We start from the raw sequence: 56,092 nt of genomic DNA, 5'->3' as shown, positions 1-56,092 counted from the left end.
GCCTTGAGCGTGGTGAAGCCGGATCCGTCCGTCGAGCCCTGCAGGGTCACCGTCTCGTTGCGGGCGCCCCAGCCCGCCGGGATCTTCAGGGTCACGTCGGTCACCGTCGCGGCGGCGCCGAGGTCCACCTGCACCCACTGCGGGAACGCGTTGTTGGCCGACTCCCAGTAGGTCGCCTGGTTCCCGTCGGTGACGTTGCCGGCGACGTAGGTCTGGTTGGTGCTGCTGGCGGTCGCGGGCTTGCCCGCGGAGAGCAGCACGGGTGCGGCGGACGCACCCTGTGCCACGAGCGTGACGCCCAGGGGCGCGACGAGCGCGATCGCGGCACCGGCCACGAGCGCGCGCTTCAACCGAGTTCTCATGACGTCCTCGTTCTCCCGCGTCGTTGCGGGGTCGACCCCCGGGCGCGCGAAGGTGCGCGTGGGGGATGAGCGACGGCGAGATGAGTGCGGTTCATCGCGACCGGGGAGTGCCGTCTGCACGACTTTATGCAGCCGGATTGTCCAGTTCTTGCGGTGCGACATTACGAACATGTCGCACACCCGTCAAGCGCGGCTGCCCGCTAGGTTCCACGTGAGGAGAGGAGACAGCCATGTCGTTCCAGGCGTACCTGGACACCATCGAGGACAAGACCGGGCTCACGCCGCGGCAGCTGGTGGAGATCGCGCACGAGAAGGGCCTCGACGCCCCCGGCGCCAAGGCGGCGGGCGTGGTGACCTGGCTGCAGGAGGACTACGGCGTCGGCCGCGGGCACGCCATGGCCCTGTGGCACGTGATCACCAAGGGTCCGACCATCAGTACCAAGCACGTCGGCACCGACGGCGTGCACCGCGACGAGAGCGACACGCTGTGGCTCGACGGCAAGGCGACGAAGCCGGTCTGAGGTGAACACCACCGACGAGTACATCGCCACGTTCCCGGACGACGTCCGTCCGATCCTCGCCGAGGTGGCCGCCGCGCTGCGCCGGGCTCTGCCGGGGGCCGAGGAACGGATCCGGTACGGCATGCCCGCGTTCATGCTGGGTGGTCGCTACGCCCTGCACTTCGCCGGGTGGAAGCACCACGTGGGCCTCTACCCCGTGGCGACCCTCGACCCGGAGCTCGAGGCCGAGGTCGCCCCGCACCGGTCGGCGAAGGACACGGTGAAGCTCTTGTACCGCGATCCCGTGCCGACCGACCTGATCGAACGCGTCGCCACCGCGCTGCGCAGCCGGCACGAGTAGCTCCTCGGTCGCCGGGCGTCGTCGGCACGGCGTGGATACGCTCGCCGAGGCGGCGACGTCGCTGCACGGCTGCGAGAACGAGGGAGTGTCCATGAGCATCAACGACGACGACATCACCAGCGAGCCGGCACCCGCAGGCGAGGGCGTGGCGGACGGCGGCGCGAACACCGGCGGGCACGACGGCGGCGCGGACGGCTCGGCCGGCGAAGGTGTGGCCGACGGCGGCGCCAACCCGGGCGGGCACGACGGCGGCGCGGACGGCTCCGCCGGCGAAGGTGTGGCCGACGGCGGCGCCAACCCCGGCGGCCACGACGGCGGGGCGGACGGCTCGGCGTAGTGACGCCCGACGTCCTCGTGGAGCGCGGACCGGTCCTCCGGTCCGCGCTCTCGCGCTGCATCGACGTGCCGACGGAGCAGTTCGCCCGCGAGCACTGGGGGCGCGCGCCCCTGCTGTCGGTGGCCCACGACGACTTCGCGGACCTGTTCTCCCCCGCTGCCGTCGACGAGCTGGTCGGCCGGCGCGGCCTGCGCACACCGTTCGTCCGGCTGGCCCACGAGGGCAGCGTGCTGGAACCCGGTCGGTTCACGTCCTCCGGCGGGTTCGGCGCCGAGGTGTCCGACCAGGTCTCCAGCGACAAGGTGCTGGCCGAGTTCGCCGCGGGCGCGACGATCGTGCTGCAGGGCCTGCACCGGATGTGGCCGCCGCTGGTGGACTTCACGCGGCGGCTGGTCGAGGAGCTCGGGCACCCCGCGCAGGTCAATGCGTACGTCACGCCGCCGTCGTCGCAGGGGTTCTCGCCGCACTACGACACCCACGACGTGTTCGTCCTGCAGGTGTCCGGCGAGAAGCACTGGGTCATCCACGCACCCGTGCACCCCGATCCCCTGACGACCCAGGTGTGGACGGACCACCGCACCGCGGTCGCCGACGCCGGCCGCGGCGAGCCCGTCATCGACCAGGTGCTCCGGCCCGGCGACGCCCTCTACCTGCCGCGCGGGTGGATCCACTCCGCCACGGCGCTGGGTGACACGTCCATCCACCTGACCGTCGGCATGGCCGCCTACACGCGTGCCGACGTCGTCGACACCCTGCTGAGCGTCGTCGGGGACACCGAGTCTCTGCGCGCGTCGCTGCCGCTGGGGATCGACGTGTCCGACCCGGACCAGCTGCGGCCGATCGTCGAGGAGACCGTCGCCGACCTGGTCCGCGCGCTCACGTCGACCGCCGATCCCGCGGAGCTCTCCGCACGGAGCCTCGGCGCGCGGTTCGGCCGGGACACCCGGGCCGAGCCCGTCGCTCCGCTGGCCACCCTCTCCGCGATCACCGGCCTCACCGAGGCGACGCGCGTCCGGTGGCGGCCGTCCCTGGGGGGCCGCGTCGAGACCGCGGGCGACCGCGTCCGGATCACCGCCCGCGGCACGGTCCTGTCCCTCCCCGTCGAGGCGGAGGCGGCGATCCGTGTCCTGCACGCGGGCGACCCGGTCGCCGTCGGGTCCCTGCCCGGGTTGGACCTGGCCAGCGCGCTCGTCGTCGTCCGGCGGCTGCTGCGCGAGGGTGTGGTGGTGACGTCGGAGTGATCGAGGGGTGGGTGCCCTGCAGCGACGGCGCCCGCGCACGCCAGGACTCGCTCGTCGCGACCGGGTCGCACGGCGACCGCTGGTTCCTGGTCGAGAACCAGGCGGGGTGGGGTCGGCACGCCCTGCTCGACCCGCCCTTCGACCACGACCTCGGCCGCGCCCTCGTGCACCGCATCGAGGGCGCCGGCATCCGACCGCTCGCCATCCGCCGCCCCGGACGGCGGGCCGTGCAGGACGGCACCCGCTGGGCGCTCGTCGACTCGCGGCCGGGCCAGGAGTCCGTGCGCTGGGGGTGGGTCGACGATCGGCGCGCGCTGCTGGACATCCCCCTCGACGGCTCGGCGGGGGCACCCTCCGACCGCCCCGTCTTCGCCGTGTGCGCCCACGGCCGGCACGACCAGTGCTGCGCGGTGCGCGGCCGGGCGGTGGCCGCGCGCCTGGCGTCGGAGTACCCCGAGGAGACCTGGGAGTGCTCGCACCTGGGCGGCGACCGGTTCGCCGGCACGATGGTCCTGCTCCCGCACGGCCTGTACTACGGCTGGGTCGACGACGGCGACGCGGTCGCGGTGGCCGACGCGTACCTCGACGGCCGGGTCGTCCCGGAGTTCCTGCGCGGGCGCAGCTCGTCCTCGCACCCGGTCCAGGCCGCGCAGCACTTCGCGCGGGCGGAGCTGGGCGACGAGCACCTCGACGCCTACCCGCCGCTCGGCGAGGGGCGGACGGACGACGGCTGGTCGGTGCGGCTCGGCACGGCTGACGGGCCGGTGACGGTGGAGCTCGTCGAGACCTCGTCGGCACCCTTGCTCTCCACCTGCGCGGCGACGCAGGCGCTGCCCGTGCGGCAGTGGGCGCTCGCCGGGATCGCCTACGGGAGGATGTAGCCCGCGGCCCGGAACAGCTCGTACCACTCCGGGCGCGTCAGGGGGATGTCCGAACCCTGCGCCGCACCCGTCACGCGGTCGGGGCTCGTGGTCCCGAGCACCACCTGCATCTGCGCCGGGTGCCGGGTGATCCAGGCGGTGGCGATCGCGATCGGCGGGACGTCGTACTGGCCGGCCAGCCGGTCGATGACCGCGTTGAGCTCCGGGTAGTCGGGCGAGCCGAGGAAGACGCCGGTGAAGAACCCCGCCTGGAACGGCGACCACGCCTGGATGGTGATGTCGTTCAGGCGGCAGTAGTCGAGGATGCCGCCGTCGCGGTCGATCGACTGGTCCTCCGCCTGCATGTTCGCCGCGACGCCCCTCGCGATGATCGACGAGTGCGTGATGGACAGCTGCAGCTGGTTGGCGACGATCGGCTGCCGCACGTGCTTCTTCAGCAGCTCGATCTGCCCGGGCGTCTGGTTGGAGACGCCGAACGCGCGCACCTTGCCCGCGGCCTCGAGCGCGTCGAACGCCCGCGCCACCTCCTCCGGCTCCACCAGCGCGTCCGGGCGGTGCAGCAGCAGGATGTCGAGGTGGTCGGTGCCGAGCGAGGCCAGCGAGCCGTCGACGGACTCGATGATGTGCTCGGAGGAGAAGTCGAAGCCGTCGGGCGGCACGATCCCGCACTTCGTCTGGATGACGAGCTCCGCGCGGTCCGCCGGCGTCAGCCGCATGGCCTCCGCGAACCGCCGCTCGCACACGTGCATCGCCCCGCCGTAGATGTCGGCGTGGTCGATCATCGTGATCCCGGCGTCGCGGCCGGCGGCGACGAGCGTGCGGATCTCGTCGTCGGACTTCTCGGCGATGCGCATCAGGCCGAGCACCACGTTGGGGACGACGATGTCCGTGCCGGGCAGGGTGAACGTCTTCACAGCAGGTCCTCTCATGCTCTCGGCAGGCGCAGCGTGACCAGCTGGAACGGGCGCAGCTCGAGCTCGACAGCCTCGTCGGTCGCGGTGACGCCGGGGGCGTCGACGTCCCGTTCCAGCAGGTCGACCGGCCGGGCGCCCGACACCGGGAACCCGGGAACGAGCGTCGCACGCGCCTTCCCGCCCAGCGACTCGTACAGCCGCACGACGACGTCGCCGCTGCGGTCCTCGGCGAGCTTGACCGACTCGACCACGACGGCCGCGTTCGACACGGTGACCAGCGGGTCGGCGGCGTGCGCGCCCCGCACCACCCGTTCGCGCAGGTTGGTGCGGTAGCCGTCCTGGACGGCGTCCGCGATCGCGGCGCCCGGGTGCAGGACCGTGGTGAGCCGGTGACGCCCCTGGTCCGCCTCGGGGTCCGGGAACAGCGGGGCCCGCAGCAGCGAGAGCCGCACGGTCGTCCCCGAGCCGCCCGGCCGGCGCGTGATGTCGTGGCCGTACGTCGAGTCGTTGGCGATCGCGACGCCGTAGCCGGTCTCGCCGACGTGCACCCAGCGGTGGGCACAGATCTCGAACCGGGCCGCGTCCCACGACGTGTTGGTGTGCGTCGGGCGGTAGACGTGCCCGAACTGGGTCTCCGCCGCCGACCGGTCCGCCAGCACGTCGAGCGGGAACGCGAGCTTGAGCAGCTTCTGCCGCTCGTGCCAGTCGACGTCCGTGACGATCTCCACGGCCGCGCTGCCCCGCCGCAGGGTGATGTCCTGCACCAGGTGCGACGAGCCGAACGAGCGCGTGGTGCGCACGACGACGGCGTCGGCGGACTCGGAGACCACCTCGCGGCTGTCGGCGTCGAGCAGGTCCGTGCCCACCCGGCGGTACTCCTTGTCGATGTCCCACGCGTCCCACTGCGCCGGGGCGTCGCGGTGCAGCTGGAGCAGGTTGGCGAGCGCGCCCGCCGGGATCACCTCGCGGTCCGCCACCAGGTCGCGCAGCGAGTCGATCTGCCCGCCGGCCGTCAGGTGGACGTCGACCAGGCCGTTGCGGAGCGCGATCGTGCCGTCCTCGGAACGCACGAGGATGACCGGGTCACCGCCGGCGACCTCCACCGGACCCGCCCCGAGCGCGTGCACCCCGGACCGGGCGTGCGGCGCGGCGTTGAGCAGCAGAGCCAGGTCCCCGTCGCCGACCACGGCAGACGCGGCGTCGGCGATGAGCCCCTCGAGCTCCTCCCCGATCGCGGCGTACGTCTCCTCCGCCTGGCGGTGCACCCAGCCGATCGAGCTGCCCGGGAGGATGTCGTGGAACTGGTGCAGCAGCGTGGTGCGCCAGAGCCGCTCGAGCCGGTCGTACGGGTACTCGGCCCCCTGCTGCACGGTGGCGGTCGCGGCCCAGAGCTCGGCCTCGCGCAGCAGGTGCTCGCTGCGGCGGTTGCCCTGCTTGGTGCGCGCCTGCGAGGTGTACGTGCCGCGGTGGAACTCGAGGTACATCTCCCCGGTCCACACCGACGGCTGGGCCAGCTCGGCCTCCGCGCGCGCGAAGAACGTGTTCGGGCTTCCGAGCTCGACGGTCGGCGCCCCCTCGAGCGAGGCGAACCGGCGGGCGGACGCGACCATCTCCCGCGTGGGGCCGCCGCCGCCGTCGCCCCAGCCGAACGGGACGATCGAGGAGCCGGCGACGCCCTTCTCCGCGAAGTTCCGCTCGGTGTGCAGCAGCTCGACCGCGGAGAGGTCGGAGTTGTACGTGTCGACCGGCGGGAAGTGCGTGAGCACCCGGGAGCCGTCGATGCCCTCCCACGTGAACGTGTGGTGCGGCATCCGGTCGGTGTCGTTCCAGGACAGCTTCTGCGACAGGAACCAGCGCGACCCCGCCGACCGCACGATCTGCGGGAGCGCCCCGGAGTAGCCGAAGGAGTCGGGCAGCCAGACGTCCTGCGTCTCGACGCCGAGCTCCTCCAGGAAGAACCGCTTGCCCGTCACCATCTGCCGCGCCATCGCCTCGCCGCCGGGCATGTTGGTGTCGGACTCGACCCACATCCCCCCGACCGGCACGAACTGGCCGGCCGCGACCTTCTCCTTGATGCGGGCGAAGAGCTCCGGGTAGAACTCCTTCATCCAGGCGTACTGCTGCGCCGACGAGCACGCGAACACGAAGTCCGGGTCGGCGTCCATCAGCGCGATCACGTTGGAGAACGTCCGCGCGCACTTGCGCACGGTCTCCCGCACCGGCCACAGCCACGCCGAGTCGATGTGCGCGTGCCCCACCGCGTAGGCGTGGTGCGCGCTGGCCGACGCCGGCGCGTCGAGCAGCGGACGCAGCGACTTGCGGGCGGCGCCCGCGGACCCCGCGACGTCGTCGGGATCGACCGTGTCGAGCAGGTCCTCGAGCCCGAACCGGATGCTCGCACGTCGTGTCGAGTCCACCGGCAGCGCCTTCATCAGCCCGATCAGCGCCGTCAGGTCCTGCAGCAGCTCCCAGACCGCGACGTCCCGCAGCGCGACGTCGACGTACTGCAGCACGTACTGCGGCTCGCTGCCCGCCGTGGCGAGCTCCCCGTACGGCGTCGGGACGAACCCGAAGTTGCTGGCGATGTTGGGGTTGCCGGCCGCCTCGACGAACACGTCGATCCGCCCGTCGCCGGCCCACGGCACCGCCTGGTTCATCGGGGAGACGCCCTTGATCGTCGTCCCGTCCGGCCGCCACACCAGCCCCTCGGCCTGGAACCCGGGGTTCGACCGGGAGAACCCCAGGTCGATCATCAGCTCGACCGCGGTGCCCTCGCCCGACCACGCCTCCGGCACCTCACCGGTCACGTGGAACCAGGTGGTGCTCCACGGGGCGCCCCACGCGAGGCCCGGCGCGACCGGCGCGTACTCCTGGCCGGTCGCCTCGCGGAACGGCACCGGCTCACCGGGAGCCGACCACGCGGTCAGGTCGAGGGGGACCCGGGCGCGATAGACCGCCGGGACGATCTGGTCGGCCACGAACCGGTCGATGCGCGCCTCGGCGAGCAGGGGGTTGCCGTGCATCGTGCTCCTTAGTCGAGAGAGATGGTCAGCCCTTGACGGCGCCGGCCATGGCGAACGAGCCGCCGGAGAACCGCTGGACCAGCAGGTAGAGAGCCAGGACGGGGGTGGCGTACAGGATCGAGAAGGCCGCGAGCTTGCCGTAGGCGACGGAGCCGTACGTGCCGAAGAAGTCGAAGATCGCGACGGCGGCCGGCTGGTTCTCGGGGCTGTACAGGAGCACGAAGGGGACGAAGAAGTTCCCCCACGCCATCGTGAACACGAAGATGAACACGACGGCCAGGCCGGGTCGCATGAGCGGCAGGACGATCCGCAGCAGCGCCTTCATCGCGCTCGCGCCGTCCACCCAGGCCGCCTCCTCGAGGGAGATCGGCACCGAGTCCATGAAGTTCTTCGTCATCCAGATCGCCATGGGCAGCGACGTCGCCGCCATGAAGAAGATGGTCCCGGGCACCGAGTCGAGCAGGTGCAGGTTCACGAAGAGCGCGTAGACCGGCACCATCATCGCCGTGATGGGCAGGCAGGTGGCGAACAGGATCCCGTAGAGGAACGACTTGCGGAACCGCATCTGGTAGCGCGACAGCGGGTACGCCGCGAGCACCGAGACGACCACCGTGATGACGGCCGTGCCCATCGAGATCACCGTCGAGTTCCACAGCGGCAGCAGCGTCTGCTCCCACGTGAACACCGACGTGAAGTTGTCGAACGTCGGGTTGCCCGGCCAGGTGACGCCCACCGTCGCGGAGGGGTTGAGCGAGGCCAGGACGATCCACGCGAGGGGGACCAGGAAGGTCAGCCCGATGAGCCCGAGGATCACCGACGACACCCACCGCGAGGTCCGGCCGCGCGGGGAGGCGAGCGCGGTGCGCTCCTTGCGGGTGGGCGGCACGACCGGCGTGCTGACTGGCAGGTCCACGACGGACATTTAGTCCACCTCCGGCTTCAGCGCCTTGATGTAGACGATCGAGAAGATCGCCCCGACGGCCAGAGTCACGGTGGCGATCGCCGTCCCGTAGCCGACCTGGGAGAACTTGAACGCCTGCTGGTACGCGAGCACCGGCAGCGTCGAGCTCGCCGTCCCCGGACCACCCCCGGTCATGACCCAGATCAGCGTGAAGACTCCGAGGGTCTGCAGCGTGGTGAGCATGAGGTTGGTGGAGATGGACCGGCGGATCATCGGCAGCGTGATGCGGAAGAACCGCTGGAACGGGCCGGCCCCGTCGATCTCGGCGGCCTCGGTGATCTCGGGCGGCACCTCGGACAGCGCGGCGTTGTAGACCATCATCGAGAAGGCCGTGCCGCGCCAGATGTTCGCCATGATCACCGCGAACATCGGGAACGTGATGAGCCAGGTGGTGCCCTCGAGCCCGACCCGGCCGAGGATCGTGTTGAGCGTGCCGTCGGTGGAGAAGAACGCGTACAGCGCGAACGCCGCGACGATCTCCGGCAGCACCCAGGCGGTGACGACCAGCCCGCCGACGATCGACCGCAGCGGCTTGACCGACGACCGCATGAGCAGCGCGAGCAGCATCCCCAGCACGTTCTGGCCGATCACCGCGGACGCACCGACGAACAGCACGGTGAGCCAGACGGACTTCCAGAACTCGGGGCTGGAGAAGAGTGCCGCGTAGTTGTCCAGACCGATGAAGTCCGGGTTCGCCGCCTTGTAGCCGGTCAGGGCGGTGTTGGTCAGCGAGCCGTACAGGGAGTAGACGATCGGCCCGGCCAGGAACAGCAGCAGCAGGGCGACGGCCGGGACGAGCGGGAGCGCCCGGGTGAGGGCGACCCGTCTGGCCGGCCGCCGCGGCCGGGGGGCGATCCCCCGGCCGCGGTCGACCGTGGTGGACAGTGCGAGATCAGCCACGGTCAGTCGGTCGTCGTGTTGTCGTCGCCGACGATCCCTGTCACGGCGGCGTCGTAGGCCTTGGCCGCGTCCTCCGGCGACTGCTGCTGGGTGGCCATCGCTTCGGCAGCCACCTGGATGTTCGACGAGATCTGCGAGTAGTCCGGGGTGGCCGGACGGAAGTGCGTCACGTCGACGAGCGCGGAGAAGAACTCGAACGACGGGTTGTAGGCGACGTACTCCGGGTCCTCGGCGACGTCCTTGCGCACCGCGATCTGGCTGTTCTCGGTGTCGTACTTGAAAGTGTTCTCCTTGTTCAGCGCGGTGGTGATGAAGTCGAACGCCGCCTGCGGGTCCTCGGCGTTCGCGCCGACCGCGAGGGTCCAGCCGCCGGACATGGAGGTGAAGCCGGGACCGCCGCCGTCCTGCGTCGGCATCTTGGCCATCCCCATCGTCTGCTCCCACTCGGGCCAGGCGTTCTCCCCGGAGATCCAGCCGCCCGGCATCCACGAGCCGTCGACCGCCATGGCGAGCTTGCCCTGGGGGAGCAGCTCGGTGCTGACGCGGTTGCCGACGGCAGCGTCGAGCGCGATGTCCAGGCTCGGAGCCAGGCCCTCGCCGTAGACGGTGTCGAGGAACTCGAGGGAGTCGGTGAACCCCTGCGACCCCAGGACCCACTTGCTCGAGTCGGTGTCGTAGAGGGTGTCCTCGGTGCCGTACAGCAGCATCTCGAAGCCCTGCATGGTGGTGGCCTCACCGGCCGCCTTGCCCGCGTAGATGTTCAGCGGGATGACGTCCGGGACCTTCTCCTTGACGGCCCGGGCGGCCGTGAGGATGTCGTCCCAGCTCTCCGGCTGCCAGTCCGCCGGCAGGCCGGCCTGCTCGAAGATCGTCTTGTTGAAGTAGATGCCGCGCGTGTCGGTGCCCATGGAGACGCCGTACGTCTTGCCGTCGTCGCCCAGGCCGGCCTGCTTGGCGTTCTCGAAGAACTGGCCCCAGTCCTCCCAGTCCGCCAGATAGTCGTCGATGGGCAGGAGGTAGCCGGCGGCCGCGTCGGAGCGGATCTGGAACGTGTCCTCGTAGATCACGTCGGGTGCCGTCTCCGGCGACCCGTTCATCAGCGCGAGCTTGGTGAAGTACTGGTCCTGCTCCGCCTCGATGGGCTGGAGGTCGATCGTGATGTCCGGGTTGGCGTCCTCGAACTGGGTCTTGGCCTGCTGAAGCATGTCGTCGAGCTGGTGGAAGGCGGTGGTCTTCTGGTACGCCACCGTGACGGTGGACGCGCCGGCCGTGTCATCGCCGTCAGCGCCGCCCTCACCACCGCTACAGGCGGTGAGTGCGGCCAGCGCCAGCACTCCGGACGCGGCCACTGCTGCCTTGAGACGCATGGATGCTCCCTTGCTCCCGTGCTTCCTCGCGTGCCGGGCTTCGTTGCCGCACGCCGAGTCAATTATTAACGCGAAACGACTTATTAACAAGCCCCGTTCGTCCGGATCTCCACGAGGGGATGTCAGGCGCCCAGGAGGAGGTCGGACGTCCGCGGGGTGAAGGCCTGGCTGAGCACCAGCCGCCCCGCCCCCACGGCACCCACCTGGGACCCGAGCGGTGAGCCCAGCACGGCGACCGAGTGCTCGCTGCTGGGCACGCGGTGGTTGGCCACCAGCTTCTCCAGCGCCGGCATCGCGTGCCTCTCCATGCGCGACCACAGCGGACCGCCGACGATCACCGTGTCGAGGTCGCCCAGGTCCGTGATCACCACCGCGCCCATCCCGAGCCGACGCCCGGCGGTCTCCAGCACCTCGGCGGCCCGGGTGTCACCCGCGTCGGCCGCCGCGCAGAGGGCGGTGAACGCCTGGTCCAGCTCGACCACGTCGCCGGCCTCGGGCAGCGGGACGCCGGCCGCGCGGCCCTGCTGCACCAGGATCTCGAGGCCCAGCACCGCGCCCAGGCAGCCGCGCTTGCCGCAGTCGCACAGCGGCCCGGTCGGGTCGACCACGAAGTGCCCCGCCTCGCCGGCGTTGCCGGAGGCGCCGCGCACCACCTCGTCGCGGATCACCAGGGACATCGCCACGCCCGTGCCGAGGTAGAAGAAGACGAACTCGCTGGACCTGTGCACGCCCGGGTCCCACAGGTGGGCCGACGCCGCCGCGATGGTGTCCTTGTCGAGGATGACGGGCAGCCGGGTGCCGGCCTGCACCGCGTCGCGCAGCGGGACACCGTCCCAGCCCGGCAGGTGGGGCGGGTCGAGCACGACGCCCCGCTCGACGTCGATGGGCCCCGGGCTCGCGATGCCGACGCCGAGCAGCAGCGTGCGATCGATGCCGGCGGAGGTGATCAGGGCCTCGATCGCGCCGACGATCCCCTCCACCACGCGGTCGGGCTGGTCCGGGCGCGGGACGGGGCGGTGCGACTCGGCCACCGCGTTCCCGGCGAGGTCGAGAATGACGAACGTCATGGTCGCGGGATCCAGGTGCACGCCGATGGCGTACCGGCCGCGCGCGTCCAGGTGGACCAGCGTGCCCGGCCGGCCCGGCCCGAGCCGCGAACCCTCGCCTTCCTCGCGCACGAGACCCTGCTCGAGCAGCCGTCGCGTCGCGTTGGTGACCGTCTGCGCGGAGAGCCCGGTCCGGCGGGCCAGCTGCGCGCGGGTGAGGCCCGAGTCCGCGCGGCGGATCACGTCGAGGATCACCGTCTGGTTGAACCCGGCCATCCGCGGCAGGTTCGTCCCTCGGCGCATGGTCCTCCCCCGTCACGTCCGTCGATCCGCTCGACGGGGCACATCATGTCACCGCGCCGTCCGGCTCCCCCGTGCCGGCTGCTCCATGGCCACAGGTCAGGCCGTGACCAGGAAGCCCGCGCGGAGCAGGACCTCGTCGCGCGACGACGGGCCGACGAGCAGCTCGAACTTCCCGGGCTCGACGATCCGGCTCCCGCCCGCGTCGACCAGCGTGCAGTCCGCGACCGGGAGGGCGAGGTCCACCGTCACCCGCTCGCCCGGCGCCACGTCGACCTGCCGGTACGTCTTGAGCTCCTTGATCGCCCAGGTCACCGACGTGACCGTGTCCCGCACGTAGACCTGCACGGTCTCGCGCGACGGCCGGTCCCCGGTGTTGTGCAGCGTGACCTGCGCGCGCACGGTGTCGGCGACCCCGAGCACGGGCTCCACGACCCGCAGGTCCGTGTAGTCGACGGTCGTGTACGACAGCCCCTCGCCGAACGCGAACGGCACGCGCTGCGTGAGGTCCGCGTACCGGCTGCCGTGCTGGCCGGGGAGCTGGTTGTAGAACACGGGCAGCTGGCCCACGTGCTCGGCGAACGAGATCGGGAGGCGGCCGGACGGCTCGACCTGCCCGAGCAGGAGCTCCGCGATCGCCTGGCCGCCGAGCATCCCCGGGTTGGCGGCCCAGACGATCGCGGCCGCGTTCATCGCGCTCGGGGGCAGGACGAGCGGCTTGCTCGCGATGACGACGACGACCAGCGGCGTGCCCGTCTTGGCGAGGGCGTCGAGCAGGGCGACCTGGCCGCCGACCAGCTCGAGCGTGGCGGTGGACCGGCCCTCGCCGACGAGCTCGATGCGGTCACCGACGACGGCGACGACGACGTCGGCGGCCTCGGCCGTCGCGACGGCCTCCGCGATCAGGGCCTCGTCCGGCGCCGCCGGGAAGACGACCTTCGGGCGCGGCTGGCCGTCAGGGAAGAACGCGCCCTCCGGGTCGACGCCGAGCGTGAGGATCTCGGCGCCGCGCGCGTGCGTGACCGTCCAGCCGGCTCGGGCGTGGGTGCGGAAGCCGTCGAGGACGGTCTGCGTCATCTCGCGCGGGTGGCCGTCGGGCAGCCAGTCGGCCTGGCCGGAGGCACCGGCCCAGTCGCCGAGCTGGGTGTGCTGGTCGTCCGCGTTGGGGCCGACGACGGCGATGGTCGTCGGCTGCGCGGAGAGCGGGAGGGTGCCGTCGTTGGTCAGCAGGACGAGCGACCGGCGGGCCACCTCGAGGTTGAGCTCGGCGTGCTCTGCCGAGCCGATGACCGCGGCCTGACGCTCGACGCTCGGGTGGCGGGCGTCCTCGAACAGGCCCAGCTCGAACTTCAGCGTGAGGATCCGGCCGACGGCGGCGTCGAGGGCGGCCTCGTCGAGGAGCCCCTCGTGCACCGCCTCCTGCGCGCCCTCGAAGAAGCCGGGCGTGGTCATGACCATGTCGTTGCCGGCCCGCACCGCCGCGGCCGACGCGTGCGCGTAGTCGGGCTGGATGTGCTGCTCCCACACCATCCGGCCGACGTTGTCCCAGTCGGTGACGAGCGTGCCCTCGTAGCCCCACTCGCCGCGGAGCACCTCGCCCAGCAGCCACTCGTTGATGGTGATCGGCACGCCGTCCATCGACTGGTACCCGAGCATGAACGTCCGGCAGCCCTCGCGGGCGACGCGCTCGAACGGGGGCAGGAACCAGGAGCGCAGCTTGCGGCGGCTGATGTCGGCCTCGGTGGCGTCGCGGCCGCCCTGCGTCTCGGAGTAGCCGGCGAAGTGCTTGGCGGTGGCCAGGATCGCGGTCGGGTCCGACAGACCGTCACCCTGGTAGCCGCGGACCATGGCCGACGCCAGCTCGCCGATGAGGAACGGGTCCTCGCCGAACGTCTCGCTGACGCGGCCCCAGCGCAGGTCGCGGGCGATGCAGAGCACCGGGGAGAACGTCCAGTGGATGCCGGTCGCGGCCACCTCGACCGCGGTCGCCCGCGCCACGCGCTCCAGCAGGTCGGCGTCCCAGCTGGCCGCCATGCCGAGCTGCGTCGGGAAGATCGTCGCGCCCTCCCAGAAGGAGTGCCCGTGGATGCAGTCCTCCGCGATCAGCAGCGGGATCTGCAGCCGGGTCTGCGGGGTCAGCTCGTGCGCCTGGCGCACCCGCTCGGGGGACGTGTGCAGGATCGACCCGACGTGCAGGTTCAGCACCAGGTCCTCCACACCGCCCTGGGCGTTCAGCTGCATCATCTGCCCGACCTTCTCCTCGAGCGTCATGCGCCCGACGAGGTCGGCGACGCGCTCCGCGACGGTCAGTGAGGAGTCCTGGTAGGGCGCGTTCATGAGGATGTCCCGGGGTCGGATCGATTCGACGATGATGTCTGCGGGACACCCTAGAGGAGCGTGAGATGACCGACGAGTACGACGCCGTCCGAGCCGTGATGGACACGGGCGGGCTCTACGTGGACTACGGCCCCGGGCTGGAGGCGCTCGAGGCCGAGCGCCTCGCAGGCAAGGAGCTGGCGCACGACTTCAACCACTCCCGGCCGGGGGAGGCGGCCCTGCGCACCTCGCTCCTGCAGCAGCTGCTCGGGTCCGTCGGGGAGGGTGTGTGGATCGAGCCGCCGTTCCACGTGTCCTACGGCACGCACGTGCACATCGGGTCGCACTTCTACGCGAACTTCAACCTCGTGATCGTCGACGACGCCTCCGTGGTGATCGGCGACCGCGTGATGATCGCGCCGAACGTCACCCTCTCGACCGCGGGCCACCCGACCGTGCCCGAGGAGCGCGCCGGCGGCCGGCAGTTCTCCCTGCCCGTGCGGATCGAGGACGACGTGTGGATCGGGTCGAACGTGGTGGTCCTGCCCGGTGTGACCATCGGCGCGGGGAGCGTGATCGGCGCCGGCAGCGTGGTGACGCACGACATCCCGTCCCGCGTCGTGGCGGTCGGGGTGCCGTGCCGGGTGGTGCGATCGGTGGACTCGGCGGAGGGCGGAGCGTAGGACCTCCCCCAACGATGTGTACAGGTCAGGGGCGGATGTCGGTGGCTGATCGTACACTTGTTCGATAGCCCGAACGGGCCGCGGGGAGGTTGACGGGAGGTGTCACGGTGACGGCAGTGCTCGAGTGGCGCGCGGTCGATGACCCACTGGTCGTTCCCACCTCGCCCACCTCGCCCACCTCGCCCACCTCGCCCACCTCGCCCACGATGGTCTGGGTCGACTCGGGTCGCGGTGCCCGTCCCGAGTCGGTGCCGGTCGTCCCGGCGGGCGCACGTGTGGTCGACCTGGCTGCCGTGGAGGAGTTCCCTCTGCCCGGTGTCGACGTCGCTGCGCTCGTCGCGATGCTCGGTTCCGTGCCGGTCGCGGAGGCGTCGGGGGCGGCGCTGGTGAACGGGGTAGCCGCCTGGCAGCAGGTCCTCACCATGGTCCAGGCTGCCCAGGCGGTGTGGGTTCGCGAGCTCGAGGCCCGCACGCCCGACGCGCTGCGGCACGTCCCGGACGAGCTCGCGTGCGCTCTGGTCTCCACCAAGCGGCACGCGGAGACGGTGTTCCTGCGGGCGTGGGGCACCGCCCAGCACCCGGCCCTGGCCGACGCGTGGGCGGCCGGGGTGATCGACACTCGCAAGGTCGACGTGATCTTGGACGAGATCCACCGGTCCGGGACGGCCCTGCCCGCGAGCGAGGTCGCCGTCGTGGTCGTCGACGCGGTCGACCAGGCCACGGAGATGACCGGTCCGCAGCTGACCCGGCACGTGCGCGCCACCCTGATCGCCGCTAGCCCCACGGTTGCCGAGGAACGTCGGCTGGCGGAGCGCGAGCGGCGCGGGGTGTTCCTGGAGCTGGCCCCCGACGCGATGGCCCGACTGATCGCCTACCTACCCGCCGCGGAAGCGACCGCCGCGTTCACCGCGATCGACGCCCTGGCCGGGCACGCCGCCATCGACGGCGACGACCGCAGCATCGACCAACGCCGCGCCGACGCCTTCTCCGACGTCTTCACCTCGATCCTGGACCGGCAAGCCACCCCTGACGGCACCGCGCTACCCACCCGCCACGGCCAGCGAGTCGCCCTGCACGTCACCGTCGCGGCCACCACCCTGGCCGGCCTGAACGACCACCCCGCCGCCCTCGAGTCCTACGGTCCGATCCCGGCGCAGGTCGCCCGCGAGCTCGCCCAGGACGCCACCTGGCGACGCGTCCTCACCGACCCCGCCACCGGACAGGTGCGCTCCGTGGGCTCGCAGTCCTACCGGCCCGGCGCCGACTTGACCCGCACCGTGCAGGCCCGTGACGTGACCTGCACGTTCCCGGGATGCCGCCGGCCGGCGACCAGGTGCGAGATCGACCACCGCATCCCCTACGACCACACCCGTACCCCGGGCGGCCACGACCAGACCTGCGAGGCGAACCTGCACTCGTTGTGCAAGCACCACCACCAGGCCAAGACGGAAGGCTGGTGGCAGGTCAGCCACGACGCCAGCTCCGGGATCTCCACCTGGACCGACCGGCACGGACTGACCTACGCCCGCCACCCCGTCCCCGTGCACTCCACGCCCGACGCATTCGTCCACCGACTGCCACCGCCGCGGCCCCTTCGTGGCGATCCACCCTTCTGAGGCCTGACCGCGACGTTGGCGCGCACGCGTATCGCCGTGCTGTCCGAGTGCACGGGAACCTGACCACGTCCGACGCGGTGCTGGCCGACATCGACGCCCGCCGGATCATCACGATCCTCAACCTCGACGTGGCGGGTAAGGGACCGCGAGGTCGGCGACGATCGCCCGCACCTGGGATCGCTGCGCCCTCACGATCCACGCCGAGCCGGGACTCACCGTGACCGGCGCACCGCGATGATGTTGTCCGAGACCTCCGCGGTCTGACCGTCCGGGCCGGAGGCCGTGCGACGCGGGGCCTCCAGCCGCTCGACCGACCAGCCGTCGCCCAGGTCGAAAGACGCCAGCGACTCCGCCGGCGTCGGGAAGACCCGGTGCTGGTCCCAGAACCACGGGGCCGACGACGCGTGCTCGATCACCACGAACAGTCCCCCCGGCGCGACCAGCTGGGCCGCGCGGTGCAGCATCTCCGCGCGCGGGAACTCCTCCGGTCCGTGGAGATAGGTCGCGGTCACGAGGTCGAACGAACCGGTCGGCATCGATGCGCGCAGGTCGTGCTGCTCGACGGTGACGAGGTCGGTCAGGAATGCGTCGGCGGCCGCCTGGGCGACCCGGCCGAGCGCGACGGCTGCCGCGTCGACCGCCGTCACGTGCCAGCCGAGGGATGCGAGCCAGAGGGCGTCGCCACCGTGGCCGCAGCCGAGGTCGACCGCGCGGCCGGGCGGGAGGGATCCGACGACGTCGACCACCACCGCGTTCGGGCGCGTCCCCCACGAGGGGTCGATCGTCGCGTAGTGCTCGTCCCAGTAGTGCTCGCCGTGCGTGTGCTCAGTCATGCGCGCCATCGTCGGCGGGGACCGCAGCTGCCGGCAAGCCACGTTGCCGGTCCGGCAACCCCACCGCCGCGACGAGCCGCCGCACGACGCCGTCCGGGTCGGCCTCCCACTCCGTCGCGAGCACCTGCACCACGCGCCAGCCGCCCGAGCGCAGGGCCGTCGGCTGCGTGACCCGGCGCTCGTCGAGGGAGTGGGCGGCGAGCCGCGCGGACTGGTCGACCAGCACGCCGACCGTGTGGGCGGCGGCGCCCGGGGGCCGCAGGGCCAGGTCGCAGCGGAACGCGGACTGCCCGACACCGGCGACGACCTCCACGCCGGCCGCGCGGACCGCGTCGGCGATCTGCTCCACGATCGGCGGGACGACCGCGGCCGGCACCCGTCCGGACCGCTCCCGCAGCCCCGCCAGCACCCCGGCAGCCGCGGCGGCGTCCCCGTTGGAGACCGCGTCGGCGTAGTGCAGGAAGCCGCGCAGGGTGTTGGCGCCGTCGTTGTAGACGTTGGTGATCGCGGTGTGCTCGATGCTGCTCACCAGCACCATGTGCCGGCGGGCGCGGCTGAAGATGACGTTGAGCCGCTTCTCGCCGCCGGCGTTGTTGATCGGTCCGAAGTTCATGCGCATGCGACCGTCCGGGCCGGCGGCGTAGCAGACGCTCATGAGGATCACGTCGCGCTCGTCGCCCTGGACGTTCTCGAGGTTCTTCACGAACAGCCCGACCACCTGGCCGTCCTCCTCGCGGGTGAGCTCGGCGTCGTACAGGCGGGCGAAGTCGGCGTCCTCACGCCCCAGCCGCTCCAGCGCGCGCTCGATCTCCGACTGCTGCGCCTCCGAGAACGCCACGATCCCGAGCGTCTGGCCGGTCCCGCGGGCCAGCAGCTCGCGGACCAGGTGCGCGATCCAGACGGCCTCCTGCGGGTTGGTCCGCTGGGTGTACACGCCGTCGAGCACGCGCATCGCGCTGATGCTCCGCTCGAGCAGGCCGTCGACGGCCGCGGCGACGTCCGTCGGCTCGGGGACCGACGCGACCGTCACCTCCAGCGGTCGCGCGCGGACGTGGGTGAGCGTCCGGTCCGGGATCGTGGTCAGGCGACCCTCGTAGAACGCCGCGTTGCTGAACTGGATGAGCGCCTCGTACTGGCTGCGGTAGTGCCAGGTGAGCATGGTCGACGGCAGCCGCACGGAGCCGACCGCGAGGAAGCTGTCGGAATCGAGCACCACGCCCACCGGGGCACCGTCGTCGTCCTCCACCGGCTCCTCCGTGGGGGGCGCGCCCACCTGGAAGTACCGGGAGGGTGGCAGCTGCATCCGGTCGCCGACCACGATCACCTGCGCACCGCGGAACAACGCCGGCACGGCCTCCTCGACGGGGATCTGGCTGGCCTCGTCGAAGATCACCACGTCGAACGTGGTCTCCAGCGGCAGGGTGTCCGACAGCGACGACGGGCTCATCAGCCACACCGGTCGCATCGCCGCGACGACCGCCCCCGGATCGGCGGAGGCCAGGTACCGGATCGACTTGTACGCGCGGACCTTGCCGAACTCGTGCTCCAGCTCGCGCCGGCCGGCCATCCAGACGGCCTTGAGCGCGCGGTCCTCCAGGTGCATGCCGCTCACGCTGCGCTGCGAGTGCGCGACCGCCTCGACGAACTGTGCGCGCAGCCGGGCGGTGACGACGTCGGCGTTGGCGCGCTGGAGCTCCGGGGCCCGCTCGGCCACGCGGTCCAGCAGGTCGGCCAGCCGGTCGCCGTCGAGCCGGCTGAGCGCGGGCTCCTGTGCGCGGGCCTCCCGCATCGACGCGGCGACGACGGCGTGCTCCAGCTGGTCCGGGGACGCGTCGAGCTGCCGCAGCGCGCGCAGGACGGTCGGCGCCGCCGCCAGGTCCCGCAGGGTGCCGGCCGCCGCGCGCACGAGCGCCTGCCCGTCGGCGCCGGTGAGCCCGCGCAGCTCGTCGCGCAGGGCGCTCATCGGCAGGTCGTCGGCACCCGCGACGAGCCCGGCCAGGTGCGTCCGGACCGTCCCGACGAGCTCCGGCAGCCGGTCGAGGACGTCGTTCGGCTCGGTGTCCGCCAACCGCGTGCGCCAGACCGCGAGCGGACCCGTGTACGTCCGGATGGCCACCAGACGGTCCGAGAGGACCGCGAGGTCGCCGTGCCCCCAGTCGCGGGCCAGCTCCTGCGAGAGCGCGTCGGCGCGTGCCGCGGTGTCGTAGCGCGCGACGAGGAGCTCCAGCGCCTGCGTCGCCGTCGGCCGGACCTGCCGGTCGCCCGCGTCGAACCCCGCGTCCACCAGCTTGCGCACCCTCCGCCAGCCGCCGTCGAGGAACTTCCACATCGACGTCTCGCGGCGCCGGGCGATCTCCAGGGCGGCCGCCGCGTCCGCGGCCGAGAGCGGCTCGCGCCAGCCGGAGGCCGCGCGGTCGGCCGCGTCCGCCACCGCCTCGGTCTCCCGCCAGGCGACCGTCGCCTCCTGCAGCCGGCGGGCCGCCGGCGTGCGCGGGGTGACCGCCGAGCCGAGGTCGCGCTGGACCAGCGGTGCGAGCACCGCGTGCATCTGCCCGACCGCGTCGGCGTCGTCCACGGTGAGGTCGCCGCCGTCGCCCAGGACGGCGAGCACGGCATCGACCGCCGCGGCGGCCTCCTGTGCGCGCTGCGCCACCACGGCGTCGGCACGCGGCTGGTCCAGCACGGACGGGTCGATGAGCCGGGCGGGGGTCCGCGCGAGCACCGGGGCCGTACCGGCGCGAGCCAGCGCAGCCGCGAGCGCGTCGACCAGCGGACGCGCCGGCACCCAGTCGGCGGGCTCGGGCAGGAGCGCCTGCTGGGCGGGCGTGAGGTCGTCGCCCCAGCGGAACCCGCGCAGCGCGATCAGGCGCTCGAGCACGTCCTGCACCCCGCCGAGCGCCTGCTCGTACGCGCCGACCTCGGCCAGCGCGGCGGTCGTCGCGTCGATCAGCGCGGTCCGGCGGGCCTCGACGGCGTCCAGCGGCTCGTCGTCGGCCAGCCAGCGCTCGTAGGTGTCGCGCAGCCCGTGCACGAACTCTTTCTTGTCCTCCTGGCTGTCGTGCACCAGCGTGCAGATCTCGCCGAGGCCCTGCGCCCGCAGCCGCGCGTGCACCACGTCGAGGGCCGCGCGCTTCTGGCAGACGAACAGCACGCGCTTGCCGTGCGCGACGAAGTCGGCGACCAGGTTGGTGATCGTCTGCGACTTGCCCGTGCCGGGCGGCCCCTGGATGACGAAGTTGTCGCCGGAACGGGCCAGCGCCACCGCGCCCAGCTGCGAGGCGTCCGCCGGCACCACGAGGTACCGGTCGGCCACGGCGATGGTCGCGCCGTGCTCGGCGACGTCCCGCGGGGCGGTCGAGAACAGCTCGTCGAACGCCTCGTTCGGCATCGGCTCGGCCAGGAGGGAGTCGTAGTCGCGGACCAGGCTGAGCGTGCGGTAGTTGAAGTTGGCCAGCGTGACCATGGTCAGGTCGACGTCCCACGTGTACGGGTTGTCGTCGCCCTGCGTCTGCACCGAGAACGTCTCGACCACGTGCTGCGGGGCGGGCGCGTCGCCGAGCTCCACGGACAGCGGGATCGGCCGGCGCTGGATGCGGTCCTGGAAGATCTGCACACCGAGCGGGTTCCATCCGGGGCGCGTGTACGAGTACGCGTACTGCCGACGGCCGACCAGGGGACGGGTGCTCGGTCGGCGCCGCCGGTACGCCTGCAGCGCCACCTGCGCCCGGTGCCGGACCAGCTCGATCCGCGGCTTGTCGACGAGGCCGACGACCACCGCCGGTTGCGTCGCGCGCGCCTGCTTCTCGATGCTCGCCCGCAGCTCCTCGACGGCCCCCTCGGACGCCAGGTCGATCGTCTCCGGCAGCCGCAGCCCGAACAGCTCGTCCAGCTGGTGCCGCAGCACGGGGTTGACCTCGGCCTGCGTGCTGGTGAGCTGGAGCCGGTAGGCGTCGCGCACGCCCCGCTGCTTGGTCAGGGTCACCGGAGCCAGCACCAGCGGCGAGTCGATGGGCGTGCCGGGGTCGTTCTTCACGTCGTGCCAGCGCAGGAACGCGACCACCAGGCGCAGCTGGTCCCGCCCGTACTCGGCACGGTCGCGGCGGGCCGACGAGATCAGCGCGTCCAGGGCCGCCGCGGCGTAGGGGGCGTCGTCCCAGCGGACCAGCGAGCCGACGTCGACGGCCTTGCCGTCCACCAGCCGCGCGGACGCCGGCCCGCCCCACGTGAACAGCTGCGACGCGCGGATGTGCCGCACGTCGAGGACCAGCGGCACGGACGCCTCGGTGAGGTTGATGGTCCGCCCGGTGGGCCGGAAGTGCAGCAGCGGGTTGCGCCGGGACGCGTCGAACAGGCGGTCGCGCAGGTGCTCCAGGACGGCGGCCCGGCGGTCGGTGCGGGCGCCGAGCACGCGCTCGAGGTCGAAGTCCTCGGGCTGGTCGCGGTAGGTCTCCAGCCGCGTGATGACGTCGGCGAGATCCTGGGCGCGGCGTCGGCGGTCGGGCGCGATCATCGAGCTCGCGACCGTGGCCAGCACCGGGTGCAGGGCCGGCGCGAGGGCGAACAGGTTGTTCCGGCGCTCCTGCAGCAGGGCCGCGTCGGCCTCGTCGGCCAGGTCGAGGCCGCACACCAGCGCGACGAACAGCTCGCCCAGGCTCGCGATGTCGGTGAGCTCGTCGTGGTGGCCGGCCAGGTGCTCCCAGCGCTGCCACCCGGCGACGATCCGGACGGCGCCCTCCTCGGAGGAGGTGCGCGTCTCGCCGGCGGCACCGGAGAGGTCCCGCTCGACGGTCCCCCGATGCTCGACCTCGACCGCCGCCGACACCTCCGCGGCCGCGATCGCCGCCCGGTTCCGCTGCGGCGGCCCGGCCTGCGTGACGTCGACGGTCACCGGCTCGTCGTCGGTCTGCGCGAGAGCGCCGAGCCCGCGCAGCGGGGCGACCCGGCCGGTCTCGTGCAGCGACTGCACCGTGTGGAACATCGGGAGCAGCAGGCCGAGGACGTCGTCGGGGGGCAACCCGCCGCGGGCCACGGCACGGCCGATCAGCGCGCGCATCAGCCCGCCGCCGCCGTCACCTTGGCGAGCGCCCGCTCGCCGAGGTCGAGCTCGTCGGTGAAGAGGCGGAGCACCTCGTCGCCGAGGCCGACCCGGCGGGCGACCGCGAGCACCGCGCCGAGGTCGTCGACCCCGCCGCCGTCGTCGGCCGTGGCGAAGTCCACCAGCACGGCCGCCAGGTAGGTGCGCGTCTCGGAGGCCAGGTTCGACGGCGTGTCCGTGAGGGCGGGCGGCCCGCCGACGACGACCCCGAACCGCTGCGCGAGGTCGAGCGCCTCCTCGCTGCGCACGACGTCGTCGGCCACGAGCATCCACACCAGCGACCGCGTGATCTCCGCCAGCCGGTCCTGCCCGAGCACGTCGAGCGCACCGAGGTCCAGCTGCGGGCCGAGGGCTGCCGCGACGGCCGCGTCCGCGCCGGGTCCGCGCTCGGCCCACTCCTGGAGCGCCCACGCCCGCAGGACGGTCTCCGGGTGCGTGGTGCCCGCGCTGGGGACGGAGTAGTCCACCTCGGCCGCCTGGCGCAGGTACGCCGCGGAGTCCACCTTGGCCAGTCCCGTGACGATCTTGACCAGGCCGCTCACCGTCGTGGTCAGGGACCCGCACGCCAGCATGCCGCCGCGGTCCGCGTACAGCTCGGTGGCCAGCCGGAACCGGCGGGCGGTCTCCAGGTACTCCGACGGGGTCCGGGCATCGGACTCGGCGGCGTCCAGCAGGCGGGCAGCCGCCAGGTACCGGCCGTCGTCCGCAGACCAGAGCAGGTGGTGCGCCAGCTCGTGGCCGGCCACGGCGCAGAGCTCGTCGGCGTCGAGCAGGTTGAGCGTGCCGCCGGTGAGCACCAGCACCGCCCGGTCCGGCACGTAGACCAGCTCGGCATTGCTGCCCTGGCCGCCCTCGTCGACGTAGATCTCGATGGGCACGGTCACACCGAGCGCGTCCGCGGCGCGCTGGACCGCGGCGTGCACCTCCGGGTGCCCGGCCGCGTCCACGCGGTAGGTCTGACGCAGGAGCAGCTGGTCCAGCTCGCCGGAGGATGCCGAGACCCGCGGACGCAGCGAGCCGAAGGCCACCGGGTTCTCGCGCTCGAGCAGCGCCGCGACGTCGCGGTGGTACGGCAGCGGTCCCCAGTCGGTCACCGGCCACCTCCCTCGTCGTCGTGGCCCCGGCGACGATAACGCGATCGAGGGCTTGTCGCGCCGCCCTGAGGTTCGACAGGGTGTGACGCGTCCAGGGCCGGACCGAGCGCAGGGGGCGAGCGGCCGGCGGACACACGTGCAGGGGGTATGCATGACTGCCGTACGTCTCCATGTCCGCAGGTGGGGAACGCTGCTCGCAGCGCTCAGCCTCGCCGCCACCCTCGGAGCGACCGGCGCGGGCGCCGCGCCACCGTCCGACCGCACCAGCCGGACCGAGGCGGCCCGGGTGGACCGGGTCCCCGCTCCGGACCCGCAGTGGTTCGACTGCAGCACTGCCTTCGGGCCACGGACCCAGTGCGGGACCGTCCAGCTGCCGCTCGACTACGACCAGCCCCGCAAGGCCTCGACGGAGGTCGCGCTGCTGAGGGTCCCGGCCACCGACCCGGCCCGCAAGATCGGCACGCTGTTCGTCAACCCGGGAGGTCCGGGCGGCTCCGGCGTGGCCATCGCGGCGCAGGCGTCGCTGTTCCTCTCGCCCGCGGTGCTCGAGAGGTTCGACGTCGTCGGGTTCGACCCGCGCGGCACCAACTACAGCAGCAACGTGCAGTGCTTCCGGAACCTGGGCGAGCAGGCGAACGCCCTGGGCCCGCTGCTGACCACACCGTTCCCCGTCGGGGATGCGGAGACCGGCGCGTACATCGCCTCGGCGAAGGCGTTCGGCGTCGCGTGCTCGACCACCGGCACCCCGCTGTCGGGGTCGATGTCGACCGCCGAGGTGGCCCGGGACATGGACGTGCTGCGCCGCACGGTCGGCGACCAGCGGCTCACGTACCTCGGCTTCTCGTACGGCACCTACCTGGGCAACGTCTACGCCAACCTGTTCCCGGACCGGGTGCGCGCGGTGGTCATCGACGGCGTGCTCGACCCCCTTGCGTGGACGGGCACGCGCGCGACGGCGAGCGTGCCGCAGACGCAGCGCCTGAGGTCCGGCGAGGGCGCGTCGAAGGCGTTCCACGAGGTCCTCGCCCGGTGCGCCGCCGCAGGCCCGGAGTTCTGCAGCGTTGCCGGGATAGGTGACCCGGAGACGGTCTACGCCGGGATCGTCGCCTCCCTGAAGGAGGAGCCGCTCACGATCACCGACGAGACCGGGGAGGTGGTCTTCGTCCTCACCTACGCGACGCTGATCAGCTTCATGCTCGGGGACCTGTACGCCCCGGAGGGCTACAGCTACGTGGACCAGGACCTCACGCTCATCCACAGCCTGCTGCACCCCGGCGCGGGCGACCCGGGTGCGGCCCGTGCCGCGCTGGTGGCGAAGTTCCAGGCGCTCGCGGCACCCGTGCAGCGCAGCGACGCGTTCGGCCTCGGGTTCCCGTACGACAACTCGCCCGAGGCGTTCCAGAGCGTCCTGTGCACGGACGGCCTCAACCCCGCCCGCGCCGAGAAGTGGGTCGAGGCATCGGCCCGGGCCGACGCGGTGGCCGCGGGGTTCGGCCCGATGTGGACGTGGGCGTCGGCGCCGTGCGCCTCCTCCACGTGGACCGTGCGCGACGAGGACGCCTACGCCGGACCGTTCACGCGCCGGACCGCGGCGCCCGTGCTGGTCGTCGGCAACTACTGGGACCCGGCCACCAACTACGACGGGGCCGTGACCGCCTCGAGCCTGCTGCCGAACAGCCGCCTGCTGTCCAGCGACAGCTGGGGTCACACCGCGTACGGCACCTCGGCCTGCGTGACCGACGCGGTGGACACCTACCTGCTCCGGGGACGCACCCCCGCCGCGGGGACGGTGTGCACCGGTGACGTGCAGCCGTTCACGGTGCCGCTCGGTACCGCGGAACGCCGTGCGGCACCGGACCGTCCGCTGCCGCCGGTCGTCCCGCCGTTGCCGGGCGCGCTGCCGCGGAGCTGACCGCGGTCGTCCTGACCGGGCGGGTGACTGCCCGGTCAGGACGCCGACGCCGGCGGATGATCCACTCCGCCACAGCGAGGTTGAGCACCCACGCCGCGCCCATGATCAGCGCGCGGCTCGTCTCGCCGACCGTCCCGGCGAGCGTCCACGGGATGAACAGCACGGCCTGCGTGCCGGCGCCCTGGCCGATTGCGTAGCCGCGCGTCATCCAGGCGCTGTGCGTGACGACGTCCCGGCGCCGGATGGCCAGGACGCCGAGCACGAGGAACGCGACCATCGCGGAGCCGAACACCACCCGGAACGCCTCGAGCAGAGGACCGTCCCCGGCGGGCAGCTCCGCGAACACCGCCATCCACAGGCCCGCGAGCGCCGCCACGATCCCGGCGGGGGCCACCACGCGGCCGGCCAGCCGGTGCCACCGCGGACGCCGGCGCCGCAGCCCGGGGTGGAACTGGAACGCGCCCAGCAGGCAGAACACGCTCGCCGCCACGATGTGCACGACCACCGGCAGCGGCATCGCGACGAACCGCGCATTGCCCGGGTTGACCTCCGGGCTGCCGGCCAGCTCCGCCAGCCGGATCGCGCCGGCCAGGATCGGGACCAGGCTCAACAGGATCAGGCCGGCCGGGATGCGCCACTCGTGTCTGGGCACGAGGCCCCCTTCGTCAGGTGCGGATCGTCGTGGTCCGAGCCTGGTCACCCACGGCGTGCCGGTCATCGGCCGTTGGGCCGCGGCGTCGTCGTCCCTTCGGCCGAGGCACAGGAAACCCTCCGGCCGCCCCGGTCGTTCCACCCTGGACAGCCCCCATCCGGACGGAGACCCCATGACCCCGCTCGTCTGCCCCAAGTGCGGATCCGACATGCGCGCGTACGAGCGCAACGGCGTGACCATCGACCAGTGCACCGGCTGCCGGGGGATCTTCCTGGACCGCGGGGAGCTCGAGCGGCTCACGGACGCCGAGGCCGCGTTCTACGGCTCGCGCACCACGCCGGCGCCGGCACCGAGCCGGTACCCCGAGGACGACCGGTACCGCGGTGACCGCGACGACTCCTACAAGAAGAAGAAGCGCCCGGGCGGTTTCCTGGGCGAGCTGTTCGACTGACTCAGGGGCAGGTGTCCGCGGCCGGCTCGCCCGAGAACCGGTCGGTGGTCCACGCCAGCAGCTCGGGGACCAGCGGGGAGCCCGCCTCGACGAGCGGGACGTGACCGCGGCCGGCGTAGGTGCGGTAGTCGACCGCGTAGCCGGCCGCGCACCGGTCGTCGACGTAAGCGCCCTGGGCGGCCGGCGTCACCAGGGCGTCGTCGGCCCCCTGAGCCACGAGCAGCGGCGCGGCGATGCGTCCGGACGGCACGTTCTGGACCAGGCGGTCGAGGAACACCCCGCTGCTGGGGTCGCCGGACCAGATCGGCCTGTCCAGGGCCAGCGAGGTGAGCACGGAGACGAGGACGCCGGGCTCGGCGAGGCACCGCTGCGCCATCTCGCGCGTGATGATCCGCGCGCCCGGCCGGACCAGCTCGTCGAAGCTCACGTCGGGGTACTCGGCGGTGTAGCCCTCCACCACGTACGACGCGAACAGCTCCCCCGCGGTCACGGTCTCCACGACGTCCACCAGCGCCGGCAGGTTGCTCGCGGGCGCCAGGGCGGCGACCCCGTCGATCTGCAGCTCGGGTGCGTACGTAGGCGCGAGCATCCCCGTCCACAGGGCCGCGTGGCCGCCCTGCGAGTGCCCCCACACGACGGTCTCGTCGGCCAGGTCGACGGCGGAGAGCTGGTGCGCCGCCCGGACCGCGTCGAGCACCGAGCGCCCCTCGCCCTGCCCGATGAGGTAGGGGTGCGGGCCCTCGGTGCCCAGACCGGTGTAGTCGGGGGCGACCATGGCCCAGCCCTGCGCGAGGACGTCGTCCTGCACGAACATCGCGCCGGCGCCCAGCCCGTCGGTCAGCACGGACGGCGCACACCCGCTCGCCACACCCGTCGTCCCGTGCGCCCACGCCACCACCGGGCTCGGCGATGCGGAGTCCGGCGCGACGACCAGTCCGCTGGCGACCGCCGGGCGCCCCTCGTCGCGGGTGGTCGCGTAGAGGATCCGCCACGCCCTGGCGCCGTCGGGGATCTCGTCGCTGGTGAACGGCTCGCTGCGGAGCAGCTGTCCGGGGGCGGACGGGACGTCGTCCGGTGGGTCGTAGAACGCGTCCGGTCGGGGCACGCCACGCTGCACGACCACGCCGGCCAGCACCAGGACGAGCGCCACCAGCGCACCGAGCACCGAGCCGGTCAGCCGCCACCACCCACCGCGAGGACCCGCCCGGCGCGGCCACAGCCGGCCGAGGTCGGCGTCCTGCCCGCGGACACCGGCGACGATCTCGCGCACCCCGACGATCACCAGCCGCACCGCGAAGACGACGGCGACCACCAGCACGGTCACGTCCGGCCAGGCGAGCGCCAGCACACCGAGCACGATCGCCGTGGCACCCCCGACCACCGCGTTGGCGCGGGCCGTGCCGTGCACGCCCCGGGACCGGGCGAGGTCGAGCACGCCGTCGACGATCAGGGCCCCCGCGACCACCAGGGCCAGCACGCGGATCGTCACGCCCGGCCACACCACCACCGCGAGCGCGGCACCCAGGGACACCGAGCCGCGGACCACCGACCACCGGTCGCCGTCCGCCAGCTCGTCGACGCCGAGCACCACCAGCCCGACCACGACGACGACCACCAGCACGGCGAGCGAAGAGAACGGCCGGACCACGAGCACGGCGCCGACCAGCACGGCCACGATCCCGAGAGTCAGTCGCAGCCGGCGTGACACCGAGTGGTCGTCGCGGCGTGGCACGAGCCGAAACTAGCGCCCGGGTCGGTCACTCGTCGCGGGTCGGCCGATCGTCGTCCTCACCGCGGTCGTGCACGGTGACCTCGCCGTCGTCGTGCACGGTCAGGATCGTGGTGGTGCACGCGCCGCCGTCGAACGAGGCGAGCACCGTGCCGTCCTGCGCGGACACGACGATGCCGGTCCCCACGCAGTCGTCGCCGGGCAGGCTCCGACCCGCCCGGGCGGGGAGCTCGACGACCTCGTCGGACCCCTCGAACGTCACCACCACGGGCTGGTCGCTCTCGTTCGTCAGCTCCGCGGCGTCCGGCGGGTGGTCGATGCACCCGGCCGCGGTGGCCGCGAGAGCCACCGCCGTCACCGCCGACGCCAGCGTCCGTCGCACTCGCACGATGCCCCCTGCAGTAGTCCCGTGGACGGCGATCCTGCCCGAGATGGGGTCGGCCCGGGCCCGTCATCCGTCGGAACGCTCCACGAGCGACCGCAATCATCCGATCGGCCCAGTCGGCTGGTGCGCGAGGGCGTGTCGGACCCTCGGGGCACAGTGGGCGGATGGACGTGAGGACGGCGGTCGAGGACCGGGTCGGCTCCGGTGAGGTGCACGGCGCCGCGTGGCTCGTGGACCGGGCAGGGGACGTGAGCACCGGGGCCGCGGGCATCAGCACGACGGACACGATCTTCCGCATCTCGTCGGTGACCAAGCCCGTGGTCGCGGCGCTCGCGATGCAGCTGGTCGACGACGGGCTGCTCCGCCTGGACGACCCCGTGGACAGCCTGCTCCCGGAGCTCGCCGACCGCCGCGTGCTCCGCGATCCCGCCGGCCCGATCGACGACACCGTCCCTGCGGACCGGCCGATCACCGTGCGGGACGTGCTCGAGTTCCGGCTCGGGCTCGGAATGGACTTCGCCGGGCCGTTCCCCGGCACGGTCCTCGGCGCCCGGCGGAGCGCGGGCTGCCGGTCGGTCCGCCCGCCCCGCAGCAGTCACCGGCCCCCGACGAGTGGATGCGGGTGGTGGGGAGCGTCCCGCTCGCGGCGCAGCCGGGCGCCCGCTGGCTGTACAACACGGGCGCCCAGGTGCTCGGCGTCCTCGTGGCGCGCGCGGCGGGTCGGCCGCTGCCGGAGCTCCTGGCCGAGCGGCTCCTGGACCCGCTCGGCATGGTGGACACCGGCTTCCACGTCCCGCCCGATCGCCTGGGCCGGTTCGGCCGGCAGTGGCTGGGGGCCGACGTGTACGACGAGGTGGACGGGCAGTGGGCGCGGCCGCCGGCCTTCCCGGACGCCGCGTCCGGTCTGGTCTCCACGGTGGCGGACCTGCACGCGTTCGCGACGAGCCTGCGGGCAGCTCCGCAGGCGGACATGCTGACCGCGCAGGGCGGCGCGCACGACGAAGAGGGCCGCGAGGGCTGGGGGCTCGGCATCGGCGTGCTCCTCGCCGACCTCCCCGACGGTCGGCACGCCGGCAGCTACGGCTGGGACGGCGGCCTGGGGTCGACGTGGTGGACCGATCCGGTCACCGACACCGTCGCGATCCTGCTGACCACCGACGCGTGGACGTCACCGCAGCCGACGCCCGTGTTCACCGACTTCTGGACGGCGGCCTTCGCGCGGTGACGCTCAGACGAACCGCTCGACGAACGCGATGACCGTCGACTCGTTCCACCCGTCGATGCCCTCGAACACGGCGGTCCGCTCCGGCGAGCTCATCCACACCTGCTCGAGCCGGCGGAACTCGCCCTCGTCCCCCTCGGCGCTGACCGCCCACGTGAACTCCGTGGTCTCCCGGTTCAGGTAGGCCGACTCGACCGTGAACCCGAAAGAGCTCCGTGCGGGCACCAGGCGCGTCGGCCACCAGACGAGGAACTCCTCGACCAGGTGCGGCTTGAGGTTGTAGCGGCGCAGCTGGACGGTGCGGGTCACGGTCAGACCGTCCCCTCGGCCAGCCACGCCTCGAACGCCTCGAACGACGACGGCCGGCCCAGGAACCGCTCGACCAGGTCGGCGGCGTCGGCCGAACCCCCGGGCGCGAGGATCGCGTCGCGGTACCGCCGGCCGACCACCGGGTCCATCAGCCCGTCGGTGAACGCGGTGCGCAGGTCCTTGGCGATCACCAGGCTCCAGAGGTACGTGTAGTAGGCCGACCCGTACCCGTCGAGGTGCCCGAACCCGGCGTACTGGTGGGTCTCCGGGATCGGCGTGTACGGACCGAACCGCGCGTCGACGTCGGCCGTGTACGTGGCCAGGTCGGCCGGGGGATCAGCGTGCAGGCCGTACGACAGTGCCGTGTAGTTGAGCTGGCGGCGGGTCCAGGCGCCGCGGCCGAACGCGTCCGCGCGGCGCATCCGCTCGACCAGTGCAGCGGGGATGGGCTCCCCGGCGGCGTTCGTCGCGAAGGAGCCCAGCACGCCCGCGTCCCAGCCCCACTCCTCGAGCAGCTGGCTCGGCGCCTCGACGAAGTCCCACTCGGTGGCCACGCCGGAGAACATGGCCCACGGCTGGTTGCCGCCGAGCACCTCGTGCACCAGGTGGCCGAGCTCGTGGAAGAACGTCAGGACGTCGTCGTGCTCCATCAGGCCGGTCGGGAAGTTGCACACCAGCGTGCCCTCGGGCAGCGAGCGACCGGCGATGCCCGGCACCAGCGGGAACTGGGCGGCGTGGTTGAACTTGCCCGGCCGCGGGTGCATATCGAGGTACACCCGACCGATCGCGCGGCCGTCGTCGGTGACGTCGTACACCTCGACGTCCTCGTGCCACGTCGGCGCCTCGACCCGCTGCAGGGCGATCCCGAACAGCCGGGACACCACGTCCAGCACGCCCGGCTTCACGGCCTCGTAGCGGAAGTACTCGCGGACCTCGCGGGAGTCCACGTCGTACTGCTCGTTCTTGATGATCTGGTCGTAGTACAGGTTGTCGGCCGCGGTGACCGCCGTGGCGCCGGGCACGTCCTGGCGGTACCGCGCGAGCATCACGTCCACGTCGTGCGCGGCGTGCTCGGCGGTGAGACCGTCCAGCCGCTCGACCAGGTCCGCGATGGCGCTGCCGGAGCCGATCATCTTGACCTCGGCGTCGTACGTGGGCCAGTCCGGGTAGCCCAGCAGGGTGGCGCGCTCGGCGCGCAGCTGGAGCAGCTCCGCGAGCACCTGCTCGTTGGCGGGCCAGCCGATGCGCTGGTGCTCGGTGGTCAGGGCGAGCCGCACCGACGGGTCGGTCGCGTACGTGCGGACCGGCAGCAGGTCGGGGTACTCGGTGGTGAGCGTGACCAGTCCGTCCTCGTCGGCCGGGTGCTCCGCGCGGAAGTCCTCGGGCAGCCCGTCCAGCTGCTCGGGCCGCACCCGGATGCTGCGCACGCCGTCACGGATGTTCCGGGAGAACTCCAGGCCCAGCTCGGTGCACCGCTGCGCGAGCGCGCGCAGCCGGTCCCGGTCCTCCGACGAGCGGTCCACGCCGGCGCGGCGGAAGTCGCGCAGCACCCGGTCCCGCACCCGCACGGCGCCCGGCTCGAGCCCGTCCGGGTCGGTCGCGGCGAGCACCTGCCACAGCTCGTGGTCCAGCCCGAGCTCGGTGACCAGGTCCTCGGCCGCCTGCGCCCGCTCCTCCGCGGCCGCGCGCAGGTCGGCGTCGGGGTGCACCTCGGCCAGCAGGTGTGCCGCGGACGACGCCGTCCCGATCGCGATGTCGGAGTCGTTCCACAGGTCGAGCACCTCGGCGGACGTCCGCGGCGAGCCGTCCTTCAGGCGCGCGACGAGGGCGCGGGCGTGGTCGAGGCGGGCGTCGACCGTGGTGGCCAGGAAGTCCGGCCAGGCAGCGGCGTCGGTGGGGAAGCTGGTCGTCGGCATGCGCCCGACGATATCCGCGCGCGACGCCTCAGCGGGGCCCACCCAGGAGCAGCCGTACCGTGACGGTGTCGCCGACGTCGAGGACCTCCGCCTTGCGCACCATGTCCTTGACCGGCACCAGGTAGCGACCGTCCTTCGGGAACAGGGACGTCTCCCACTCGGTGTCGTCGATGCGCGCGAGCACGGGGATCACCCCCCACCCGTAGCTGACCTGCGAGGACACCGCCTTGATCGCCGCGCTCTCGGCCTCGGGGACAGGGACGTAGTGGAACGGCGACGGGCCGCGCCAGTAGATGATCTCGCCGCTGAACTCCAGCTCCATCGGACCAGCGTCCCCTGTGCGGGCCACCGACGCGAGAGGGTGGTCCGTCGCGGGCGTCAGCGCCGGCGGGCCGCGACCGACGTGACGACGGGGGCCAGCAGCGCGACGGCGGCTGCGACGAACGCGGCCGTCGCCACCGTCTGGTCCACCACCGGGCCGGTGGTGCGTCCGAGTCCGATCCAGGTCAGCCCCCACGCCATCGCCAGCCCGATCGGCACGATCACCGACGGCCGCGTCCGGCCGACCACCGCGTACGCGACCGACAGCGCCGCCGCGGCGGCGAGCACGATCACCGACCACGCCGTCGCGCCCAGGCCGAGCTCCCCGGCACCCGCGTCGGCCAGGAAGGCGGCGATGTTGGCGAGCGTCGCGACGCTGACCCAGCCGAGGTAGAGGCCGACGGTGGTGTCGGTGATCACGGAGGTGGCCGCGCCGGTGTGGGCGATCCGGACGAGCCGCACGAAGATCACCGCGAGGACGGCCAGCAGCACGCCGATCACCACGACGCTGCCGCCCACCGAGCCCGCCTGAACGACCCCGATCCACAGCGCGTTGAGCAGCATGGACGCCAGCACCCACCACGAGACGGCACGCAGCCGCGGGTCGGCGCCCTGGCGCGGCAGTGCCTGGACGACCGCGAAGACGCCGAGGCCGAGGTAGATGAGGGACCAGATCGAGAACGCCGGGGAGTCGGGGGCCAGCGGTGTGGCCGTCGCGGACAGGGCACCTCCGGCGGCCTCCGCGATCGGCTGGCCGCCGAACGCGCCGGAACCCACGGCTGCGCCGGCGATCGCGACGACCGCCCCGAGCAGGACCGTGACTTGGCGGACCCGGTCGCGGGTGGTGGCGGGGGCGTCGACGAGAGTGCTCTGGGTCTCCATGCGTCCAGCGTGCCAAAACTCAGCATGCTGAGCATCTTGAGGGCTACACGCCGACGCTCTCGCGGCCCGGCAGCTCCACCCCGATGCGCAGCGCCTCGACGAGGTCGCGGTACAGCGCGTCGGTCGCCAGCAGCTCCTCGTGCGTGCCGCGGGCCCGGACCGCGCCGTCCTCCATCACGAGGATCGTGTCGGCGTCGAGCACCGTGGACAGCCGGTGCGCGACCGTCACGACCGCCCCGCGCGACGCCAGGTCCCGGATGCAGTCGTGGATCGCCGACTCCGTGAGGCCGTCCACCTGGGCGGTCGCCTCGTCGAGCAGCAGCACGTCCGGCGCCTTGAGGATCGCCCGGGCCAGGGCGATGCGCTGCCGCTGGCCGCCGGAGACGGACGTCGAGGTCAGCGACGTGTCCAGCCCCTCGGGGAGCGCGTCGAACGCCCCGTCCAGCCGGACCGCCGCGAGCACCCGGTCCAGCTCCTCGTCCGTGGCGTCGGGCGCGCTGAACACCAGGTTGTCGCGGATCGAGCCGGGCACGATCGGCGTCTCCTGCTCCACGTAGGCGAACCGCTCGCGCAGCCGGTCGTGCCCGATCTCGGCGAACGGGCGGCCGTCCAGCAGCAGCTCGCCGGACTGCGGCTCGAGGAAGCGCAGCAGCAGGGAGAACACCGTCGTCTTGCCGGCACCCGACGGGCCGACGAGCGCGGTGTGGCCCCGGCGCGGCACCGTGATCGAGATGTCCCGCACCGCCGGCTCCGCGTCCGGGCCGTACGCGGCGGTCACGTTCCGCAGCTCGATCACCGGCGTCGCATCGTCGGGGACGCCCTCGCGCGGGGTGGAGGCCACGGGCTGCTCGCTGTCCATGTCGGTGACCTCCCGGATGCGTGCGGCGGCCGCGATGCCCGACTGCAGCTGCGTGAAGGCCTGGGTCAGCTCGGTGATCGGTCCGACGATGTTGAACGCGTAGAGCAGGAACGCCACCAGGCTGGACACCGCCAGCAGGTCCTCCGACACGCGCCACGCACCGAGCCCGAGGATCACCACGATGGCCAGCTGGATCCCGCCCCACGAGATGGTCCAGGCGACGGCGGTCGTCCGTACCGCGCGCACCGAGTGGTCCTTGGCGTCGCGCGCGTCCGCCAGGATCCGCTCGCCCTGCCGTTCCTCGGCGCGGCTCGACTTCACGGTCCGGACCGCCCGCAGCGTCCCCTCGAGCGTGCCGCCGAGCCGTCCGACCGACTCCTGCGCCGCCTGCTGCGAGCTCGCGATCCCGGGCAGCAGCAGCGCCATGAGGATGCCGACGACGATGATCGCGCCGATGGTCGTGGCCAGGAGCACCAGGTCGAGCACGGCCATGAGGATCAGGGTGCCGACGAGGGCCACGACGCCGTTGACCAGGCTCACCAGGCTCGACGACGCCGCCTCGCGCAGCAGGAGCGTGTCCGAGGTGGTGCGCGTGACCAGCTCACCGACGGGGCGCCGCGTCACGGCCGGGACCGTGGCGCGCAGGAACCGCCGGACCAGGGTCTCGCGCGCGTCGAGCACGATCCGCTCGGCCACCGTGCCCATGAGGATCCACTGCGCGAGCCCGATCGCCGAGCCGAGCACGAGGATCACCAGCAGCAGCGCGACCGGCTGCGCGAGGCTGACCCCCGTCGACAGCGAGTCGAGGACCCACTTGGTCACCATCGGCGTCGCCAGGCCCATGGCGGTGGCCGCGAGGCTGAGCACGAGGCCCAGGAGCAGTGCGCGGCGGTGCGGTCGCGCGAAGCCGAGGAGGATGCGGAGCTTCTCGCCGCGCGGAGGTTCGGAGTCCGTCATTCCTCCAGTGGAACATTGATGTTCCATAGAGGTCAACAGTGTTCCGTGGTGGAACGTGCTGGTACTTTTGGGGGATGACGGTCGAGCTCGAGACGGGTACGCGGATCCGGACCCGCAAGGCGATCCTCGACGCTGCGGTCCGGGTCCTCGCCCAGGAGCCCGGCGCGAGCCTCGGCCAGATCGCCGACGCCGCCGACGTCGGCCGGACCACCCTGCACCGGTACTTCCCCGACCGCGCCGACCTGCTCGCCGCGGTGACGCAGGAGGCCGGCCACCGGCTGGGCGAGGCAGCGGTCCGGGCGCGGCTCGACGAGGGTCCGGGCCTCGACGCCCTGCTCCGCGCGTGCCAGACCTGCCTGACGCTGGGCGACCTGCTCACCCTGCTGTTCACCGAGACGATCTCGCTCGAGGCCTGCGGCGACGAGGACGGGTTCTCCCGGGCGCTCGACGACGCGATCGCGCGGGGCCTCGCCGACGGCACGCTCGACCCGCGGCTCAGCCCCGCCTGGTTGCAGGGCACCCTGTGGTCGTCGCTCTACCTTGCCTGGAGCGAGCTGCGTGAGGGCACGACGCCCCCGCACGACGTCGTCGGCCAGCTCCTGCTCACGGTGCGCAAGGCGCTGTCGGCCTGAGCCCCGTGGACCCCCTGACCGAGAAGCAGATCCGCGCGTCCTTCGTGAACTGCTCGCGCCGCGAGGCCGCCCAGCTGACCCTCCCCGCCGACCTGTCGGAGCTGCGCTGGGACCGCCTCGACTACCTCGGCTGGATCGACCGCAAGGCACCCCTGCGCGCGTACGTGGTCCTGCCCGTCGCGGACGCCCACGTCGGGATCGCCCTGCGCTCGCCCGAGGTCGCCGGCAAGCGCCGGCGGGCCGTGTGTGCGTGGTGCGAGGACGTCTACGCGACCGATGACGTCTCGATGTACGTGGCCCGTCGCGCCGGCGCCCCCGGTCGCAACGGCGACACCATCGGCACCCTGATCTGCACGACCTTCGGATGCTCGACCAACGTCCGGCGCACACCCACGATCATCGAGGCGGGCGACGACCCCGCGGGCGTCGTCGCCCGACGCATCGAGGGCCTGCGCGAGCGGTCGGCCCGGTTCGCCGACGAGGTGCTCCGGGCGATCTGAGTCTTCCCCCGGGTGCCCGATCTGTGCTGGTGTGGGGTCGGCCGGCAGGGGGTCGGCCCCGGCGTGGCCCACGGGCTGCGCCGACACGTGAGGAGGCCCGTCCGTGGCGCCACGTCGAACACTGGTCGCACTCGTCTCGTCCGTCACCATCGTCGCCGCCGGGGCCCTCGCGTCCCCGGCGGCGGCGCACGGTCGGGGGACGCCCGAGGAGAAGTTCGCGCAGAAGGTCACCACCCGCAACGTCCTGGGGCACCTCGAGGCCCTGCAGAAGATCGCCGATCAGAACGGCGGCAACCGAGCCGCCCTCACGCCCGGTTACGAGGCGAGTGCGCGCTACGTCGAGCGCACCCTGAAGAAGGCCGGCTACCGCACGGAGCGGGACCCGTTCACGTTCGAGGTCGAGGAGGTCGACACCGCGACCTTCACCCAGAACGCCCCGAGCGCCGCGAGCTACGACGTCGACCAGATGGCGTTCTCGCCGAACTCGCCGACCGGGGGCGTCACCCAGGAGCTGGTGACGTCCGGCGTGGATCCGCTCGGCTGCGCTGCCGGCTCGTGGGCGGGCGGCACGGTCGCCGGCAAGATCGCCCTGGTCGGCCGTGGCACCTGCAGCTTCGCGATCAAGGCGACGACCGCCGCGGCCGCCGGCGCGGTCGGCGTCGTGGTCTACAACAACGTGGCCGACGTGCAGCTGAACGGCACGCTCGGCGCCGAGGGCCTCGTCGCCATCCCGGTCGCGGGCATCAAGCAGGCCGACGGGCAGGCGCTGGCGGCAGCGGTCGCCGCCGGTCCCGTGAACGTCACGCTCGACGTCTCGCTCCACTTCAACACCGAGGAGTCGTTCAACGTGATCGCCGAGACCCGTCAGGGTCGCGACGACAACGTCGTGATGCTCGGCGCGCACCTCGACGGCGTCGAGGAGGGACCGGGGATCAACGACAACGGCACCGGGTCGGCCGCGATCCTCGAGGTCGCCGTCCAGCTGGCCAAGTCCCACACCCGGCACCACAACACCGTGCGGTTCGCGTGGTGGGGCGCCGAGGAGCTCGGTCTCGAGGGCTCGGCTGCGTACGTGGCGGAGCTCAAGGAGCAGCCGGGCGAGCTCGAGCGCATCGCCACGTACCTCAACTACGACATGGTCGGCTCGCCCAACTTCATCATCGGCGTGTACGACGCGGACGAGTCCACCTATCCCGCACCGGTCGTCGTCCCTGAGGGCTCCGAGGCGACGGAGGACGTGCTGACGGAGTGGTTCGACGCCACCGGCCAGCCGTGGGTGGACACCCAGTTCTCCGGCCGGTCCGACTACCAGGCGTTCATCCTCAACGGCGTCCCGGCGTCGGGCCTCTTCACGGGTGCCGACGGATCGAAGACCGCGGCCGAGGTCGCCCTCTTCGGCGGCACGGTCGGCATCCCGTACGACCCGAACTACCACCAGGCGGGCGACACCCTGTCGAACGTGAACCGGGACGCGCTCGGCATCATGACCAAGGCGATCGCCGCGTCGACCTACAGCCTCGCGTGGGACACAGAGGCGATCAACGGCGTCACGGGTCCCGGCGACGGTCACACGGGGCCCGGCCACGGCCACGGCCCGGGCAAGCACGGCGACCTCCCGGACCGCGTCACCCTGGATCGCGCCTCCTGACGTCCGGGTGGCGCGCACGCCTCCTGCGTGCGCGCCACCCCGCCGTCGTCAGCGGTACAGGCGGACGTCCGCGAGGCTCCACCAGTTCCCGGCGGTCGCCGTCGAGGTGATCCGCAGGTACCGGGCGAGGGTCGGCTGGACCGACACGGTCGTCAGCTGGCCGGTCGCCTGTCCCTCGTCGACGGTGCGCCACCGGCGACCGTCCAGGCTGACCTCGACCCGGTAGCCCTGGGCGAAGTCACCGAGGTTGTCGCCGGAGTCGACGGCGACCTGCCGGAACAGGGTCGGTCGGCCGAGGTCCACGGTCAGCGACTGACCGGGCACCTGCGCGGCTCCGCTGGACCAGCGGGTCGAGGCGTCACCGTCGACGACCAGGCCGGCGTCGGCCGAGGCGAGCGACGCGGTCGCCGTGGCACCCGAGAGGTCGAGCTGGCGCGGGACGTCCCGGAGCGCCCGGGAGGCCGGCCAGGTGAACGTCGCCAGCGCACCGCCGGGCAGCGTGTACTCGAACGACCGGTCACCGACCGCCACCGCGAAGCTGCGCGGGTCGTCGTTCTCGTTGTGCACGACCAGGGCGGTCGACCCGTCCGGGTTCCGGAACGCGACGTCCATGATCTGACCGTTCCAGCCGGTGGTGCCGAAGCTGGTGGACGCGATGCGCTGGGCACCGGGCCGGACGAACTTCGCCAGGTGTCCGATCGTGTAGTACTCGGCGTCGGTGCGGACCGTGCCGTCGTCGGCGACGGTCAGCAGGCCGGTGCAGGTGCCGCAGCCGCCCAGGTGCGGGGTGCCGTCCTCGCGCAGGGCGATGTTCCAGTTGACCACCGACTGCGCCCAGTTGCGGGTGGTGCCGATGGCGATCGTCCGTGCGTGCCAGGTGAGCGTGCCGCGGAAGATCTGCTCCGGGGTGTCCGTCGGGCCGTGCGAGCCGGAGCACTCGGTGAACCAGATGCCCTTGGTGGGGAACGCGTCGTGCAGCGCGGACTGGTCGCTCGGGTTGCCGTAGTAGCAGTGGTACGCGGTGCCGGCGATCCACCTGGCGGCCGGCCCGGAGAGCAGCTGGTACGGGTAGTCGGTGGCGGGGTCCTCACCGGGAGGGGTGTTCGCCGCGTCGTTGGGGTGCGTCGCCCAGTTGTGGTCGTAGCCGAGGATCTGGGTCCGCGGGCTCGCCTTCTTGAGCAGCGGACCGAGCGCGAGGATGACCTTCTCCTGCTGCGCGACCGGCATGTCCGTGCCCGGGTAGGCGTCCGGCGTGCGGTTCTGCGGCTCGTTCTGGACCGAGAGGAAGTCGATCGGGACGCCCGCGCGGGTGTACGCCTGGACGAACTTCACGAGATACCGGGCGTAGGCGTCGTAGATCGCGGGGTCGTCCTTGAGCCGGCCGCCGACGAGCGAGTCGGTGGTCTTCATCCAGGCCGGCGGGCTCCACGGCGTGGCCATGACCTTGAGCGCCGGGTTCAGGCGCTTGGCCTCGCGCAGCAACGGCAGGATCTGCGCCTCGTCGTGCGCGATCGAGAAGTGCTCCAGCGGGAAGTCGGTCTGCCCCGGCGCCACGTCGTCGAACGTGTAGTGCTCCGCCTCCGCGGTGAAGTCGGACGAGCCGACCGGCTGGCGCAGGAAGCTGACGCCGATGCCGGCGCGCGGGTCGAACAGGGACCGCATCGCCTCGTCGCGCGCGGCGGCCGGGAGCGCGGAGAGCAGGCTCGCCGACGAGTCGGTGATCGACGCCCCGAAGCCGTCCATCGTCTGGAACCGCTGGTTGGGGTCCACCTCGATCGTGGTCAGGTCGCTGCCGCCGCGCTCGAAGGCCACGGGGTCCCGCTGCTGCAGGAGCTCCGCGCGGTCGGGCGTCGTCACCCAGACCTGCGCCTGCGGAGCCTCTCGGTCACCCGCCGACGCCGGTCCCGCGAGCCCGACCACCAAGGATCCGACCGCCAGCAGGGACAGGGCTGTTCGTCTCATCGTGTGCTCCTCGCCGAGCGGCTTGTCCACGGCGGCGCTGCCATGAAACACTCTGTAACACTTCGCTCGTATCGGACATACCGTGTCCCTACAGGCCTACCTTGTCAATGAAACGGGATGTAACGCGATGGCCCAGAGCAGCGTGCGGCAGATCGCCGCGGACTGCGGGGTGTCGATCGCGACGGTCTCGCGCGTCCTGAACGGGCACACCAACGTCGCCCCGGACACCCGCGCCCGCGTCGAGGCCGCCATCGCCGCGCGGGCCCCCGCCGTGCTGGTGCCGCGCCGGAGCGCGGTCCCCCGCACCGGACCGGTCTTCGTCCGCTGCCCCTACCTGTTGAGCGACTACTTCGGCCTGATCGTCTCGGCGGTCACCGAGACCCTGCGCCTGCAGGACCGGGTGGTCCACCTCGATGCCGGCGAGTCGTCCCAGGCCGGCCACCCGCTGGCCACCCTGTCGAGCACGGCCGCCGGGGCGATCCTCGTCCTGCCGCCGGAGGACCCCGCGGAGCTCCTCGCCCTGCGCCGACGGGGGTTCCCGTTCGTCGTCGTCGACCCGCGCACCCGGCCGGGCCCGGACATCGCGTCGGTGTCCGCCGCGCACGTCACCGGAGCCCGCCGCGTCACCGCCCACCTGCTCGAGCTGGGGCACCGTCGCATCGGCGTGATCGCCGGGCCGCAGGAGTGGCTGGCGGGCAGCGACCGGCTCGCCGGCCATCACGCGGCGATGGGCCAGGCGGGGATCCTGTCCGACCCGACGCTGATCCGGCTGGTGCCGCCGACCCTCGAGGAGGGGTTCGAGGCCGCCGGTCACCTGCTGGACCTGCCGGACAGGCCGACCGCGCTCGTCTGCTTCAACGACAAGATCGCGGTGGGCGCGCTCCGGGCCGCCCAGGCGCGTGGGCTCGCCGTCCCGCAGGACCTGTCGATCACGGGTTTCGACGACATCGACATCAGCCGCGCCACCACGCCGGAGCTCACCACCGCGCGGCAGCCGCTCGAGGAGATGGGCCGCACGGCGGTCGCCCTGCTGAGCCGGCTGATGAACCGGGACAAGGTCGAGGCGCTGCACATGGAGCTGGCCACCGAGCTGGTGGTGCGCGGCTCCACGGGCCGCCCGCCCTCTTGACGTCCCTCGATCGGCTCCCCTAGCGTCGTCCCGCCGCCGGGCAAGCGCTTTCTCACAGGGGTTGAGATGCACGTACGACGACGTACAGGCCTGTTTCTCGTCATGTTCACTGTGCTCGGCGTCGCGCTCAGCGGGTTCGCCGGCGCCGCCGCCGCCCACGAGGGCCGGGGTCCCGACGCCACGGTCGCGCTCGACGGCCACGGGGACTTCGCCAGCGTCCAGGCGGCCATCGACGCCGCACCCGCGGGTGCCACCGAGCCGTGGGTCATCGCCGTGCGGCCTGGCCTGTACCGCGAGCTGGTCAGGGTGCCCGCCACCAAGCCGTTCCTCACGCTCGTCGGCACCGGCCGGCACGCGCAGGACGTCGTCATCGCGTACGACAACGCCAACGGCACACCCAAGCCCGACGGCTCCGGTCCCTACGGCACGTCGGGCAGCGCGAGCGTGACGCTGGACGGCGCCGACTTCACGGCCCGGAACCTCACGTTCGCCAACCTGTTCGACGAGGCCGCGCACCCGGAGATCACCAACCGGCAGGCCGTCGCGGTCCTCACGCGCGCGGACCGGCTGGTGTTCGACCGCGTCCGGTTCCTCGGCAACCAGGACACCCTGTACGTGAACAGCTCGGCGGCCACCGTCGTCGCGCGCGCGTACTTCCGCGACTGCTACGTGGAGGGAGACGTCGACTTCATCTTCGGCCGCGCCACCGCGGTGTTCGACGGCGGACAGGTCCACTCGCTGACCCGCGGCTCGACCACGAACAACGGCTACGTGACCGCACCGAGCACCATGATCGACAACCCCTACGGGTTCCTGTTCACGCGGGTGCGGTTCACGAGCGACGCCCCTGCCGGCACGGTGTTCCTCGGTCGGCCGTGGCACCCGAGCAACGACCCGAACGCGATCGGGCAGGTGCTGATCCGCGACTCCTGGATCGGGGACCACGTCGGCGCGGTGGCGTGGGCCGACTTCTCCGGCGGCTGGTCCTGGCGCGACGCCCGGTTCGCCGAGCACCACAACCGCGGACCCGGCGCGCTGGTGACGGACGACCGTCCGCAGCTCGACCGCTCCGCGGCTGCCGCGTTCACGGTCCGCGCCTACCTCGCCGGGGCGGACGGCTGGTCCCCGCGGGGATCACACTGAGCCGCATGCCGCGGCGATCCGCAACCCAGTCCTCCCGGGGTCGCATCCCGACCCCTCGATCGCCCGGGTCGGAGCCGAGTACTACGTGGCGAGGTCGACCTTCGAGTGGGGTCGCCAACTGTGCCTGTGGGCCCGGGACCTGGCGGGCGCCTACCACCCGGCCACGTTCACGGAGGTGTCTTGCCAGCCCGCGCAGGTTCGGTCGCGGTGGTGGTCGTGTGCCGCGTGGCCAGGAAGCGCTCGACGCCGGGGTACTTCTCGCCCAGAGACTCGACGCTGACCCCGCAGGACCGGTAGAAGCCGACCGAGTCCGCGTCGGTCTCGGCTTCGAGGGCCTCCAGCCCGAGCTGCTCGGTCACCTCGTCCACCAGCGCCCGTCCGAAACCCCGGCCGCGGAAGGGCTCGGCGACCGCCATCGCTCGCAGTTTGCCGCACTCCGCGTCCACGGACACGCACGCTGCGGCCACCACGTCGTCGGACCAGAGCGCGGTGACCGCCACCGAGCGATCGAGCAGGCGCCCCGCCGCGTCGGCGGTCCCGACGGCGTCGGCAATCAGGGCTGCCACGGCACCCCGGCGCTCCCCGGGGACGGGACCCACGACGACGGTCAGCACCCTGCATCGATCCGCGAGTAGACGAGGGCGTCCGACCGACGCGTGCCCACCTCCCGGAAGCTGCGCAGGCGGCCCTCGAGCTCGAACCCGCAGCGCTCCAGGGTTCGTCGGGACCCGATGTTCTCGGGGTCCACCCAGGCCTCGACCCGCGCGAACCCGGCCGGGCCGAGTGCCCAGTCAGTGGCCAGTGAGACCGCTCGCCACGCGAAGCCGAGTCTCCGCTCGCCCGGCACCACCCAGTACCCGATCCCCGCGACGCCGGGCTGAGGGCGCACCTGGACGATCACCAGACCGGCCGCCCCATCCGTGCGGGTGCTCGTGATCGCGAGCGACACGCCCTGCCCGCTCGTCAGCCGCTCGTGCTGGCGGTTGACGAAGGCCAGCCCTTCTTCCGGCGTGTACTCGGGCGGGACCGTCGTGCCGCCGAGGATGTCCTGGGCGGTCGACGCCCGCTCGACGCACGACACGTCGCGCTCGGCCCAGGGGCGCAGCCGGACCGTGCCGTCGTCCAGCGGGTCCGGGTAGGTGAGGTCACGCACGCCGGTACACCGAGACGTGCGACCGCGACTCGGCGGTGAACTCCGACCCGGACCAGTCGGCGTGCCGGCTCTCCAGCTCCAACCCGGCCAGCTGCGCCATGAGGTCCAGCTCCGACGGCCAGATGTACCGGTGCGGCGTCCGGCCGAGGGTGGCCTGGCGGCCCTCGTCGAACCGGAAGTGGTGCGAGACCACCCGCTGGTGCAGGACGTCGTAGGTGTCGAGGCCGATGTACCCCGGCTCGCTGAGCCACACGGTGGCCTCCACACCGGGCGGGAGCTTGCGCAGCTCGGGGACCCAGAGCTCGATCACGAAGGAGCCGCCGGGAGCGAGGTGCCGGGCGGCGTTGCGGAAGCACGCCACCTGCGCCTTCTGCGTGAGCAGGTTGGCGATCGTGTTGAACACGAGGTAGACGAGGCTGAACTCGCCCGGCGCCGTCGCGGTCGCCATGTCGCCGAGGACCACCGGGATCGTGTCCTCGTCGACCTTGGTCCGCAGCTGCCCGACCATGTGCGGCGACAGCTCGATGCCGACCACGGGCACGCCGCGCTCCGCCAGAGGAACGGCGACCCTGCCGGTACCGACGGCGAGCTCGAGGGCGCGGCCGCCGTCCGCGAGCGCGACGAGCCGGTCCACGGTCGGCCCGAGCACCTCGGGCGCGAACATGCCGGTGCCGGGGGTGTCGTAGCGGCGGGCGGTCTCGGCGTCCCAGAGCAGGTCAGGGTCCATCCCGCCGACGATGGCAGCGGTGGTCCGCCCTCGTCCATGACATTGAGCCCCCTACGATGCCGCGATGGATCGTGCAGAGCTCATCGCGTACGTGCGCGCCCAGGGCGACGGCGTCGTGTCGTCGCTCGGCCCGGACGGATCGCCGCAGGCGGCTTACCTCCCGATCACCGCGACCGACCGCGCGGAGCTGGTGTTCGACGCGCGGGCGACGTCGCGCAAGATCGCGAACCTCCGTCGGAACCCGGGGGTCGCGGTGGTCGTCGGGGGTCGCGACGGCACCACGCTGCAGTGCGAGGGCGTCGCCGACCTCCCCGCGGGCGCAGCACGAGACCTGTGCGCTCGGGCGTACCTCGACGCGTTCCCGCAGTTCGAGGCCTCGCTGTCGGACGACGGCGTGGTGCTCGTACGGGTCCGGCTGACCTGGGCGCGGTACGGCGACTACCGGCCGGGGTTCTCGTCCTCCGCCGAGGTGCCCCTGGTCGTCGTCCGACGCATCCGGGCCGACGAGTGGGCGCTCGCCCGTGCGCTGCGCCTGGACGCGCTCCGTGACGCGGCCGCCGGCATCGCGTTCCTCGAGACCTACGAGCGTGCGACGGCGGAGCCCGACGAGTTCTTCCAGGACCGCGCAGCTCGTGCGGCCGCGGGGGACGACGTCGCCCAGCTCGTCGCCGTCGACGGCGAGACCTGGGCCGGCTCCGTGACGGTGATCGTCCAGCGCGCGGGCTCGGTCGACTACCACGGCGTGCCCGTCGAGCGCAGCCGCGCGGTCGTCGTCGGCGTCTACGTGCGGCCGGAGCACCGCGGCGACGGACTCATCGACCGGCTGCTGGACTCGGCCGCGCAGTGGGCGCGTGACCAGGGCTTCGACGAGCTGAGCCTGGGGGTCCACCGCGACAACGCGCGGGCACAGGGCGCCTATCGACGCGCCGGCTTCGTGCCGTCCGGCGTCACGTTCACCGGCTCGATCGGCCCCGAGCTCGAGATGGTGCGGCCGCTCTGATCAGGGCTGTCGCCGGTGCACGGTCCAGGCGTCCGCCACGTCCAGGCCCCCGTCGGCCGCGCGCGTGAACACGAGCCGGTCGTGCAGCCGGTCGCGGCGACCCGCCCAGAGCTCGACCTCGTCGCAGTCGATCCGCCAACCGCCCCAGCCGTCCGGCACCGGTACGTCGTCCGGTGAGCCGGTGTCCGGGTAGAGGGCCGCGTACCGCTCGTAGGCCGCGACCAGCGCCGCCCGGTCGGCGATCGGCTGCGACTGCTCCGACGCCCACGCACTGATCCGTGAACCCCACGGCCGGGAGGTGAAGTAGGCGGCGATCTCGTCGCGCCCGACGGGCAACGCCCGCCCGCGGAACCGGACCGCCCGGTACATGGCCGGCCAGGTGAGCGAGGCAGCCATCCCGCCGGTGGCACCGATCTCGCGGCTCTTCGTCGAGCCGAGGTCGGTGACGAACCCGGGACCACGCCCGTCGAGGAACCGCATGAGGACGGTGCGGACGTTGGGGAGGCCGTCGGCGTCGACCGTCGCGACGGAGAGGGCGACGGGCTCGACGACGTCGCCCCGGTCGGCCTGCCTCGTCTCCGCCTCGGCTACCCACCTGCGCACCTGCTCCAGCGGCGTCGCCGCCAGCTGGTCCTCGCTGAGACCCTCGCCTGAGTACTCGCTCCGCACGACGCGACAGTACGCTGGACAATCGATAGAGGACTTGTCCTATAGGTGACATGTCCTCTATGGTCGCTGCATGTCCTTGAAGCACGCCGTCCTCGGGTTCCTGTCGATCGCCCCGATGTCCGGCTACGACCTGCGCAAGCACATGGAGGAGTCGGTCGCGCACTTCTGGCCGGCCGACCAGGCGCAGATCTACCGCACCCTCGGCCACCTGGCCGCGGACGGGCTGGTCTCGGTGACGACGATCCCGCAGGAGGGCAAGCCCGACCGTCGCGAGCACGCGATCACCGAGGCGGGGCTGGCGGAGCTCGACGACTGGCTCGCGTCCCCGGTCGAGTACGTGCCGTCGCGCGAGGTGTTCCTGGTGCGGCTGTTCTTCGTCGGCCGGCTCGGCGTCGACCGCGTCCGAACCGTCCTGCAGGAGCGGGCCGACGAGGCGCGCGAGCTGGCGGCCGTCCTCGAGCAGACGCGGGACGCCAGCGAGCGGGCGGTCGCCGCGGCCGGCATCACGCTCGACCTGGAGATGCGACTGCGCCTCGCCACGCTGGCGAACGGGCTCGCGCACGCACGCGCGGAGCTCGACTGGACCCAGGACCTGCTCGCTGAGCTGACCGACTGAGCCACCCGCACCCCCACCGACCGCCGCCCGGCGGCCGGGCGATGCCCCACGCCCGAAGGAGCTGCCATGACCGCCATCGACATAGCACCTGCCCGCCTCGCGAGCCGCCGCGGGGTCGCGATCTACGCCGTCGGCGTGCTCGCTCTGTCCGCGCTCGGCGGGCTGGTCATGGCCGCGTCGGACGACCCCGGCACGAGCGCGGGCGCCCTCCTGTTCGTGCTGAGCCCGATGCTCCTTGCCGTCGGGCTGCGCACGATCGGCCGGGAGGGCTGGGCCGACGCCGGCCTCCGCCTCGGCCGCGAGCGCGGCTGGTACGCCGTCGCGCTCCTGCTGTTCCCCGTGCTCTTCGCCGTCCCGATCGCGCTCGGCGCGCTCACGGGCGACGTGCACGTGGCACCCGGCGCCGGGCCGCGGTTCGCCGCGCTCTTCGCGACGGGCTTCCTCGCCCGCCTGACGTTCGCCGCGTTCGAGGAGCTCGGCTGGCGCGGGTACCTGGAACCGCGGCTCGCCGCACTCGGCGTGCCCGCGCTGCGGCGGCACCTCGCCGTCGGCGTCCTGTGGGCCGTCTGGCACGTGCCGTACATCGTCGCGTTCGGCGACGGCTACACCGACCTGCCCCTGGCGGCGCAGCTCCCGCTGTTCACCGTGGCAGTCCTCGCGATGGCCGTGATCTGGGGCGTCGCCCGCGACCGCACCGGGAGCGTCTGGCCCGCGGTGCTCGGGCACGGGATGGCCAACGCGGTCGCGTTCCCGCTGCTGGCGGCCGACGTCGTCGTCATCGACAGCCCGCTGCTCCACTCAGCGCGTCCGGAGGGGCTCGTGGTCCTGCCGCTGCTGGTGCTCACGGCGGTCGTCGTGTTCCGACGGTGGGGCAGTACCGTCCGGGCATGACGCGACGCTTTCCCTGGGCCGAGGTGCTCGGCTGGACCGCCCTGGTGCTGGCCGGCATCGCTGCGGTCGGCGTCGTGGTCGCGGCGAGCGCGGCGATCCAGGCAGCCCGCGACCCGCAGTCCTGGGGCGACCTCGTGGCGGCGGTCCTGGTCGTGTACGCGCTCGTCCCGTCCGTGCTCGCGCTGGTCGTCGCGATCGCGCAGGCACGACGCGGGTGGGCGCCCCGATGGCGGACCCGGACCACGTTCGTCCTGGCCGCGCTCGCGCCGGTCGCGGCGGCCGTGCTCGCGGTCGGCGCCCTCGTCGGCTGAGGGGAAATCCCGGTGCTGCGGCCGGCGGGGCGCCCGTAGGTTGTCGCGATGGAGCAGCCCCCGATCCACGAGCACTACGAGACCGCGTACGACGAGGACCAGCGCCTGCGTCAGGGCCTCGGCCGGCTGGAGCTCGCGCGCGTGCAGGAGATCGTCCGTCGCCACCTGCGCCCCTCCTCGCGCGTGCTGGACGTCGGCGGGGCCACCGGCGTGCACGCGGAGTGGCTGCTGGCCGACGGGCACACCGTGCGTCTGGTCGACCTGCTGCCCGGTCACGTGGCGCGGGCGGGCGAGAACCTCGGGTGGCACGACCGGTTCACCGCGTCCGTCGGCGACGCCCGCGCGCTCGACCTGCCCGACGCGTCGGCCGACGCCGTGCTGCTGCTCGGCCCGCTCTACCACCTGACCGAGCGCGCCGATCGGCTGGCGGCGTGGCGGGAGGCGCGGCGCGTCGTCGTGCCGGGCGGGGTGGTGATCGCGATGGCGATCTCCCGGTTCGCGTCGCTGTTCGACGGGCTCGCGCAGTCCTACCTGTTCGACCCCGCGTTCCGGGCGATCGTCGCGCAGGACCTGGCGACCGGGGTCCACGAGAACCCGACCGGCGACCCCCGCTGGTTCACGACCGCGTACTTCCACCGCCCGGAGGAGCTGGGCGCCGAGGCGACCGAGTCAGGTCTGGAGGTCACGGAGACGGTGGGCGTCGAAGGGCTCGCACACTGGATCCGGGCGATCGCGCCGGCGCTCGACCACGCGGCCGACCGCGAGGTGGTGCTCGACTCCGCGCGGGTGATCGAGGCGGAGCCCAGCCTGCTCGGGCTCAGCTCGCACCTGATCACCGTCGCGACCCGCTTGCACCTCACGTGACGTGAGGGCCTAGCGTCGGGCGCAGCGGCGACGACGAGGCGCCGCGCGAGTCGAGGAGGCACCATGACGACCCTGGTCCCGTACCTGACCGTGCACGACGCGGCAGCCGCGATCGCGTTTTACGGCGCCGCGTTCGGTGCGCAGGAGACCGGCGAGCGCGACGAGGGGGACGGCCGGATCGGGTTCGTGGAGCTCCGCGTCGGCGAGGTCGCGTTCTACCTGTCCGACGAGTTCCACGACTACGGCGCCTACGCCCCGGCCACGCTCGGGCACAGCACGTCCGCGATGGTGCTCGGGGTGGACGACGTCGACGCCGTCTACGCGGCCGCCGTCGCCGCCGGCGCGACCGCCGACCGGGAGCCCTCCGACCAGGGCGACGAGAAGCGCGGCTGGCTGGTTGACCCGTTCGGTCACCGCTGGGCGATCCACTCGTCCGCGCGCTGACCATGGACGGTGCGTCCTGGCGGGTGGGCGAGCTCGCGGAGGTCTCCGGCCTGACCGTGCGGACGCTGCACCACTACGACGACATCGGGCTGCTGACCCCGGAGCGCACCGCCGCCGGCCACCGCGTCTACCGCCGCGAGCAGGTGGAGCGGCTCTACCGGATCAGCGTGCTGCGACGGTTCGGCGCCTCGCTCGACGACATCGCGACCGCCCTGGACGATCCGACGTGGAGCCTCGACGGAGCCCTGCGCAGCCACCTGGCGTCCCTCGAGGACCAGGTGCTCCGGATGGAACGGCTGCTGCACCGGCTGACCGACGCCCGCGCGGACGAGCCGATCGAGCGCGCGGACGAGGACGTGTGCCGGCGCCTGCTCGCCGTGCTGGAGGACACCGCCGTCACCGCCATCGAGCCGCTGCGCCGGGTCGCGGTCCTCGTCTACGCCGACCTGGAGGCCGCGCACCGGCACCTCGTCGAGGTCTTCGGGCTGGAACCCGGACCGCTGCACCGCGCGGACGACGGGGTCGTCGTGCACGCCGAGGTCCGCACCGCCGACGGCGTCGTCATGCTCCACCGGGTGGCGCCGGAGTGGGGGCTCGCGTCACCGGCCGCGCTCGGCGCCGCGACCGGGATGCTCGTCGTCACCGTGCAGGACGTCGACGCGCACCACGCGGCCGTCGTCGCGCGCGGCGGCACGATCAGCTTCCCGCCGGCCGACCAGCCCTACGGGGTGCGCGAGTACGGGGCGCTCGGTCCGGAGGGGGAGCCGTGGTCGTTCTGGGCGCCTCTGCGGCTCAGGCCGGAGTGAGCTCGAACACCGGATGGTCCGCGACGTCCGCGACGAACGCGTCCACGGGGTCGGTCCGGTCGGCGGAGAAGTAGGCGCGCGTCGCCGAGGCGACCTGGACATAGCGGTGCAGGACCGGTGCGGCCTCCTGCGGGTCGGTCACCTCCCGCACGGCGTAGGTGCGCACGTCGCGACGCCGAGCCAGCTGCACGTGTCCGGCCGCGCGGGCGTTGTGCACCCAGGCCACGGCGCCGTACGGCGCGACGAGCCACCGCCGCCCGTCCTGGTCCACCGGGGTGACCGGCACCTTCCGAGCCAGCCCGGTGGTGCGGCCGCGGGTGATCAGCATCCAGGTGTACGGGACGAGCCCGGCCCGCACCAGCGGGAGCATCACCCGGTTCCCGACCGAGCGCCACCGACCCGGCGAGTACGTGCGCCGAGGACGAGGACCTGCTCCGCTCACGTCGTCAGTATCCGCCGCGAGCCTCCAGCACGGCCAGGTCGCGCTCGGCGTACCTGCGGTGCCACCACTCCTCGTTGAGCACGACGAGGAGGCAGTCGCGGACCGGGAAGGTGGCACTCTCGTCGGGCCACCCCGGACCCACGAGCGGCTCGGTCATGCGGTCCAGCTGCTGGTCGGTCAGGTCGTCGACGACCCCGCGCACCACCGCCATCGCGTCGAGGCGCAGCGCGAGCGCCTCGTCGAGCGACGGTCGCGCGTCCCGGTCCCGCGGCACGCCCGGCCGCGGCCGCATCTGGTCCCACGGGAGCGAGAGCGGGTGCCACGGGCTCGGGTCGCCGAGGATCCCGCGCGCCACCCACGACTCCGACGCGAAGGCCAGGTGCCGCAGGGTCTGGATGAACGACCACTCCTCCGCCACCGACTCGTGCAGCAGCTCCGCGGGCAGCCGGCGTGCGCGGTCGACCGTGGTGGCCCAGAGCCGCTCGTTGACGTCCCACGCCTGCCGGAACCCGTCCGCGGTGGTCGGGCGGAACAGCGGCTTCTCGGGGTGCCGCCGGTCCAGCTCGGCCTCCACCAGCGGGGCGACGTCGATGCCGTTGATGACGAGGTTCTGGACCTCGCCGTCGATGGTGGTGTCCGTGAGCTCGACACCGCGCATCACGACCCCGTGGAACCCGACGAAGCGGAACGTGGAGCCGGTGAGGTCCACCGTCGTGAACCGCGATCCCTGCAGGTCGGCGTCCTGGAACTGCGAGCCGCGCAGGTCGGAGAGGTCGCTCATACCGGTCAGGCTAGGACCGGGCTCCGACAGGCAGGCGGGCCCGGCACGCTACCGGCTTCGCGGCACACGGCTTACCCTCGGAAGATCCGCCGCAGCTCGCGACGGCCGACCCGCGGGAGCACCCGTGACCGACACCATCGACCGGCTCGACGTCCTGGACCTCGACGACGACGTCCGCGAGCGCCCTGTGGTCACTCGCCGCCCGCTGCACCCGCCGCCCCCACCGTTCCTGCCGCTCTCGGCCACCGTGCGCTACCCGCCCGGTCGGGTGCCCGACGTGCAGGACGCGGTGCCCGTCGCCCGCGAGACGGTGCGCGGGCCGCGACGATGGCGGTGGCGGTGGTTGACGGCCTCAGCTGTGCCGGGACACCGCGAGGCGGTACGGGTGCCGTGGCGATGGCCGCAGCTCACCCGGTCACGCGTCGCCGCCGGTCTGCTCGGGGTCTTCCTCGGCGGTCTCGGCCTGCACCGCCTCTACCTCGGCTACTGGCGACGAGGGCTCACGATGCTCGCGATCACCGTCGTCGGCGGGTTCTTCACGCTCGGCCTGGCCGCGATCGTCATGGGCGTCTGGGGCTTCGCCGAGGGACTGCTGTACCTGTCGGTGCGGCGCGGTCGGTTCAGTCGCGACGCGCGAGGGCGGCCCCTGCGGGGCTGACCGGGCGGTCAGCCGTAGAAGCCCTTGAGCAGCTCGAACACCACGATCCCGGGCCAGATGAGCGACTTCGGGATCGCCAGCACGAACGACCAGAACGTGTCCGCCTGCTGGAAGTAGAACACCGCGGCGCCGACGAACCCGATCCCGTAGACGGCTCCGCCTCCCGCACCGGACGACTTGTTCGCCATGACACTCCTCGCTCGCGCACCGACGACGTCGGCCCCACCGTTCTCCTGGAGAGAGGGCCAGGTCAAGGCGCCACGTCGAGCAGGACAGGACCTGACCGCTACGCCGCCCAGAGTGGTGTGCAGAGGACGGACCTCCCGCCTCGTCGGACCCAGGTAAGGACACGCCCGTGACCGTGCAGACCACCACCCACCTGAACTTCCGCGGCGACGCTCGCGCGGCGCTCGGCTTCTACCACTCCGTGTTCGGCGGAGCCCTGACCGTGATCAGCTACCAGGACATGGGGGCCGTCCAGGACCCGGCGGAGGCCGACCAGGTGGTCTGGGGCCAGGTCGCCGCCGAGAACGGCTTCCGCGTGATGGCGTACGACGTGCCGGCGGCGCGGCCGTGGAGCCCGGGCGACGACCCGTTCTTCGTCTCCCTGCGCGGCGACACCGCCGAGGAGGTCGCCACGCTCTGGGAGCGGCTGGCCGAGGGCTCCACCGTCGTCGTGCCGCTGGCGCCCTCGCCGTGGGCCCCCCTCTACGGGATGCTCACGGACCCCTTCGGTGTCACCTGGGTGGTCGACGTGGCGGTGGAGTACAGCGCGGCCTGAGGTCCCGACGACGCCGCTCGGCTGGCCCGGTCCGGCCGAGCGGCGTACAACGGGAGTTCCGCCACCCGCCGACGAACGGCAGGCTCCCATGCGCAGGCTCCCCGGTTCGCTCACGGCCGTGCTCGCCCTCGGCCTGGTGCTCGCGGTGCCCGGCGGGGCGGTCGCCGCCCCGGACCGTGGACGGGCGGAGTACACGAACCCGGTCAGCGCGGGGTTCGCCGACACCTTCGCCGACCCCGCCGTGCTCCGTGGCAAGGACGGCTGGTGGTACGCGTACGGCACCACCGACCCGCTGCGGGAGGGCGAGGCGACGCGTCACCTGATCCCGATGTCCCGGTCGGCCGACCTGGTGACCTGGGAGTACGTGGGCGACGCCTTCACCGAGGACACGCGTCCGGCGTGGGCCGACCGCGAGCGCGGGGCGGCGTTGTGGGCGCCGGACGTGCGGTACGTCGACGGCGAGTACCGGATGTACGTCGTGGTCACCGAGACGACCCTGACCGCCGAGCCGAACGACAACGCGATCGGGGTGGCCACGGCGCCGACGCCGACGGGACCGTGGACGGCGAGCGCCGCGCCCGTGGTCGGCCCCAGGCACGGCCCCGGGGGTGACGGGGACTTCCTCTGGACGTTCGACCCGTCGCACGTGGTCGGCCCGGACGGCACCGAGCACCTGTTCTACGGCTCCTACTACGGCGGCATCTGGGTCACGGAGCTGTCCGCCGACGGGGCGGCCGCGGTCGGTGCACCGGTGCAGGTGGCCGTCGACAACAAGTACGAGGGCGCCTACGTGGTCCAGCGCGACGGCTGGTGGTACCTGTTCGCGTCCTCGGCCAACTGCTGCGCCGGTCCGACCACCGGGTACAGCGTGCACGTCGGGCGCTCGCGGGACCTGACCGGCCCGTTCGTGGACCGCGAGGGTGTGCCGCTGAACCAGTCGCGGGCGGGTGGTACCCCGGTGCTCGCGCCGAACGGCAACCGGTGGGTGGGGACCGGTCACAACGCCGTGGTGACCGACCTCGGCGGCCAGGACTGGATCGTCTACCACGCGATCGACCGGGCGGACCCGTACCTCGACGGCACCGACGGGATCAACGAGCGCCCGATGCTCCTCGACCGGCTGGACTGGATCGACGGCTGGCCCGTGGCGCGGGCATCGGAGGGACGCGAGCAGGGTCCGGTCACGGGCGGCGCGACCGGCTTCGACCCCGGCGTCCCGCGCGGCTGGACCACGTCGGGACGGTGGGCGACGGACGACGAGGTCGACGCCGGCCGGCACCTCGTGTCGCGCGGCGCCGCCACGCTGACGCGTCCGGTCCCCGGGCGCGACGTCCGGGTCGAGGCCGACCTCCGGACCGACCCCGACGGCTCCTCGGCCGCAGGGCTCACCACCGGCACGCGCGGGGCGACGGCGACGGTGGATCCGGTCGCCCGTGAGCTCGTGCTCGACTGGGGTTCCGGAGGGGCGGTGGCGCCGCTGCCGGCCGACCTCGACCTCACCGCGTGGCACTCGCTCGCCCTCACCGTCCGTGACCGTGTCGCGACCGCGGAGCTCACGCACGCCCGGCTCGGCGACCCGCTCGCGGTGGTCACCCTCGACGCGCCCCGCCGTGCCGGTGCCGGGGGACGTGCGGGCGCGGTGGCGACGGGGCCGGGCGTCCGCGTCGACAACCTCAGCGCGCTGCCGGCCTCCCGCCTCGTCACCGAGCGCGTGCGGGTGCCTCGACCGGGGACCCTCGACCCCACGCTCAGCGACGAGCTCGACGGCTCGGCCCTCGGTCCGGGCTGGATCCGCGTGCGCGACCCGCAGGTCACGGTCGCCGACGGCGTGCTGCGCTGGCCCACCGAGGCGGGCGACCTGGTCGGCACCGGCAACGACGCCGGCCTGCTGCTGCGCGACGTGCCCGAGACCGACTGGGTCGCCGAGACGCGGCTGACCGTCGACCTGGGCACCGACACCGTGCGCAACTTCCAGCAGGGCGGGCTGATCGCGTACGTCGACGACGACCGCTGGGCGCGCCTGTCGCACGTGGCCATCTGGAACACCCGGCAGACCGAGTTCGGCACCGAGCAGCCGTACGCCGGCCGGCTCGCGTTCGGGGGCACGATCGTCGGGCCCCCGGCCGAGACCACCTGGCTGCGGCTGGCCCACCGGACCGATGCCGCGGGCGAGCACGAGGTCCAGGCGTTCACCAGCACCGACGGTCGCACGTGGGTGGCGGGCGGCGTGTGGACGTTCCCGGCGGGCTCCGACCTGCGGGTGGGGCTGCTGTCGCACGGGGGCGTCGGGGCGGCCGCGCAGTTCGACTACCTGCGCGTCTACCGCTGACGCGTCAGGCGACGGTCTCCAGCGCGGCGTAGACGCGGGGTTCCAGGCGCCTCGCAGCCCGATCGCCGATCGTCAGCCCGAGGCCGAGGCCGCGCAGCAGGTCGGCGACGTCGTCTGCGTGCAGGGAGCCGTGCCTCTCGAGCACCAGGTGCACCCGTCCGTGCGCGCGTTCGGTGCGGTGCAGCCCGAGGATCGTCGTCGACACCGGGGTGTGCCGGAGGAAGCGGGCGCGGGCGGCGTCCTCGTCGGCGTGCTCCAGGTACACCAGCCCCTCGTCGCCGAGCTCCGCCCGCAGCGCGTCGGCCCGCCAGTGCACGGGGGCGTCATGGCCGCCGGTGACGTGCCGCGACCGGTTCGCCGACGAGATCACCAGCGGCTCGTGGCCGACCGCACGGGCCGCGGCCGCGAGGAAGACCTGCGACGGGCACGCGTCGCCCGGAACGATCACCTGCGTCGTCGTCGTGCCCCGGTCCTGCGCGGTCAGGCCCTCAGGGACGTGTCGCGCGGCGGGGCCTCGGAAGCCGAAGGGACCCAGCGCGCCGAACGCGTCGACCACGTCCTGCACCAGGCCGTGGGACACCCCGACCGGTAGTGCTCGGAGGTCGAACGCGTCCAGGACGTGCCCGGTCGGCGCGGTGAGGCTGCCCGTCTGGTCCAGCGGCCGGCCCTTCAGCGCGTTGAGCCGGCGGACGCCCTCGCCGCGGCCGGTCAGGGCGTAGATGGTGCCGAACCCGTGGGCCACGGGGTGGCCGTCGGCGAGCAGGGCCGCCGCCCGCCGCGCGTCGGCCGGGCGGTCGAGGACGAGTCGGGACATGCGGGGCCTCCTGGGGTCACCCGCGAAGGACCGCTGCGGCCGTGTGCAGATACCGGACCGGTGGCATCGTGGTCTGCCATGGCGGTGATCCTCGACATCACGATCTCGCTCGACGGCTTCGTCACCGGCCCGAACGCGGGCCCGGACAACGGTCTCGGCGACGACGGGCTGCCCCTGCACGAGTGGGCGATCGGCGACCGGACACCCGAAGACGTCGAGGTGCTCGCCACGCTGACCGCCGCGACCGGCGCGGTGGTCATGGGACGCCACACGTTCGACGTGGTCGACGCCCCCGACGGGTGGAACGACGAGCGCCACTACGGCGCGGACCAGGGCGACGAGCCGCCGCCCTGCTTCGTCGTCACGC

General features: G+C 73.0%; 55 protein-coding genes and 1 pseudogene (2 of these 56 only partly in view). 28 read left to right on the top strand and 28 right to left on the bottom strand.

Annotation, left to right across the window (positions count from 1 at the left end):
• A protein-coding gene (locus ASD18_RS03160) for a CARDB domain-containing protein (RefSeq protein WP_082573489.1) crosses the window boundary here: on the bottom strand, window positions 1–362 show its 5' end (the start). Its footprint begins 3,766 nt before the window's first position; the window shows 362 of its 4,128 coding nt (coding positions 1–362); its start codon is at window positions 360–362; its stop codon lies off the left edge, out of view.
• A 230-nt stretch (window positions 363–592) separates the two neighbouring features.
• Between ASD18_RS03160 and ASD18_RS03155 the strand changes: the two genes are divergently transcribed.
• From ASD18_RS03155 to ASD18_RS03135, 5 genes are all read left to right on the top strand, one after another.
• Window positions 593–883, top strand: coding sequence for a DUF4287 domain-containing protein (locus tag ASD18_RS03155; RefSeq protein ID WP_056086516.1), 291 nt, complete (start codon window positions 593–595; stop codon window positions 881–883).
• A 1-nt stretch (window position 884) separates the two neighbouring features.
• Entirely contained in the window at window positions 885–1,223 is a 339-nt protein-coding gene (locus ASD18_RS03150) for an iron chaperone (protein WP_056086513.1), read from the top strand.
• A 91-nt stretch (window positions 1,224–1,314) separates the two neighbouring features.
• Complete coding sequence (locus ASD18_RS21740) at window positions 1,315–1,560, top strand: hypothetical protein (protein ID WP_056091462.1); 246 nt, start codon at window positions 1,315–1,317, stop codon at window positions 1,558–1,560.
• The gene (locus tag ASD18_RS03140) at window positions 1,560–2,801 is read left to right on the top strand and encodes a cupin domain-containing protein (protein WP_235522241.1); all 1,242 of its coding nucleotides are present in this window, start codon (window positions 1,560–1,562) and stop codon (window positions 2,799–2,801) included. The genes ASD18_RS21740 and ASD18_RS03140 overlap by 1 nt, the downstream gene beginning before the upstream one ends.
• An 11-nt stretch (window positions 2,802–2,812) precedes the next feature.
• Window positions 2,813–3,682, top strand: coding sequence for a sucrase ferredoxin (locus ASD18_RS03135; protein WP_200938449.1), 870 nt, complete (start codon window positions 2,813–2,815; stop codon window positions 3,680–3,682).
• On the opposite strand, the gene ASD18_RS03130 is transcribed toward ASD18_RS03135, so the two are convergent.
• From ASD18_RS03130 to ASD18_RS03100, 7 genes are all read right to left on the bottom strand, one after another.
• Window positions 3,667–4,596 (bottom strand): aldo/keto reductase family oxidoreductase, encoded by a 930-nt coding sequence (locus tag ASD18_RS03130; RefSeq protein ID WP_056086510.1) that lies wholly within the window; start codon window positions 4,594–4,596, stop codon window positions 3,667–3,669. The genes ASD18_RS03135 and ASD18_RS03130 overlap by 16 nt on opposite strands.
• A gap of 11 nt (window positions 4,597–4,607) precedes the next feature.
• The gene (locus ASD18_RS03125) at window positions 4,608–7,619 is read right to left on the bottom strand and encodes a glycoside hydrolase family 38 C-terminal domain-containing protein (RefSeq protein ID WP_056086505.1); all 3,012 of its coding nucleotides are present in this window, start codon (window positions 7,617–7,619) and stop codon (window positions 4,608–4,610) included.
• Between the two features lie 25 nt (window positions 7,620–7,644).
• Window positions 7,645–8,541: a carbohydrate ABC transporter permease gene (locus ASD18_RS03120; RefSeq protein ID WP_056086502.1), complete on the bottom strand. Its 897-nt coding sequence runs from the start codon at window positions 8,539–8,541 to the stop codon at window positions 7,645–7,647.
• Window positions 8,542–9,480, bottom strand: a complete 939-nt coding sequence (locus tag ASD18_RS03115) for a carbohydrate ABC transporter permease (RefSeq protein WP_156387866.1) — start codon at window positions 9,478–9,480, stop codon at window positions 8,542–8,544. It lies immediately after the preceding gene.
• Between the two features lie 2 nt (window positions 9,481–9,482).
• Entirely contained in the window at window positions 9,483–10,847 is a 1,365-nt protein-coding gene (locus tag ASD18_RS03110) for an extracellular solute-binding protein (RefSeq protein WP_056086500.1), read from the bottom strand.
• Between the two features lie 122 nt (window positions 10,848–10,969).
• Complete coding sequence (locus ASD18_RS03105) at window positions 10,970–12,196, bottom strand: ROK family transcriptional regulator (RefSeq protein WP_056086497.1); 1,227 nt, start codon at window positions 12,194–12,196, stop codon at window positions 10,970–10,972.
• Between the two features lie 96 nt (window positions 12,197–12,292).
• Complete coding sequence (locus ASD18_RS03100; protein ID WP_056086494.1) at window positions 12,293–14,530, bottom strand: glycoside hydrolase family 3 N-terminal domain-containing protein; 2,238 nt, start codon at window positions 14,528–14,530, stop codon at window positions 12,293–12,295.
• Window positions 14,531–14,595: 65 nt separating this feature from the next.
• Between ASD18_RS03100 and ASD18_RS03095 the strand changes: the two genes are divergently transcribed.
• Together ASD18_RS03095 and ASD18_RS03090 are read left to right on the top strand one after the other, a co-directional pair.
• Entirely contained in the window at window positions 14,596–15,192 is a 597-nt protein-coding gene (locus ASD18_RS03095; RefSeq protein WP_056086492.1) for a sugar O-acetyltransferase, read from the top strand.
• Window positions 15,193–15,299: 107 nt separating this feature from the next.
• Entirely contained in the window at window positions 15,300–16,808 is a 1,509-nt protein-coding gene (locus ASD18_RS03090) for a DUF222 domain-containing protein (protein ID WP_156387864.1), read from the top strand.
• Window positions 16,809–17,020: 212 nt separating this feature from the next.
• Here the strand turns inward: ASD18_RS03090 and ASD18_RS03085 are convergent, their stop codons facing one another.
• The 3 genes from ASD18_RS03085 to ASD18_RS03075 are packed head-to-tail and all read right to left on the bottom strand — an operon-like array spanning window position 17,021 to window position 23,830.
• Window positions 17,021–17,641: a cyclopropane-fatty-acyl-phospholipid synthase family protein gene (locus ASD18_RS03085; RefSeq protein ID WP_082573487.1), complete on the bottom strand. Its 621-nt coding sequence runs from the start codon at window positions 17,639–17,641 to the stop codon at window positions 17,021–17,023.
• Complete coding sequence (locus ASD18_RS03080; protein WP_056086486.1) at window positions 17,634–22,694, bottom strand: AAA domain-containing protein; 5,061 nt, start codon at window positions 22,692–22,694, stop codon at window positions 17,634–17,636. The genes ASD18_RS03085 and ASD18_RS03080 overlap by 8 nt, the downstream gene beginning before the upstream one ends.
• Window positions 22,694–23,830, bottom strand: a complete 1,137-nt coding sequence (locus ASD18_RS03075) for a M48 family metalloprotease (RefSeq protein WP_056086483.1) — start codon at window positions 23,828–23,830, stop codon at window positions 22,694–22,696. Before ASD18_RS03075 ends, ASD18_RS03080 begins: the two co-directional genes overlap by 1 nt.
• 151 nt (window positions 23,831–23,981) lie before the next feature.
• Between ASD18_RS03075 and ASD18_RS03070 the strand changes: the two genes are divergently transcribed.
• Window positions 23,982–25,742 (top strand): alpha/beta hydrolase, encoded by a 1,761-nt coding sequence (locus tag ASD18_RS03070; RefSeq protein WP_056086481.1) that lies wholly within the window; start codon window positions 23,982–23,984, stop codon window positions 25,740–25,742.
• Here ASD18_RS03070 and ASD18_RS03065 read toward each other — a convergent pair.
• Window positions 25,645–26,394, bottom strand: a complete 750-nt coding sequence (locus ASD18_RS03065) for a DUF2306 domain-containing protein (protein WP_056086478.1) — start codon at window positions 26,392–26,394, stop codon at window positions 25,645–25,647. The genes ASD18_RS03070 and ASD18_RS03065 overlap by 98 nt on opposite strands.
• A 172-nt stretch (window positions 26,395–26,566) precedes the next feature.
• Here ASD18_RS03065 and ASD18_RS03060 point away from each other — a divergent pair, with 172 nt between their 5' ends.
• A complete protein-coding gene (locus ASD18_RS03060; RefSeq protein WP_082573481.1) occupies window positions 26,567–26,845 on the top strand; it encodes a zf-TFIIB domain-containing protein in 279 nt (92 codons plus the stop codon).
• A gap of 1 nt (window position 26,846) precedes the next feature.
• Here ASD18_RS03060 and ASD18_RS03055 read toward each other — a convergent pair whose 3' ends face one another.
• On the bottom strand, window positions 26,847–28,577 hold the full coding sequence (locus ASD18_RS03055) for a lipase family protein (protein ID WP_056086470.1): 1,731 nt from the start codon (window positions 28,575–28,577) through the stop codon (window positions 26,847–26,849).
• Between the two features lie 25 nt (window positions 28,578–28,602).
• A complete protein-coding gene (locus tag ASD18_RS03050) occupies window positions 28,603–28,962 on the bottom strand; it encodes a hypothetical protein (protein ID WP_156387863.1) in 360 nt (119 codons plus the stop codon).
• Between the two features lie 161 nt (window positions 28,963–29,123).
• Here ASD18_RS03050 and ASD18_RS21815 point away from each other — a divergent pair.
• Both ASD18_RS21815 and ASD18_RS21735 read left to right on the top strand, forming a co-directional pair.
• Window positions 29,124–29,465 (top strand): annotated as a pseudogene (locus ASD18_RS21815) (serine hydrolase domain-containing protein); the annotation flags it as partial.
• Between the two features lie 59 nt (window positions 29,466–29,524).
• Entirely contained in the window at window positions 29,525–30,184 is a 660-nt protein-coding gene (locus ASD18_RS21735; RefSeq protein ID WP_369817276.1) for a serine hydrolase domain-containing protein, read from the top strand.
• A gap of 3 nt (window positions 30,185–30,187) precedes the next feature.
• Here the strand turns inward: ASD18_RS21735 and ASD18_RS03040 are convergent, their stop codons facing one another.
• Genes ASD18_RS03040 through ASD18_RS03020 form a run of 5 tightly spaced genes read right to left on the bottom strand, consistent with a single transcriptional unit; the run spans window position 30,188 to window position 35,425 of the window.
• Window positions 30,188–30,490, bottom strand: coding sequence for a hypothetical protein (locus tag ASD18_RS03040; RefSeq protein WP_056086461.1), 303 nt, complete (start codon window positions 30,488–30,490; stop codon window positions 30,188–30,190).
• A 2-nt stretch (window positions 30,491–30,492) separates the two neighbouring features.
• Window positions 30,493–32,406, bottom strand: coding sequence for a M3 family metallopeptidase (locus ASD18_RS03035; RefSeq protein WP_056091447.1), 1,914 nt, complete (start codon window positions 32,404–32,406; stop codon window positions 30,493–30,495).
• Between the two features lie 28 nt (window positions 32,407–32,434).
• Complete coding sequence (locus tag ASD18_RS03030) at window positions 32,435–32,728, bottom strand: DUF1905 domain-containing protein (protein WP_056086457.1); 294 nt, start codon at window positions 32,726–32,728, stop codon at window positions 32,435–32,437.
• A 56-nt stretch (window positions 32,729–32,784) separates the two neighbouring features.
• Window positions 32,785–33,609 carry a tryptophan-rich sensory protein gene (locus ASD18_RS03025; protein WP_056086454.1) on the bottom strand — a complete coding sequence of 275 codons (825 nt, stop codon included), beginning with the start codon at window positions 33,607–33,609 and terminating at the stop codon, window positions 32,785–32,787.
• 43 nt (window positions 33,610–33,652) lie between these two features.
• The gene (locus ASD18_RS03020; protein ID WP_056086451.1) at window positions 33,653–35,425 is read right to left on the bottom strand and encodes an ABC transporter ATP-binding protein; all 1,773 of its coding nucleotides are present in this window, start codon (window positions 35,423–35,425) and stop codon (window positions 33,653–33,655) included.
• Between the two features lie 74 nt (window positions 35,426–35,499).
• On the opposite strand from ASD18_RS03020, the gene ASD18_RS03015 reads away from it, so the two are divergent.
• The 3 genes from ASD18_RS03015 to ASD18_RS03005 all read left to right on the top strand — a co-directional run bounded on the left by ASD18_RS03015 (window position 35,500) and on the right by ASD18_RS03005 (window position 38,205).
• Window positions 35,500–36,057, top strand: a complete 558-nt coding sequence (locus ASD18_RS03015) for a TetR/AcrR family transcriptional regulator (RefSeq protein ID WP_056086448.1) — start codon at window positions 35,500–35,502, stop codon at window positions 36,055–36,057.
• A 5-nt stretch (window positions 36,058–36,062) separates the two neighbouring features.
• Window positions 36,063–36,557 (top strand): FBP domain-containing protein, encoded by a 495-nt coding sequence (locus tag ASD18_RS03010; RefSeq protein ID WP_056086445.1) that lies wholly within the window; start codon window positions 36,063–36,065, stop codon window positions 36,555–36,557.
• 103 nt (window positions 36,558–36,660) lie between these two features.
• On the top strand, window positions 36,661–38,205 hold the full coding sequence (locus tag ASD18_RS03005) for a M20/M25/M40 family metallo-hydrolase (protein ID WP_056086441.1): 1,545 nt from the start codon (window positions 36,661–36,663) through the stop codon (window positions 38,203–38,205).
• 48 nt (window positions 38,206–38,253) lie between these two features.
• Here ASD18_RS03005 and ASD18_RS03000 read toward each other — a convergent pair whose 3' ends face one another.
• The gene (locus ASD18_RS03000) at window positions 38,254–40,167 is read right to left on the bottom strand and encodes a discoidin domain-containing protein (RefSeq protein ID WP_056091444.1); all 1,914 of its coding nucleotides are present in this window, start codon (window positions 40,165–40,167) and stop codon (window positions 38,254–38,256) included.
• Window positions 40,168–40,294: 127 nt separating this feature from the next.
• On the opposite strand from ASD18_RS03000, the gene ASD18_RS02995 reads away from it, so the two are divergent.
• From ASD18_RS02995 to ASD18_RS21730, 3 genes are all read left to right on the top strand, one after another.
• Window positions 40,295–41,296, top strand: a complete 1,002-nt coding sequence (locus ASD18_RS02995) for a LacI family DNA-binding transcriptional regulator (RefSeq protein ID WP_056086440.1) — start codon at window positions 40,295–40,297, stop codon at window positions 41,294–41,296.
• Window positions 41,297–41,398: 102 nt separating this feature from the next.
• Window positions 41,399–42,439, top strand: a complete 1,041-nt coding sequence (locus ASD18_RS02990; RefSeq protein ID WP_082573478.1) for a pectinesterase family protein — start codon at window positions 41,399–41,401, stop codon at window positions 42,437–42,439.
• On the top strand, window positions 42,372–42,719 hold the full coding sequence (locus ASD18_RS21730) for a family 43 glycosylhydrolase (RefSeq protein WP_369817275.1): 348 nt from the start codon (window positions 42,372–42,374) through the stop codon (window positions 42,717–42,719). Before ASD18_RS02990 ends, ASD18_RS21730 begins: the two co-directional genes overlap by 68 nt.
• Here the strand turns inward: ASD18_RS21730 and ASD18_RS02985 are convergent.
• The 3 genes from ASD18_RS02985 to ASD18_RS02975 are packed head-to-tail and all read right to left on the bottom strand — an operon-like array spanning window position 42,607 to window position 44,319.
• Window positions 42,607–43,053 carry a GNAT family N-acetyltransferase gene (locus tag ASD18_RS02985; RefSeq protein ID WP_056086437.1) on the bottom strand — a complete coding sequence of 149 codons (447 nt, stop codon included), beginning with the start codon at window positions 43,051–43,053 and terminating at the stop codon, window positions 42,607–42,609. The two genes, ASD18_RS21730 and ASD18_RS02985, sit on opposite strands and share 113 nt — an antisense overlap.
• Entirely contained in the window at window positions 43,047–43,592 is a 546-nt protein-coding gene (locus ASD18_RS02980) for a GNAT family N-acetyltransferase (protein ID WP_056086434.1), read from the bottom strand. The genes ASD18_RS02985 and ASD18_RS02980 overlap by 7 nt, the downstream gene beginning before the upstream one ends.
• On the bottom strand, window positions 43,585–44,319 hold the full coding sequence (locus ASD18_RS02975; RefSeq protein ID WP_056086431.1) for a bifunctional 2-polyprenyl-6-hydroxyphenol methylase/3-demethylubiquinol 3-O-methyltransferase UbiG: 735 nt from the start codon (window positions 44,317–44,319) through the stop codon (window positions 43,585–43,587). The genes ASD18_RS02980 and ASD18_RS02975 overlap by 8 nt, the downstream gene beginning before the upstream one ends.
• 64 nt (window positions 44,320–44,383) lie before the next feature.
• Between ASD18_RS02975 and ASD18_RS20655 the strand changes: the two genes are divergently transcribed.
• Entirely contained in the window at window positions 44,384–45,319 is a 936-nt protein-coding gene (locus ASD18_RS20655; protein WP_082573476.1) for a GNAT family N-acetyltransferase, read from the top strand.
• Here ASD18_RS20655 and ASD18_RS02965 read toward each other — a convergent pair whose 3' ends face one another.
• The gene (locus ASD18_RS02965; protein WP_235522239.1) at window positions 45,320–45,988 is read right to left on the bottom strand and encodes a pyridoxal 5'-phosphate synthase; all 669 of its coding nucleotides are present in this window, start codon (window positions 45,986–45,988) and stop codon (window positions 45,320–45,322) included. It abuts the gene before it with no gap.
• Window positions 45,989–46,058: 70 nt separating this feature from the next.
• Between ASD18_RS02965 and ASD18_RS02960 the strand changes: the two genes are divergently transcribed.
• The 6 genes from ASD18_RS02960 (at window position 46,059) to ASD18_RS02935 (ending at window position 49,920) form a co-directional block, all read left to right on the top strand.
• A complete protein-coding gene (locus tag ASD18_RS02960; protein WP_056086425.1) occupies window positions 46,059–46,604 on the top strand; it encodes a PadR family transcriptional regulator in 546 nt (181 codons plus the stop codon).
• A gap of 66 nt (window positions 46,605–46,670) precedes the next feature.
• Window positions 46,671–47,495 (top strand): CPBP family intramembrane glutamic endopeptidase, encoded by an 825-nt coding sequence (locus ASD18_RS02955; protein WP_056086423.1) that lies wholly within the window; start codon window positions 46,671–46,673, stop codon window positions 47,493–47,495.
• A complete protein-coding gene (locus tag ASD18_RS02950) occupies window positions 47,492–47,806 on the top strand; it encodes a hypothetical protein (RefSeq protein ID WP_156387862.1) in 315 nt (104 codons plus the stop codon). The genes ASD18_RS02955 and ASD18_RS02950 overlap by 4 nt, the downstream gene beginning before the upstream one ends.
• Window positions 47,807–47,854: 48 nt before the next feature.
• A complete protein-coding gene (locus tag ASD18_RS02945; RefSeq protein ID WP_056086418.1) occupies window positions 47,855–48,670 on the top strand; it encodes a bifunctional 2-polyprenyl-6-hydroxyphenol methylase/3-demethylubiquinol 3-O-methyltransferase UbiG in 816 nt (271 codons plus the stop codon).
• A gap of 63 nt (window positions 48,671–48,733) precedes the next feature.
• Window positions 48,734–49,114 (top strand): VOC family protein, encoded by a 381-nt coding sequence (locus ASD18_RS02940; RefSeq protein ID WP_056086415.1) that lies wholly within the window; start codon window positions 48,734–48,736, stop codon window positions 49,112–49,114.
• 2 nt (window positions 49,115–49,116) lie between these two features.
• Entirely contained in the window at window positions 49,117–49,920 is an 804-nt protein-coding gene (locus ASD18_RS02935; RefSeq protein ID WP_056086413.1) for a MerR family transcriptional regulator, read from the top strand.
• Here ASD18_RS02935 and ASD18_RS02930 read toward each other — a convergent pair.
• Both ASD18_RS02930 and ASD18_RS02925 read right to left on the bottom strand, forming a co-directional pair.
• Window positions 49,907–50,362, bottom strand: coding sequence for a nitroreductase family deazaflavin-dependent oxidoreductase (locus ASD18_RS02930; protein ID WP_056086410.1), 456 nt, complete (start codon window positions 50,360–50,362; stop codon window positions 49,907–49,909). The two genes, ASD18_RS02935 and ASD18_RS02930, sit on opposite strands and share 14 nt — an antisense overlap.
• A gap of 4 nt (window positions 50,363–50,366) precedes the next feature.
• Entirely contained in the window at window positions 50,367–51,143 is a 777-nt protein-coding gene (locus ASD18_RS02925) for a DinB family protein (protein ID WP_056086407.1), read from the bottom strand.
• A 124-nt stretch (window positions 51,144–51,267) separates the two neighbouring features.
• Here ASD18_RS02925 and ASD18_RS21260 point away from each other — a divergent pair, with 124 nt between their 5' ends.
• The gene (locus ASD18_RS21260; RefSeq protein ID WP_200938441.1) at window positions 51,268–51,801 is read left to right on the top strand and encodes an NINE protein; all 534 of its coding nucleotides are present in this window, start codon (window positions 51,268–51,270) and stop codon (window positions 51,799–51,801) included.
• 8 nt (window positions 51,802–51,809) lie between these two features.
• Here ASD18_RS21260 and ASD18_RS02915 read toward each other — a convergent pair whose 3' ends face one another.
• Window positions 51,810–51,989: a hypothetical protein gene (locus ASD18_RS02915; RefSeq protein WP_056086404.1), complete on the bottom strand. Its 180-nt coding sequence runs from the start codon at window positions 51,987–51,989 to the stop codon at window positions 51,810–51,812.
• A gap of 167 nt (window positions 51,990–52,156) precedes the next feature.
• On the opposite strand from ASD18_RS02915, the gene ASD18_RS02910 reads away from it, so the two are divergent.
• Together ASD18_RS02910 and ASD18_RS02905 are read left to right on the top strand one after the other, a co-directional pair.
• Complete coding sequence (locus ASD18_RS02910; RefSeq protein ID WP_056086402.1) at window positions 52,157–52,582, top strand: VOC family protein; 426 nt, start codon at window positions 52,157–52,159, stop codon at window positions 52,580–52,582.
• An 88-nt stretch (window positions 52,583–52,670) separates the two neighbouring features.
• On the top strand, window positions 52,671–54,911 hold the full coding sequence (locus tag ASD18_RS02905) for a family 43 glycosylhydrolase (RefSeq protein WP_056086399.1): 2,241 nt from the start codon (window positions 52,671–52,673) through the stop codon (window positions 54,909–54,911).
• A gap of 4 nt (window positions 54,912–54,915) precedes the next feature.
• Here the strand turns inward: ASD18_RS02905 and ASD18_RS02900 are convergent, their stop codons facing one another.
• Window positions 54,916–55,725 (bottom strand): hypothetical protein, encoded by an 810-nt coding sequence (locus ASD18_RS02900; protein WP_056086395.1) that lies wholly within the window; start codon window positions 55,723–55,725, stop codon window positions 54,916–54,918.
• Between the two features lie 78 nt (window positions 55,726–55,803).
• On the opposite strand from ASD18_RS02900, the gene ASD18_RS02895 reads away from it, so the two are divergent.
• Window positions 55,804–56,092, top strand: partial view of a dihydrofolate reductase family protein gene (locus tag ASD18_RS02895; RefSeq protein ID WP_056086392.1) — the start only. 305 nt of this gene lie beyond the right edge of the window; only the first 289 of its 594 coding nucleotides appear in the window; the start codon lies at window positions 55,804–55,806; its stop codon lies beyond the right edge, outside the window.

The sequence above is a fragment of the Cellulomonas sp. Root137 genome (assembly GCF_001426725.1).
In the GTDB taxonomy this organism is placed as follows: Bacteria; Actinomycetota; Actinomycetes; order Actinomycetales; family Cellulomonadaceae; genus Cellulomonas.
This window is presented reverse-complemented; position numbering and strand designations above follow the sequence as displayed.

Bases quoted from the DNA above. Each gene is read 5' to 3' on its own strand.
- ASD18_RS21740 (WP_056091462.1), top strand. From the start codon at position 1,315: ATGAGCATCAACGACGACGACATCACCAGCGAGCCGGCACCCGCAGGC.
- ASD18_RS02900 (WP_056086395.1), bottom strand. From the start codon at position 55,725: ATGTCCCGACTCGTCCTCGACCGCCCGGCCGACGCGCGGCGGGCGGCG.
- ASD18_RS03070 (WP_056086481.1), top strand. From the start codon at position 23,982: ATGACTGCCGTACGTCTCCATGTCCGCAGGTGGGGAACGCTGCTCGCA.
- ASD18_RS02925 (WP_056086407.1), bottom strand. From the start codon at position 51,143: ATGAGCGACCTCTCCGACCTGCGCGGCTCGCAGTTCCAGGACGCCGAC.
- ASD18_RS03035 (WP_056091447.1), bottom strand. From the start codon at position 32,406: ATGCCGACGACCAGCTTCCCCACCGACGCCGCTGCCTGGCCGGACTTC.
- ASD18_RS02915 (WP_056086404.1), bottom strand. From the start codon at position 51,989: ATGGCGAACAAGTCGTCCGGTGCGGGAGGCGGAGCCGTCTACGGGATC.
- ASD18_RS03100 (WP_056086494.1), bottom strand. From the start codon at position 14,530: ATGAACGCGCCCTACCAGGACTCCTCACTGACCGTCGCGGAGCGCGTC.
- ASD18_RS03105 (WP_056086497.1), bottom strand. From the start codon at position 12,196: ATGCGCCGAGGGACGAACCTGCCGCGGATGGCCGGGTTCAACCAGACG.
- ASD18_RS03125 (WP_056086505.1), bottom strand. From the start codon at position 7,619: ATGCACGGCAACCCCCTGCTCGCCGAGGCGCGCATCGACCGGTTCGTG.
- ASD18_RS03120 (WP_056086502.1), bottom strand. From the start codon at position 8,541: ATGTCCGTCGTGGACCTGCCAGTCAGCACGCCGGTCGTGCCGCCCACC.
- ASD18_RS03085 (WP_082573487.1), bottom strand. From the start codon at position 17,641: ATGACTGAGCACACGCACGGCGAGCACTACTGGGACGAGCACTACGCG.
- ASD18_RS03080 (WP_056086486.1), bottom strand. From the start codon at position 22,694: ATGCGCGCGCTGATCGGCCGTGCCGTGGCCCGCGGCGGGTTGCCCCCC.
- ASD18_RS02940 (WP_056086415.1), top strand. From the start codon at position 48,734: ATGACGACCCTGGTCCCGTACCTGACCGTGCACGACGCGGCAGCCGCG.
- ASD18_RS20655 (WP_082573476.1), top strand. From the start codon at position 44,384: ATGGATCGTGCAGAGCTCATCGCGTACGTGCGCGCCCAGGGCGACGGC.
- ASD18_RS02995 (WP_056086440.1), top strand. From the start codon at position 40,295: ATGGCCCAGAGCAGCGTGCGGCAGATCGCCGCGGACTGCGGGGTGTCG.
- ASD18_RS03095 (WP_056086492.1), top strand. From the start codon at position 14,596: ATGACCGACGAGTACGACGCCGTCCGAGCCGTGATGGACACGGGCGGG.
- ASD18_RS03020 (WP_056086451.1), bottom strand. From the start codon at position 35,425: ATGACGGACTCCGAACCTCCGCGCGGCGAGAAGCTCCGCATCCTCCTC.
- ASD18_RS02975 (WP_056086431.1), bottom strand. From the start codon at position 44,319: ATGGACCCTGACCTGCTCTGGGACGCCGAGACCGCCCGCCGCTACGAC.
- ASD18_RS02935 (WP_056086413.1), top strand. From the start codon at position 49,117: ATGGACGGTGCGTCCTGGCGGGTGGGCGAGCTCGCGGAGGTCTCCGGC.
- ASD18_RS03000 (WP_056091444.1), bottom strand. From the start codon at position 40,167: ATGAGACGAACAGCCCTGTCCCTGCTGGCGGTCGGATCCTTGGTGGTC.
- ASD18_RS02945 (WP_056086418.1), top strand. From the start codon at position 47,855: ATGGAGCAGCCCCCGATCCACGAGCACTACGAGACCGCGTACGACGAG.
- ASD18_RS02990 (WP_082573478.1), top strand. From the start codon at position 41,399: ATGTTCACTGTGCTCGGCGTCGCGCTCAGCGGGTTCGCCGGCGCCGCC.
- ASD18_RS02955 (WP_056086423.1), top strand. From the start codon at position 46,671: ATGACCGCCATCGACATAGCACCTGCCCGCCTCGCGAGCCGCCGCGGG.
- ASD18_RS03015 (WP_056086448.1), top strand. From the start codon at position 35,500: ATGACGGTCGAGCTCGAGACGGGTACGCGGATCCGGACCCGCAAGGCG.
- ASD18_RS03030 (WP_056086457.1), bottom strand. From the start codon at position 32,728: ATGGAGCTGGAGTTCAGCGGCGAGATCATCTACTGGCGCGGCCCGTCG.
- ASD18_RS03155 (WP_056086516.1), top strand. From the start codon at position 593: ATGTCGTTCCAGGCGTACCTGGACACCATCGAGGACAAGACCGGGCTC.
- ASD18_RS03025 (WP_056086454.1), bottom strand. From the start codon at position 33,609: ATGGAGACCCAGAGCACTCTCGTCGACGCCCCCGCCACCACCCGCGAC.
- ASD18_RS02950 (WP_156387862.1), top strand. From the start codon at position 47,492: ATGACGCGACGCTTTCCCTGGGCCGAGGTGCTCGGCTGGACCGCCCTG.
- ASD18_RS02905 (WP_056086399.1), top strand. From the start codon at position 52,671: ATGCGCAGGCTCCCCGGTTCGCTCACGGCCGTGCTCGCCCTCGGCCTG.
- ASD18_RS03110 (WP_056086500.1), bottom strand. From the start codon at position 10,847: ATGCGTCTCAAGGCAGCAGTGGCCGCGTCCGGAGTGCTGGCGCTGGCC.
- ASD18_RS02960 (WP_056086425.1), top strand. From the start codon at position 46,059: ATGTCCTTGAAGCACGCCGTCCTCGGGTTCCTGTCGATCGCCCCGATG.
- ASD18_RS03060 (WP_082573481.1), top strand. From the start codon at position 26,567: ATGACCCCGCTCGTCTGCCCCAAGTGCGGATCCGACATGCGCGCGTAC.